47 protein-coding genes and 1 riboswitch are annotated in these 51,763 nt (G+C 71.2%); of the genes, 20 read left to right on the forward strand and 27 right to left on the reverse strand.

Annotation, left to right across the window (positions count from 1 at the left end; all coding sequences use genetic code 11):
* Positions 1-296: 296 nt before the first annotated feature.
* The gene (locus ACIP6U_RS12190; protein ID WP_401715436.1) at positions 297-1,769 is read left to right on the forward strand and encodes an APC family permease; all 1,473 of its coding nucleotides are present in this window, start codon (positions 297-299) and stop codon (positions 1,767-1,769) included.
* 10 nt (positions 1,770-1,779) lie between these two features.
* On the forward strand, positions 1,780-2,742 hold the full coding sequence (locus ACIP6U_RS12195) for a hypothetical protein (protein WP_401715438.1): 963 nt from the start codon (positions 1,780-1,782) through the stop codon (positions 2,740-2,742).
* Positions 2,743-2,783: 41 nt separating this feature from the next.
* Here the strand turns inward: ACIP6U_RS12195 and ACIP6U_RS12200 are convergent, their stop codons facing one another.
* From ACIP6U_RS12200 to ACIP6U_RS12245, 10 genes are all read right to left on the reverse strand, one after another.
* Positions 2,784-3,944, reverse strand: coding sequence for a HoxN/HupN/NixA family nickel/cobalt transporter (locus ACIP6U_RS12200; protein WP_401715439.1), 1,161 nt, complete (start codon positions 3,942-3,944; stop codon positions 2,784-2,786).
* A 140-nt stretch (positions 3,945-4,084) separates the two neighbouring features.
* A complete protein-coding gene (gene prcB, locus ACIP6U_RS12205; protein ID WP_401715441.1) occupies positions 4,085-4,939 on the reverse strand; it encodes a proteasome subunit beta in 855 nt (284 codons plus the stop codon).
* A 79-nt stretch (positions 4,940-5,018) separates the two neighbouring features.
* Positions 5,019-5,969 (reverse strand): lysylphosphatidylglycerol synthase domain-containing protein, encoded by a 951-nt coding sequence (locus ACIP6U_RS12210; RefSeq protein WP_401715442.1) that lies wholly within the window; start codon positions 5,967-5,969, stop codon positions 5,019-5,021.
* Between the two features lie 92 nt (positions 5,970-6,061).
* Complete coding sequence (locus ACIP6U_RS12215) at positions 6,062-6,457, reverse strand: YybH family protein (RefSeq protein ID WP_401715444.1); 396 nt, start codon at positions 6,455-6,457, stop codon at positions 6,062-6,064.
* A gap of 237 nt (positions 6,458-6,694) precedes the next feature.
* Entirely contained in the window at positions 6,695-8,524 is a 1,830-nt protein-coding gene (locus tag ACIP6U_RS12220) for a hypothetical protein (RefSeq protein WP_401715446.1), read from the reverse strand.
* A 51-nt stretch (positions 8,525-8,575) separates the two neighbouring features.
* Positions 8,576-10,294 (reverse strand): hypothetical protein, encoded by a 1,719-nt coding sequence (locus tag ACIP6U_RS12225; RefSeq protein WP_401715447.1) that lies wholly within the window; start codon positions 10,292-10,294, stop codon positions 8,576-8,578.
* Between the two features lie 2 nt (positions 10,295-10,296).
* Positions 10,297-11,199 carry a carbohydrate ABC transporter permease gene (locus ACIP6U_RS12230; RefSeq protein WP_401715449.1) on the reverse strand — a complete coding sequence of 301 codons (903 nt, stop codon included), beginning with the start codon at positions 11,197-11,199 and terminating at the stop codon, positions 10,297-10,299.
* A complete protein-coding gene (locus ACIP6U_RS12235; protein WP_401715450.1) occupies positions 11,196-12,107 on the reverse strand; it encodes a carbohydrate ABC transporter permease in 912 nt (303 codons plus the stop codon). The genes ACIP6U_RS12230 and ACIP6U_RS12235 overlap by 4 nt, the downstream gene beginning before the upstream one ends.
* Positions 12,108-12,228: 121 nt before the next feature.
* On the reverse strand, positions 12,229-13,551 hold the full coding sequence (locus tag ACIP6U_RS12240) for an extracellular solute-binding protein (protein WP_401715451.1): 1,323 nt from the start codon (positions 13,549-13,551) through the stop codon (positions 12,229-12,231).
* Between the two features lie 277 nt (positions 13,552-13,828).
* The gene (locus ACIP6U_RS12245) at positions 13,829-14,962 is read right to left on the reverse strand and encodes an ROK family transcriptional regulator (protein WP_401715453.1); all 1,134 of its coding nucleotides are present in this window, start codon (positions 14,960-14,962) and stop codon (positions 13,829-13,831) included.
* Between the two features lie 295 nt (positions 14,963-15,257).
* On the opposite strand from ACIP6U_RS12245, the gene ACIP6U_RS12250 reads away from it, so the two are divergent.
* The 5 genes from ACIP6U_RS12250 to ACIP6U_RS12270 all read left to right on the forward strand — a co-directional run bounded on the left by ACIP6U_RS12250 (position 15,258) and on the right by ACIP6U_RS12270 (position 21,981).
* The gene (locus ACIP6U_RS12250; RefSeq protein ID WP_401715455.1) at positions 15,258-16,181 is read left to right on the forward strand and encodes an N-acetylglucosamine kinase; all 924 of its coding nucleotides are present in this window, start codon (positions 15,258-15,260) and stop codon (positions 16,179-16,181) included.
* 200 nt (positions 16,182-16,381) lie between these two features.
* Complete coding sequence (locus ACIP6U_RS12255) at positions 16,382-18,319, forward strand: phosphatase PAP2 family protein (RefSeq protein WP_401715457.1); 1,938 nt, start codon at positions 16,382-16,384, stop codon at positions 18,317-18,319.
* 94 nt (positions 18,320-18,413) lie between these two features.
* The gene (locus ACIP6U_RS12260) at positions 18,414-20,105 is read left to right on the forward strand and encodes an ArnT family glycosyltransferase (protein WP_401715458.1); all 1,692 of its coding nucleotides are present in this window, start codon (positions 18,414-18,416) and stop codon (positions 20,103-20,105) included.
* Positions 20,106-20,229: 124 nt separating this feature from the next.
* Positions 20,230-21,153 (forward strand): MurR/RpiR family transcriptional regulator, encoded by a 924-nt coding sequence (locus ACIP6U_RS12265; protein WP_185145949.1) that lies wholly within the window; start codon positions 20,230-20,232, stop codon positions 21,151-21,153.
* Between the two features lie 453 nt (positions 21,154-21,606).
* Entirely contained in the window at positions 21,607-21,981 is a 375-nt protein-coding gene (locus ACIP6U_RS12270; RefSeq protein ID WP_185145950.1) for a hypothetical protein, read from the forward strand.
* Positions 21,982-22,281: 300 nt separating this feature from the next.
* On the opposite strand, the gene ACIP6U_RS12275 is transcribed toward ACIP6U_RS12270, so the two are convergent.
* Positions 22,282-23,022: a peptidoglycan-binding protein gene (locus ACIP6U_RS12275; protein ID WP_401715461.1), complete on the reverse strand. Its 741-nt coding sequence runs from the start codon at positions 23,020-23,022 to the stop codon at positions 22,282-22,284.
* Positions 23,023-23,097: 75 nt separating this feature from the next.
* Positions 23,098-23,925 (reverse strand): hypothetical protein, encoded by an 828-nt coding sequence (locus tag ACIP6U_RS12280; protein ID WP_401715462.1) that lies wholly within the window; start codon positions 23,923-23,925, stop codon positions 23,098-23,100.
* A gap of 115 nt (positions 23,926-24,040) precedes the next feature.
* Here ACIP6U_RS12280 and ACIP6U_RS12285 point away from each other — a divergent pair, with 115 nt between their 5' ends.
* The 3 genes from ACIP6U_RS12285 to ACIP6U_RS12295 all read left to right on the forward strand — a co-directional run bounded on the left by ACIP6U_RS12285 (position 24,041) and on the right by ACIP6U_RS12295 (position 28,274).
* Positions 24,041-24,793, forward strand: coding sequence for a TetR family transcriptional regulator (locus tag ACIP6U_RS12285; RefSeq protein ID WP_401715464.1), 753 nt, complete (start codon positions 24,041-24,043; stop codon positions 24,791-24,793).
* Positions 24,794-24,933: 140 nt separating this feature from the next.
* Positions 24,934-25,350, forward strand: a complete 417-nt coding sequence (locus ACIP6U_RS12290) for a Zn-ribbon domain-containing OB-fold protein (RefSeq protein ID WP_401715568.1) — start codon at positions 24,934-24,936, stop codon at positions 25,348-25,350.
* Between the two features lie 146 nt (positions 25,351-25,496).
* The gene (locus tag ACIP6U_RS12295; RefSeq protein WP_401715465.1) at positions 25,497-28,274 is read left to right on the forward strand and encodes a hypothetical protein; all 2,778 of its coding nucleotides are present in this window, start codon (positions 25,497-25,499) and stop codon (positions 28,272-28,274) included.
* A gap of 72 nt (positions 28,275-28,346) precedes the next feature.
* On the opposite strand, the gene ACIP6U_RS12300 is transcribed toward ACIP6U_RS12295, so the two are convergent.
* From ACIP6U_RS12300 to ACIP6U_RS12310, 3 genes are read right to left on the reverse strand one after another with little or no spacing between them, the layout of a single operon-like run.
* Positions 28,347-28,757, reverse strand: coding sequence for a PPOX class F420-dependent oxidoreductase (locus ACIP6U_RS12300; protein ID WP_401715467.1), 411 nt, complete (start codon positions 28,755-28,757; stop codon positions 28,347-28,349).
* 10 nt (positions 28,758-28,767) lie between these two features.
* Entirely contained in the window at positions 28,768-29,526 is a 759-nt protein-coding gene (locus tag ACIP6U_RS12305; RefSeq protein WP_401715469.1) for a type 1 glutamine amidotransferase domain-containing protein, read from the reverse strand.
* 51 nt (positions 29,527-29,577) lie between these two features.
* The gene (locus tag ACIP6U_RS12310; RefSeq protein WP_401715471.1) at positions 29,578-30,756 is read right to left on the reverse strand and encodes a MalY/PatB family protein; all 1,179 of its coding nucleotides are present in this window, start codon (positions 30,754-30,756) and stop codon (positions 29,578-29,580) included.
* A gap of 24 nt (positions 30,757-30,780) precedes the next feature.
* On the opposite strand from ACIP6U_RS12310, the gene ACIP6U_RS12315 reads away from it, so the two are divergent.
* The 3 genes from ACIP6U_RS12315 (at position 30,781) to ACIP6U_RS12325 (ending at position 34,267) form a co-directional block, all read left to right on the forward strand.
* Positions 30,781-31,842: a DUF3800 domain-containing protein gene (locus ACIP6U_RS12315; protein ID WP_401715473.1), complete on the forward strand. Its 1,062-nt coding sequence runs from the start codon at positions 30,781-30,783 to the stop codon at positions 31,840-31,842.
* Between the two features lie 53 nt (positions 31,843-31,895).
* Positions 31,896-32,726 carry an SAM-dependent methyltransferase gene (locus tag ACIP6U_RS12320; protein WP_401715474.1) on the forward strand — a complete coding sequence of 277 codons (831 nt, stop codon included), beginning with the start codon at positions 31,896-31,898 and terminating at the stop codon, positions 32,724-32,726.
* Between the two features lie 164 nt (positions 32,727-32,890).
* The gene (locus ACIP6U_RS12325; protein ID WP_401715475.1) at positions 32,891-34,267 is read left to right on the forward strand and encodes a S1 family peptidase; all 1,377 of its coding nucleotides are present in this window, start codon (positions 32,891-32,893) and stop codon (positions 34,265-34,267) included.
* Positions 34,268-34,390: 123 nt separating this feature from the next.
* On the opposite strand, the gene ACIP6U_RS12330 is transcribed toward ACIP6U_RS12325, so the two are convergent.
* Positions 34,391-34,576 (reverse strand): hypothetical protein, encoded by a 186-nt coding sequence (locus ACIP6U_RS12330; RefSeq protein ID WP_401715477.1) that lies wholly within the window; start codon positions 34,574-34,576, stop codon positions 34,391-34,393.
* A 99-nt stretch (positions 34,577-34,675) separates the two neighbouring features.
* Positions 34,676-35,857, reverse strand: coding sequence for an ROK family protein (locus ACIP6U_RS12335; protein ID WP_401715479.1), 1,182 nt, complete (start codon positions 35,855-35,857; stop codon positions 34,676-34,678).
* A 175-nt stretch (positions 35,858-36,032) separates the two neighbouring features.
* Between ACIP6U_RS12335 and ACIP6U_RS12340 the strand changes: the two genes are divergently transcribed.
* A complete protein-coding gene (locus ACIP6U_RS12340; RefSeq protein ID WP_401715480.1) occupies positions 36,033-37,235 on the forward strand; it encodes a Gfo/Idh/MocA family protein in 1,203 nt (400 codons plus the stop codon).
* A 31-nt stretch (positions 37,236-37,266) separates the two neighbouring features.
* Here the strand turns inward: ACIP6U_RS12340 and ACIP6U_RS12345 are convergent, their stop codons facing one another.
* Positions 37,267-37,965, reverse strand: a complete 699-nt coding sequence (locus ACIP6U_RS12345) for a L,D-transpeptidase family protein (RefSeq protein WP_401715482.1) — start codon at positions 37,963-37,965, stop codon at positions 37,267-37,269.
* Positions 37,966-38,126: 161 nt separating this feature from the next.
* Complete coding sequence (locus tag ACIP6U_RS12350; RefSeq protein WP_401715484.1) at positions 38,127-38,918, reverse strand: SDR family NAD(P)-dependent oxidoreductase; 792 nt, start codon at positions 38,916-38,918, stop codon at positions 38,127-38,129.
* Positions 38,919-38,967: 49 nt separating this feature from the next.
* Between ACIP6U_RS12350 and ACIP6U_RS12355 the strand changes: the two genes are divergently transcribed.
* Positions 38,968-39,504 carry a hypothetical protein gene (locus tag ACIP6U_RS12355; RefSeq protein WP_401715486.1) on the forward strand — a complete coding sequence of 179 codons (537 nt, stop codon included), beginning with the start codon at positions 38,968-38,970 and terminating at the stop codon, positions 39,502-39,504.
* 2 nt (positions 39,505-39,506) lie between these two features.
* On the opposite strand, the gene ACIP6U_RS12360 is transcribed toward ACIP6U_RS12355, so the two are convergent.
* The 4 genes from ACIP6U_RS12360 to ACIP6U_RS12375 all read right to left on the reverse strand — a co-directional run bounded on the left by ACIP6U_RS12360 (position 39,507) and on the right by ACIP6U_RS12375 (position 42,663).
* The gene (locus ACIP6U_RS12360; protein WP_401715487.1) at positions 39,507-40,457 is read right to left on the reverse strand and encodes an SDR family oxidoreductase; all 951 of its coding nucleotides are present in this window, start codon (positions 40,455-40,457) and stop codon (positions 39,507-39,509) included.
* An 89-nt stretch (positions 40,458-40,546) separates the two neighbouring features.
* Positions 40,547-40,921, reverse strand: a complete 375-nt coding sequence (locus ACIP6U_RS12365) for a DUF4180 domain-containing protein (protein WP_401715488.1) — start codon at positions 40,919-40,921, stop codon at positions 40,547-40,549.
* Positions 40,922-40,948: 27 nt separating this feature from the next.
* Positions 40,949-41,578, reverse strand: coding sequence for an MBL fold metallo-hydrolase (locus tag ACIP6U_RS12370; protein WP_401715490.1), 630 nt, complete (start codon positions 41,576-41,578; stop codon positions 40,949-40,951).
* Positions 41,578-42,663 (reverse strand): S-(hydroxymethyl)mycothiol dehydrogenase, encoded by a 1,086-nt coding sequence (locus tag ACIP6U_RS12375; RefSeq protein ID WP_123996174.1) that lies wholly within the window; start codon positions 42,661-42,663, stop codon positions 41,578-41,580. The genes ACIP6U_RS12370 and ACIP6U_RS12375 overlap by 1 nt, the downstream gene beginning before the upstream one ends.
* A gap of 226 nt (positions 42,664-42,889) precedes the next feature.
* On the opposite strand from ACIP6U_RS12375, the gene ACIP6U_RS12380 reads away from it, so the two are divergent.
* Together ACIP6U_RS12380 and ACIP6U_RS12385 are read left to right on the forward strand one after the other, a co-directional pair.
* The gene (locus tag ACIP6U_RS12380) at positions 42,890-44,236 is read left to right on the forward strand and encodes an FAD-binding protein (protein WP_401715492.1); all 1,347 of its coding nucleotides are present in this window, start codon (positions 42,890-42,892) and stop codon (positions 44,234-44,236) included.
* A 52-nt stretch (positions 44,237-44,288) separates the two neighbouring features.
* Positions 44,289-46,070 carry an ABC transporter ATP-binding protein gene (locus ACIP6U_RS12385; protein ID WP_401715493.1) on the forward strand — a complete coding sequence of 594 codons (1,782 nt, stop codon included), beginning with the start codon at positions 44,289-44,291 and terminating at the stop codon, positions 46,068-46,070.
* A gap of 17 nt (positions 46,071-46,087) precedes the next feature.
* Here the strand turns inward: ACIP6U_RS12385 and ACIP6U_RS12390 are convergent, their stop codons facing one another.
* The gene (locus ACIP6U_RS12390) at positions 46,088-47,548 is read right to left on the reverse strand and encodes an aldehyde dehydrogenase family protein (protein WP_401715494.1); all 1,461 of its coding nucleotides are present in this window, start codon (positions 47,546-47,548) and stop codon (positions 46,088-46,090) included.
* Positions 47,549-47,683: 135 nt separating this feature from the next.
* Positions 47,684-47,977, reverse strand: a complete 294-nt coding sequence (locus ACIP6U_RS12395; RefSeq protein ID WP_123996178.1) for a hypothetical protein — start codon at positions 47,975-47,977, stop codon at positions 47,684-47,686.
* 172 nt (positions 47,978-48,149) lie between these two features.
* On the opposite strand from ACIP6U_RS12395, the gene ACIP6U_RS12400 reads away from it, so the two are divergent.
* Positions 48,150-48,515 (forward strand): nuclear transport factor 2 family protein, encoded by a 366-nt coding sequence (locus tag ACIP6U_RS12400; RefSeq protein WP_401715496.1) that lies wholly within the window; start codon positions 48,150-48,152, stop codon positions 48,513-48,515.
* A 204-nt stretch (positions 48,516-48,719) separates the two neighbouring features.
* Positions 48,720-48,803, forward strand: a riboswitch (ZMP/ZTP riboswitch).
* 22 nt (positions 48,804-48,825) lie between these two features.
* The gene (locus ACIP6U_RS12405; protein ID WP_401715497.1) at positions 48,826-49,674 is read left to right on the forward strand and encodes a bifunctional 5,10-methylenetetrahydrofolate dehydrogenase/5,10-methenyltetrahydrofolate cyclohydrolase; all 849 of its coding nucleotides are present in this window, start codon (positions 48,826-48,828) and stop codon (positions 49,672-49,674) included.
* On the opposite strand, the gene ACIP6U_RS12410 is transcribed toward ACIP6U_RS12405, so the two are convergent.
* Together ACIP6U_RS12410 and ACIP6U_RS12415 are read right to left on the reverse strand one after the other, a co-directional pair.
* Positions 49,675-50,652, reverse strand: coding sequence for a CU044_5270 family protein (locus ACIP6U_RS12410; RefSeq protein ID WP_401715499.1), 978 nt, complete (start codon positions 50,650-50,652; stop codon positions 49,675-49,677). It abuts the gene before it with no gap.
* Positions 50,645-51,196 carry an RNA polymerase sigma factor gene (locus ACIP6U_RS12415; RefSeq protein ID WP_401715501.1) on the reverse strand — a complete coding sequence of 184 codons (552 nt, stop codon included), beginning with the start codon at positions 51,194-51,196 and terminating at the stop codon, positions 50,645-50,647. The genes ACIP6U_RS12410 and ACIP6U_RS12415 overlap by 8 nt, the downstream gene beginning before the upstream one ends.
* 106 nt (positions 51,197-51,302) lie before the next feature.
* Between ACIP6U_RS12415 and ACIP6U_RS12420 the strand changes: the two genes are divergently transcribed.
* Positions 51,303-51,763, forward strand: a 461-nt coding sequence (locus ACIP6U_RS12420; RefSeq protein ID WP_401715502.1) for a cbb3-type cytochrome c oxidase subunit I, incomplete at its 3' end; no start/stop codon positions are given.

Below are 51,763 nucleotides of genomic sequence, written 5' to 3' on the forward strand. Positions count from 1 at the left end.
CCGCCCTTCGGCCCGCCCCGCGCCAACTTCCCCCGCATCTACCCGCGTTGCGTTTCCGTGCTGCTGTCTGTTACCGCTCGGTCGATCCTGAACGCCCGACGCGTGGGGCTATCATCGCTCGCACACACGGTGTGACCCCCCTGCGACGCAACCGCCGAGCGGTACCCGCCACCCCACTTCACCGCCCCTGCCCCGAGGCCAACCCTCGCGGGTCCGGGGCGGTTTCACCCCCCACCTCCGCTACGCCGTCGGGGCCGGTCGACCTCGCGTCGTGCAAGACGGAAAGCAGCGCAACGATGAACAACAACAGGGGCAGAGGGCTTCAGCCCAATGCCCTCGGTACGTTCGACACCGTGGTGATGGCCATCGCGGGCAGCGCTCCGGCCTACTCGGTCGCCGCGAGCACCGCGGTCCTCGTCGGCGCCGTCGGTCTGGCCAGTCCGGCCGCGCTGCTGTACTGCGCCTTACCGATGATGGGCATCGCCCTGGCGTTCAGCTATCTCGGCCGTATCGACGTGAACGCGGGCGCCAGTTACTCCTGGGTGGGGCGCACCCTGCACCCTTTTCTCGGCTTCATCAGCGGCTGGGCGCTGGTCGTCTCGGCGACCATCTTCATGGTGGCCGGTTCGCTGCCCGCCGGTTCGATGACGCTCGCCCTGTTCGACGAGGGTCTCGCCGACGACACCGCGCTGGCCACGGTGGTCGGGGCCGTCTGGTTCGTCGCCATGCTGCTGGTGGTCCTCGGCGGTGCCCGGCTCACCGTCCGCGCGCAGTTGGCCATGTCCGGTGCCGAACTCGCCGTCCTGGCACTGTTCGCCGTGCTCGCCCTCTTCCACACGGGCCACGCCCACCCCTTCGACTGGTCATGGTTCGGCTTCGGCCACTTCGACGGAATGGCCGGCTTCGCCTCGGGCGCGCTGGTCGCCGCCTTCTACTACTGGGGCTGGGACGTCACCAGCAACCTCAGTGAGGAGACCCGCAACAGCCGTCGTACGACGGGACTCGCGGGCCTGATCGGCCTGGGCGTCGTCTTTCTGCTGTTCGAGGTGTTCACCATCGCGGTGAACGTCATCCTGTCCTCGAAGCAGATCGCAGACAACGAGGCGAACGTGCTGGGCGTGCTCGGCCAGGAGGTCTGGCCCGGCATCGGCGGCAAGCTGCTCGTCGTGGCCGTCATGCTGTCCACCATCGCCACGCTGGAGACGACGCTCATCCAGGTCACGCGCTCCCTGTTCGCGATGGGCCGCGACCGTACGATGCCGGCCGCCCTGGGCCGGGTGCACCCCCGCTGGAACACCCCGTGGGTGGCCATCACCGTGGTCGGCGGGGTGGCGCTCGCGATGTTCATCGCGGCCAACTCCCTCGGCTCGATGGGCGACATCCTCTCCGACGCGATCTCGGCGATCGGTCTACAGATCGCCGTGTACTACGGTCTCGCCGGACTCGCCGCGGTCGTCGCCTACCGCAAGACGCTGCTGCGGTCGGCGGGCGACTTCGTGCTCGGCGGGGTGTGGCCGCTGTTCGGCGCCCTGTTCATGTTCTGGATCTTCTTCGAGTCGCTGGGCGAGCTGGACACCGCGGCGATCGCGATCGGCATCGGCGGACTCGCCGTCGGCCTGGTCCCGATGCTCTGGTACTGGAGACGGGGCAGCGACTACTACCGGCCCGCCCGGCTCGACGCCACCCGCGCCATCGAGGCCGAGTACGTGCCCATCGGCTCCGCCCCGTTGGGCACCCGTGTCCACGAGGGTCTCTCCACGGACTTCTGAGGAGAACCCGATGGCACGCAACCGATTCGCCCCCGACTTCGATCCCGACTGCGGGGACACCGCCCTCAGTTCCGCCCGCCACGACATCGTCATCGGCCGCTGGCAGGGAGTGCGGGACCTGCTGCGTGCCACCGGCCCGGACTGGCTCGCCCGCGGCCACCGGGTGCGGACGCTCGCGCAGGCCTGCACCGGCAGTTCGACGGCGGAGTCCTGGCTGGCCGCCGAACCCTACAGCGCCGACGCCCTGTTGCTGCGGGCCGCGACGGAGACCGCGCGGGCGTTCAACCTGGCCATCACCGCCGGACGGGGCGTGCCGATCGACCACGAACGCGTCGACGCGGCGGTGACGGCGTGCCTTCAGGCGGCCGAGGCGTACCTGGACGATCCGACGCCGTGGATCTCCCTCATCTCCGTGTCCCGGCTCTACTCGGCCGGGGTCCGTCGGCAGGAACTGGCGCGCTGGTGGGACGAGTTGCACCAGCGCGACCCGTACAACGTGGAGGGCCACCTGCAGATACTCCACTACTACTCGGCCCGCTGGCACGGTACGCACGGCCTCATGTACGACTTCGCCCGCGACGCGGCCGGCGTGGCACCGCCGGGCTGCGGGCTGCCGGTGCTGGTGCAGTACGCGCGCGTGGAGGAGTACCGCTACGCCCTCGACACCGCCCAGGGCAACCGGGCCTCGGTGAGCCTCGGGCAGCACTGGGACAACGACGGGGCGGTGAACGACATACGCCGCACCTGGCAGCGCTGGATCATGGGCCGCCCGACGGGCGAGGACATCGAGCCCGGCGAGCTGCGCGACCTCAACTACCTGGCGCACGGCGCCTGCAACGCGGGCATCGAGGACATCGCTGTCGCGCTGCTGCGCATGGTGGGGCCGCGGGCGACCCGAACTCCCTGGTCGTACACGGGAGATCCGGAGCACCAGCTCGTCAAGTGGCGCAAGGACCTGCGGCTGCGCTCGTGAGACGTGGTCGCCGGGGTGTCGCTCCTCGACCCGCGATCGCCCTAGTCGGCGGACTGTTCCGCGGGCCGGGCCAGGCCCGCGGACCACTTCTCCTCGATGCGGCCGAACTTCCACACCAGCAGGGCGAGCACCCAGGTGGCGAAGAACAGGCCGACGATCACGAAGCCGATGATGTTCAGGTCGAGGCCGGCCACCCAGTCCCAGAAGAAGCCGTGCAGGTCGAGCTTCTCGGCGAGCAGGCCGAGGAGTTCGACGGTCCCGATGACGAGGGCGACGGCGACCGAGAGGCCGGTGATGGTGAGGTTGTAGTAGACCTTGCGGACCGGCTTGGAGAAGGCCCAGTCGTAGGCGAAGTTCATGAACGAGCCGTCGATGGTGTCGAGCAGCGACATGCCGGCCGCGAACAGCACCGGCAGACACAGGATCGCGTACCAGGGCAGTCCGGAGGCGGCGCCCGAGCCGGCCAGCACGAGCAGGGAGATCTCGGTGGCGGTGTCGAAGCCGAGGCCGAACAGCAGGCCCAGCGGGTACATCTGCCACGGCTTGGTGATCGACTTCATGACGCGGCCGAGCAGACGGTTCATGAACCCGCGGTTGTTCAGCTGCTCTTCGAGGGCGGCCTCGTCGAAGTGGCCCGAGCGCATCCGGCGGAAGACCTTCCAGATGCCCGCCAGGATCACGAGGTTGATGATCGCGATGACGTAGAGGAAGACGCCGGAGACGGTCGTGCCGATCAGGCCGGTGACGTCGTGGAGTTGCGAGTCGTCGTCGCGGACCGGGCCGGCCACGGCCTTCACGCCCAGGGAGAGCAGGAAGGCCAGGGCGAAGACGACGCTGGAGTGGCCGAGCGAGAACCAGAAGCCGACCGAAAGCGGCCGCTGTCCCTCGCCCATCAGCTTGCGGGTGGTGTTGTCGATCGCGGCGATGTGGTCCGCGTCGAAGGCGTGCCGCATGCCGAGCGTGTAGGCGGTCACGCCGATGCCGATGCCGAACGACTTGGTGCCGATGCTGTAGTGCTCGGGGGCGACGATCGCGATCAGCGTGAACCAGCCGATGATGTGCAGCGCCAGCACGAAGGCGGCCATCCCGCCGACCCTGATCCACTCCTGCCGCGTCATGGAGCCACGGACGCGGTGCCAGGCCGAGCGCTTGGCCTCGGCCGGGGCGGGGAGGGGCGGAGCGGAACCAGGGGCGGCCGTCATCGGGAGGGTCTTTCCGTCGGTGGAACGCGAATGGCCGCACAAGGCAGCCTTGTGCCATGCTCCCGTACTTGCAACTCATGTGCAGTAAAGGCCGAGGCAGGCCTTTCCCATGCGCGGGGAAAATGCGAGGCAGCCGCTGGTCAGGCCGTCGCGTTCGGTCCGTCCGGTCGGTCGCTCCGCTGGTCGACCATCTCGCGGCTGAGCTCCTCCGTCTCCGTCTCGGGCAGCCGCTCGAAGCCCTCCTCGGTGATCACCGACACCAGCGGGAAGATCCGGCGGTTGACGTCGGGCCCGCCGGTCGCCGAGTCGTCGTCCGCGGCGTCGTACAGCGCCTGAAGAGCGGCGAGGGCCGCCTCGCGTCGGGACATGCGCGGGTGGAAGAGCTTCTTCAGCGCACCCCTGGCGTACGGCGAGCCGGACCCCTCGGCGTGGAAGTCGGACTTCTCGTAGGGACCGCCGGTGACGTCGAAGCTGAAGATGCGGCCCCGTCCGCCGGCGGGGGCCGAGGGGTCGTAGCCGACCAGGAGCGGTACGACGGCGAGGCCCTGCATGGCCTGGCCGAGGTTCTGCCGGATCATGGCGGCGAGCCGGGTCGCCTTCGCGTTGAGGGTCATCGGGATGCCCTCGATCTTCTCGAAGTGCGTGAGCTCGACCTGGTAGAGCTTGATCATGTCGAGGGCGAGTCCGACGGTGCCGGCGAAGGCGACGGCCGTGTGGTCGTCGGCCGGGTGCACCTTCTCCAGGTCGCGCTGCGCGATGAGGTTGCCCATCGTGGCCCTGCGGTCGCCGGCGATCATCACGCCGTCGTGGTAGGCGAGGGCCAACACCGTGGTGCCGTGCGGGAACCGGCCGGGCGCGGCCCGCACGCCGGGCGGCAACTGCGGGCTCATGGGCAGCAGTCGGGGCCGGTGCGCGGCCAGGAACTCGGCGAACGACGAGCTCCCGGGGACGAAGAACTCCTCCCCTAAACGGCCTTCGGACTCACTGCCTGTCATCCAACTCCCCCTCCGCGCAGGGTCACCGGTCAATAACGGAGTCCTACCTGAAGCGGGCGTGCGCAAAACGCGGGGCCGCTCACAGCGCCTTGCGGCGGACGAGTACCCCGAGCACCACCAGTCCCGGCAGCAGCGGCAGCCACACGGTCAGCAGTCGGTAGCCGAGTACGACGGAGGCGGCAGCGGCGACCGGCGCCCCGGTGGCCGTGAGCGCGAAGGCCAGCGCCGCGTCGAGGGAGCCGAGCCCGCCCGGGGTGGGCAGCAGCGCCGCCGCACTGCTGGCGGCGAGGTAGAGCAGGGCCACGCGCGCCGGGGCCAGCGGCAGACCCACGGCCCGGGTGACGGCGATCAGGACGACGGAGTGCAGCGCGGCGAACGCCAGCGAACCACCCCACAGGGCGGCGGCCCGGTGCGGTCGCGCGTGTACGGCCCGGATGTCGGCGGCCACCGCCGCGAGGGCCCTGCGGCAACGCGGCCACAGCGGGCAGCCGACCAGGACGACCACCGCCGCGGCCAGGGCGGGTACGAGGGCCACGAGCCAGCCGGGGACGGGCGGCAGCCGCAGGACTCCGGGACAGGCCAGGGCGAGTGCGGCGATCAGGGCGCAGCGGACGGCGCCGGCCGCGGTCGTCTTGACGGCGAGGGCGGTGGCGGAGCGCCCGGCGGGCAGGCCGCAGCGCATGAGGAAGCGCAGGTTCACCGCGCCGGCGCCGAGTCCGGCGGGCAGCAGGTGGTTGGCGGCGGTGGCGGCGAACTGCGCGGCCACCAGCCGGCCACCGGGCAGCCGCTCCCGCACCGCGCCCTGCTGCGCCAGCGCCGCGCACGCCCAGGTGGCCGCGGCGGCACCGGCCCCGACCAGCAGCCAGCCCTCGTCGGCGACGGCCAGTCGGCCGGCTCCGGTGACGACCGCGGGCCAGTGCGGCAGGGCCGCGCAGGCGGCGCAGACCAGCAGGACGAGAGCGAGAACCGACTGCCAGTACACGCGTCGGCGGGCGGGTGCGACGAGGGCGGCGTGCGTGCTGTCGGCCATGCGCCCCTCCCTCCCCGCCTCAACAAGACACGGACAAATTAACCCGTATCCGGCATGGAGGCTTCATGGGGTACCGCCGGGCGGATGACCGGTCAGTCGTGCGGAAACGAGTGGTGCTCGTGGGCGACCACCCAGCGGCCGTCGTCCTTGCGCAGGCCCAGGGTGAGCCGCAGCCGCATGGTGGGGTGGTGCGCAAGTTCGTCGGGGGTGCCGCAGCGCAGCAGGGCATGGGCGTAGGCGACGTCGGTGTCCGCCGTGACGTCGAGGGTGTCGATCTCGAAGCAGGCACCCTGCGCCTGCCAGTCGAAGAACGGCGGCCAGGCCGCGCTGTAGGCGGCGAGCCCGTGCACCCCCTCGTACGGCGGTGGCACGTCGTACATGACGAGGTCCTCCGCGTGATCGGCGAGTACGCCGGCCAGGTCGCCGCGGTGGACCGCTTCGGCCCACCGGATGATCAGGGCACGGATCCGCGCCTCGTCGTCGGGCATGGCGGGCGCTCCTTTCCTCTACGAGGGGCGACTCCCCTCGCAGAGGCTCGCCACTCCCCGATGTGTTCGAGCAGTTCGATCTCTTCGAGTGTCACACCCGGCGCTGTGCCGCTGCCTTTCGACGATCTCCTCGTCCACGCCCGCGCCCTGCTCCCGGAGGACCGGCCCGGTCGTGCCGGACAGCGCGCTGCCCGCGCCGGAGATCAACTCGCGGCGCGGGCAGGCGGTCGAGGGGGCTCAGGCGCGCAGGCTCAGCTCCGGCTCGGCGTCGGCGTCGCCCGCCGGGTCGCCGATCACCGCGGTGAAGGCCTCGGCGCGGACGGTCAGGCCGTTGTCGCCGACCTCGAACGCGGGCGCGAACGGTCCTTCGCCGCCGTAGCGCACCGCGAACACATGCAGGTCCTCCGATGCTCCGGGGGCCGGTTCCGCCTCCAGGGCCGTGGAGGACACGAGGTGCCGCCAGCCCTCGTCCGGGTTCCCGTAGCCGCGCGGATCGGCGGCCAGCGCGAAGGCCGCCAGCTCCTGGGTCAGTTCCGCACGGGCGTCGAAGTGGTCGACGCCCTCCGACTCCGGGTGGGTCAGGCGCAGTTCACCGGCCGACGTCACCTTCGCCTCCGCAGTCCTGCGCACCCGGTCGCCGTCGTCCGCGGCGTAGGGCAGCCCTGCCAGCAGGTACGGGGTGCCGGGCAGGCGTTCCACGGCGACCACCGTCCACAGGGCCGTGCCGTCGGTGACGTACAGGGAGCGGACGTGCCGCAGGACGTGGTCGCGGCCGACGACGGGCTTGGTGACCAGCTTGGCCGTGAGCCCGTCGGCGCTCCGGTCCCGGACCCGTACCTCGCCCATCGGGCGGCAGAACAGGAAGCCGTCGAGGACCGGCCCGAAGCCGTGCTGCCGGTTGACGGCGGCGGGCAGGTAGTACGTGCCGTCGGCCTCGACCACCGAGGGCGTCATCTTGCTGTCGAAGGCCACCGACACGGTGCCGGCGCGGAGTTGATGGCGGACCGGCTTCGTCGACGGGGTGCGGTGCCAGCGTGTGGTGTCCTGGATCTGCCAGACCAGCATCCACGCGAAGTGGCCGTCCACTCCCCCGTCCGGCTTGACCGCGTGCCGGGCCCAGCGGCTGTCGCCCCGGTAACGGCCGATGTCCGCGCCGATGCGGCTGCCGAAGTAGCGCAGGCCGAGGACCGACTCGAAGGCGGAGTGCTGCTCGCTGTAGCGCGGACCGCCGTTGTCGAAGCCGCCGTTGGTGAGGCGTGCGTCGATGTAGCGGGCCAGGGCTTCGCCGTCCTCCGCGAAGACGTCCTGGCCGCTGACGATGTGGGCCTGGGCGAGGAAGGAGAGGGAGATCGGGCCGTAGTTGTTGTCGTAGGCGCCGCCGTGCTCGGGCGGGAGCAGGGCGCCGCGGTCGCTGACGCGGCGGGCGCGAATCTCGTCCGCGTACACGGCGAGCGCGCGTTCGCGCACCAACTTTCCCTTCTCAGAAGGGAGATGGCGGGCCAGCATCAGGCCGCCGACCACACAGCCGATGGCCTGGTTACCGGCCTCCTGCGGGTTGAAGACGGTCGCCTCGGTCAGCCAGCGCCAGTAGCCGTGCGCCAACTCGACCAGTGCGGTGCGTTGTTCGTCGTCGACGAGTCCGTCCGTCGCGTCCAGGATGTTGACCGCCTGGAGCAGCGCCCATGCCGTGCTCGGCCAGTCGCCGATGGGGTGGGCGCCCGTCTCCAGTACGTAACGGGCGTACGGCAGGCCGGAGTTGCGGACCCTCAGGTTCGGGTAGCCGGGGTTGTCCTCGGTGTAGACGCGCTCCTGGAGGTGGAAGGCGAGGCTGCGCCGTACCGCCTCCGGCAGTCGCGGGTCCTTGCCGCGCTGCCAGGCGAAGGCCAGCAGCGACGTGATCCCGAGCGAGGTGTCCCCGATGTCGTCGAGCGCGTCGGGGTGTTCGAGGTTGCCGTCCGGCGTGATGCGTCGCAGGGCCTGCTCGACGACGTCGGCGAGGACGGCGTCGTAGGCCTCCGGGGTGTCGGGGAGGTCGTGCAGCGGACCGCGCTGGTGGAGGAGGTGCACGGGTGGGTCAGCCCTTCATGCCTGAGGTGGCCATGGCGTGGGTCGTCGGGGTCAGGAGGCGGGTGCGGGGCGGCGGGCGCGCAGTGCGAGGGTCAGTGTCTGCGGGCCGTTTCCACCGATGTAGACGCGGTTCCCGGTCGTCGCGTCGGTGCCGCCCACCACCGTGTAGTCCTGGCCCGGGTCGTACCGTAGTACGTCGCCGCGGTCCGGCCCGGCGAGGGACTCGCCCGCCTCGACGTCGACCTCGACGCGGATCTCGTCGTCTCCGGCCCGGTAGGCCATCGGCCCGGTCGTCAGGCACCAGCGTCCGTCGTCGATCGGTACGGCGCCCTCCACAACTCCCCCTGGCCGGAAGGTCAGTTCGAGGGCCCAGGGCACCCGTGGTCCGCTGATGTCGATCCGCAGGTCTGCGCCGTCCTCCCGCAGATCCACCTCGATGCGGGTCGTCTGGGAGACCTCGTCCCGAGGCCGGTCCGCGAAGGCCATCGCGGCCGAGAAGCGTCCCTCGTCCGCCAGGCGGTAGGCGCCGTCGTCGCATCGCCAGTCCGGCGGGAGCGGTTGGTAGTAGGCGGCCGAGAGGGTCTCGGTGAGCCGGTACCGGTTGTCGGCCAGTTGGTGCATGCGGGCGGCACGGAACGGGCCGAGGTCGAAGAAGCCCCGGGAGAGGCGGACCGCGTCGAGAACGGCGTCGCCGGCGAACAGGCGCAGGAAGGTGGGGTTGCAGGCGAGGCCCGAGCGGATGCGCCGGTGTTCGGGCACGTCCGAGCCGCCGTACAGGACGCTGTGCGCGGTGGTGGAGACGCGTGAGGCGAGGCGGGCCGTGGTGAAGTACCGGTCGCGGGGCAGGGGTTCGGGCTCCGGTGTCGGCAGCGGGCGGCTCAGGTCGGGGGTGAGGAGGGTCTCGGCGAGCAGGTTGGGGTCGTCGATGCCGTCGGCCGCCGCCCACCGCGCCGCTCGGGCGAGGTCGCCCCGGCCGGTGCGGATCGCGAGCAGTCGGTAGTGCGCCAGGTAGGCCGCCAGCGGGTACGGATGCCTCTGGTCCTGCCGCCGCGAGTGGACGGTCTCCACCGTGCCGTCCGGCCTGATGAGGTCCAGGGTCGCGGTGAGGTTGCGTTCGACGGCGTCCCGCAGGTCGGCGCGGTCGAGGACGTCGGCCAGGAGCAGCAGCGACGGGTTGGACACGTGGGAGGCGTAGACGGCGCTCCGCTCCGAGTACAGGCCCTCCGCGTCGATGTCGACGCCCTCGGCGAGCCACTGTTCGACGCGGTCGAGGAGTCGGTCGTCCGGGAAGGACCGGTGCAGCCGGGCCAGCGCCGCGCTCAGTTCCCATCGGTGGTTCGGCGTGTGCACCCCGCCCGCCAAGAGGCTTTCGGCCGCCGCGCCGGCGATGTCCGCGAGGGCGGCGGCGGCCTTGCGCAGCTCCGGACCCGCGCCCTCGGCGAGGACGTGCGCGTCGCACACGTCGTTGACCGTGAACGCGGAGTCCGGGGGCGACTGCACGTTGTCGCCGCCGGCGAAGAGACCGGTGGCGGTCTGCGCGGCCCGGAGGGCGCCGAGGTGGGCCATCGTCGCAGCCACGGCCCGCCCGCTGCCGTGCAGGGCCGAGTCCGGGGAACGGTACGCCGCGATCAGGGTCTTCACCCGGCGCGCCAGAGCGCGATGGGTGACACCGGCGGGTTCCTCGTCGGGGCCGGCCGCCAGCGGGGCGGCCGACCGGTCTGCGGCGCCGGCCGCCGCGCGGACGAACTCGTGGTCGAACGGGGTGGGCACGGTCAGTCCTTCAGTCCGGCGTTGATGTCAGCGCTCATGACGTAACGCTGGAACACCAGGAAGACGAGGATCAGCGGGATCATGGAGATGACCGAACCGCCGAGCAGCACCGACCAGTTGATGTTCTGCGCCCCGACGAGGCTCTGGATGCCGATCTGCACGGTGAACTTGTTGGGGTCGTTCAGCATCAGCAGCGGCCAGATGTAGTCGTTCCAGCGCCACTGGAAGGACAGGATGGCGAGGGTCAGCATGATCGGCCGGGAGATCGGCACCATGATCCGCAGGAAGATCGACAGTTCGCGTGCGCCGTCGATGCGGGCGGCCTCGACGAGTTCGTCGGGGACCGTCAGGAAGAACTGGCGGAACATGAAGCAGCCGGTCGCGGTGAGCACGGCCGGGAGGATGATGCCGGCGAACGAGTTGTAGAGGCCGAGGTCGCGGACGACCAGGAACTCCGGGGCGAGCATGACCTCGGACGGCAGCATCGTGGTGGCCAGGATGCAGATGAAGAAGAACTTCAGCCACTTGTTGTTGTACTTGGCCAGCGCGTACCCGGTGCAGCAGCTGACTCCCACGGTGAGGATTGTCGTGATCACGCACACAAGGGCCGTGTTGATGAAGTACTGGGAGAAGTTGGCGCTGTCCCAGGCCGCCTTGTAGCCCGACAGGGTGGGGTTGTGCGGAAGCACGGTCAGCGGAAGGGAGAACAGGTCGCCGGCCGGCTTGAAGGAGCTGAGGACGAACCACAGCACCGGCAGTCCGTAGAGGGCCGCCAGGATCCACAGCAGTGTCGTCGCGGGCACCGCCTGACGGAGGCCACCACTGCGCGCACCGCGGGACCGCTTCTTGGCGGCGGTCCGCCTGGGACCGGCGTCGACCGGACGCGGCGTGTCTGTGGTTGTCATCGGTTCTCCATCCGCCGGTTGGCGATCAGCTGGATGATCGCGACGGCCATCAGGATGAGCATGAGCACGAAGGACGCAGCGCTCGCGTAGCCGATCTGGCCCCGGTTGAATCCGGTCTGATAGATGTACTGGACCAGCAGGTTGTTCGACGTGCCGGGTCCGCCGTTGTTGAGGGAGACGAACAGCGGGTATTCCTTCATCGCGTTGATCGTGTTGAGCAGGATCACGATGAACGAGGTGGGCGCGATGCTCGGCAGCGTGATGCTGATGAACTGGCGCCAGGGACCGGCGCCGTCGAGCGAGGCCGCCTCGTAGTACGAGGTGGGCACGTTCTTGATCGCCGCGATGAACAGCAGCATCGAGAAGGCCGTTCCCCACCAGGCGCCGGCCATCACGACCACGCCCAGCGACAGGTCCGCGTTCGACTGCCACGCGATCGCGTTCCCGCCGAACTTCTCGATGACGTAGTTGATCAGTCCGAAGTTCTCACCGAACAGCCACCGCCACAGGACACCCACGACGATCGGCGAGATGAGCCACGGGATGAAGAAGAGGACACGGGCGACCGACGCGCCCTTGGCCTGCTTGCTCACCACCAGGTTGGCGATGAGGAGCGAGAGCACGAAGTTCAGCGGGACGACGAGCACGGTGTACAGGAGCGTCCGGAACAGCGCGTCGTAGAAGGTGGAGTCCCCGAACAGGTTCTGGTAGTTGTCCAGTCCGATGAACTGGAACGCCCCCACGCCTGTGTAGTTGGTGAAGGAGTAGACGAGCCCGATCACCGCCGGCCACACGAAGAACAGTGCGAAGAGCACGACGTTGGCCGCGATGAGGACGAGCGGCGCGACGGTGTAGGTGCTGCGTCGCCTGGGCGGGCTCCCGGACACGTCCGAGGCGCGTTTTGTCATCTTCCTGACTCCGTGCTGGTGGATTGGATTGCTGTGGGCTCACGCCGTGAGCCCGGCATCGTGCGGTCGCCCGGGGCCGGGCGGCGGTCTCTGGATCCCGCCGCCCGGCGCCGGCCCACGATCAGCCGCCGACCGCCGTGTTGTAGCCGTCCACGATGTTCTGAAGGGCCTTGTCGGCCGACTGCTGGCCGTTGATCGCCTTGCCGAGTTCCGTCTTGGTCGGGTCCTCGGTGAGGCTCTTGCCCTTCAGCACCCAGTTCGTCTGCGCGCTGTTGAAGTAGCCCGAGATCGGGGCGTAGAGCGGGATCTCCTCGTTGTAGAGCTTGAACGCCGCCTGTGCCGCGTCGGAGGTGAAGGGGTACTTCGGGTTCAGTCCGCTCTCGACCGGGAGGAACCCGGAGGCCTGGACCAGCTCGGTGTAGTTCTTCGGCTCGTACACCCAGGACATGAACTTCTCGGCGGCGGTGGCCGCGGCCCCGTTGTTGTTGAAGCCCACCATCAGGCCGCCGCTGTTGACGTCACTGGCCTGCACCGGCTGGGCCGGGGTCGGGACGCTCGCCCAGTCGAACTTCTTGATGCTCTCGGCGAAGGCGGCCACCTGCCACACGCCGGACCAGTAGGCGACCACGTCACCGCTCTGGAACATGGCCGACGGGTCGGCGCCGCTGGTCCACACCGACTTCGGCATGACCTTGTCGTCGTTCCAGCCGACGAAGGTGTTCACGGCCTTCTTGGTGGCGGCGTCCACCGAGAACTTGCCGGAGGAGTCCGCGTGGACGTACTTCCCGCCCATCTCGTAGACCATGGCGCGCAGCCGGGACGGCGACTGGTCGAACGTCAGGGAGTACTTGGCGCCGGTCTTCTCGCGGACCTTGTTGGCGGCCGCGATGAACTCGGTCCAGGTCCAGGTCTTCTCGGGCGAGGCCGGGACGGAGACGCCGGCCTTCTCGAACAGCGACTTGTTGATGAACAGCCCGGACGCGGTGATGTCCGAGGGAATGGCCAGCACCTTCCCGGACGAGTCCTTGGCGATGAAGTTCTGGTTGATCTTGTTGGTCTTGTTGTCGGAGATGGACTTGAGGTCGATCAGCTTGCTCGACCAGATCGGGTCCAGCGCCGGCACGGCCGCCACGTCCGGCAGGGAGTTGGCCTGCGCGGCGTTGTGCAGCTTCGTGGTGTAGCCGTCGTAGGGGACGTTCACGAGCTTGACGCTGACGCCCTGCTCCTTCTTGTACTGCGCCACCAGCTTCTTCCAGCCCGCGTCCTGCCCCGGAACCGTGGAGATCCAGAACGTCAGCGACTTGGAGGTCCCGCCCGAGCCGGACCCTCCGCCGCAGGCGGAGAGCAGCAGGGCTCCTGCCGCGGTGGCGGCAGCGAGAGGAACCAGGCGGCGCATGCCGCCGCGGCCGAGTCGGCGAGAGCGCCGCACACCCACAGTGGTCATCTTCGATCCCATTTCGTCGTTGGGGACGGAGCACGGCGCCGACAGAGACGGCACAGGTGCATTTTGGAGGAAAAGTCGCATTCCGGGGGCGCGGCCTCGCCCGGCCGCATCATCCACGCGGGGTTGAGATCCCCGGCCGTCCTGGCCGTCACCGCACGGGCACGCCCTCGTGCGGTTGCCGTACGTCGTGTACGGGCTGGGAGGCTCACCCCAAGTCGGCGTCCCGACCGACTTAGAAAGCGCTTGTCCGGACATTGGCAGACCGAGTCCGAGGCCGTCAATCCTTCACCCACGCGGCTTCGGTCACGGTTTGGACTCCTCTGGCCACCGCGAGCCGGGCCGCGCCGACCACCGTGCCGCGGTCCCCGACCGTGCTGCTGACCACCTCGGTGGGCCAGCTCAGCCGGGCCAGCTCGGCCCGCACACCGGGCAGGAGCTGCGGATACGCGCCGGTGCTGCCGCCCAGCACGATCAGTCCCGGGTCCAGTACGGCGGCCACGGCGGCGGCGAGCCGGCCCACGTCGGCGGCGTGCCGGTCGACGAGGACACGGGCCGTCTCCCGGCCCGCGGAGGCGAGGGCGAAGAGCCGGTCGGCGCTGTCCGGGACCGGGCCCTCGGCGTCCCGCCAGGCGGCCGCGGCCCGTCTCAGCAGGGAGTGCGCCCCGACGTACTCCTCCAGGGCCTCCTGACGCGGCTCACGGTCGTCGTCCCACGGGTAGGGCAGCCGCGCGAGCTCACCGGCCGCGCCGTTCGCCCCGCGCAGCACCTGGCCGCCGATGACGATGCCGAGGCCGATACCCACGCCGATCCGCAGATAGCCGAAGGTGCGCCGGCCCAGGGCGGCGCCCTCGTGCAGCTCGGCAAGGGCGGCGCAGTTGACGTTGTTCTCCAGGTGGACCGGCACTCCGGCCGGCAGCGCGACCGACACCGCGTCGAAGACGGGACCGGCCTTGGCGGTCGCGGGCCGCATCCGGCCGCCGGCGCCGTCCGGCGCGGTGACATCACCGACCGCGACCACGATGGTGCGCAGCGGGGCGCCGGCGGGCAGCGCGGCCAGCGCCTCGCGTACGGCGTCGACCGCGTTCTCCCGGGTGGCGGTCGCCTCGGCGAGCAGGGTGCCGTCCAGGGCGCAGCCGCGCACCAGGGTCCGGGCGGGGCCGAGATCGACGGCGAGCACGGCACCGGAGGCGGGCCCCAGACCGTATACGGCGGCGGAGCGACCCGTGCCGCCGGAGGCGGTGCCGGAGTGGGTGGCGAGCCGGGCGGCCTCCAGTTCGGCGACGGCGGAGGACACCGTCGGCTTGGACAGCCCCGCCAGGCTTGCCAGCTGGGGCCGGGTCGCGCTGCCGGCCTGCGCCAGCACCGCGAAGACCGCGCTCGCGCTCTCGGTCAGGCGGGGGGTCTCCGCCACGACGTGTTCCACAGTTCCCCCATGGGTCAGGGGCCGCGCTCCCCGGGTGTCGCGGGACGCGGCGTTCAGACGACCTTGCGTCACGCGTCCCCGCCACGCAGCGGCCCGGAGGGTCGTTCCAGTGATCGAGTTCGCGATGACTCTTGACGCACTGTACTTCGTTAGTTAACTTCCTAACGAAGTACACGGTACTCGCCTGCCGTGATCCGCACGAGGCCCGTCCCGGGGCTTCCCTACTTCTCAATTCCTCTTCGGCCAGGCACGGTTCGTCCACCGTCCACGGGCCGGCGGAACGATGAAAGAGGAGTCCGTGCAGGACGCACCCCCCTCGAACCGTCTTGTGGTCGGTATCGACGTGGGCGGCACCAAGACGCACCTCCGCGCCTTCGCGGGGGGCGCCGAGGTCGCCGATCACGTCCGGACGAGCAGTGGCTGGCGGCCGCACGATCCGGTCGCCGCCGCCGCGTGGCTCGCCGCCCTGGTCGCGGACGCCCTGCCCACCGGCGCGCGTCCGTCCGCCCTGGCTCTGGGCGGACACGCCTGCGAGACCCCGCGCCAGTGCGCGCAGATCCGTACCGCCCTGCAACTCCACTTCGACGCGCCCGCGCTGGTCGTGGGCGACGCCGAACTGCTCGTACCCGCCGCGGGCTTGGACAAGGGCGTCGGCCTGGTGGCCGGCACCGGATCCGTGGCCGTGGGCCGGCTGCCCGACGGCAGCTCCGTTCAGGTCGGCGGCTGGGGCGCGGTGCTCGGTGACGAGGGCGGCGCCGCCGGTCTCGTCCGGGAGGCCGCGCGCGCCGTGTGGGCGGCCCACGACCGGGGCGAGGCACCCGACGCGCTCGCCCTCGGCCTGGTCGAGGCGTTCGGCGTCGCCGAAGTCCCGGCGCTGGGCGACGCGTTGGAGAGCGCTTCCGACGTCTCCGCCGAGTGGGGCCGGCGCGCACCCTTCGTGTTCGCCGCCGCCGACGCGGGCTCCGCACTCGCCCGAACCGTGATCGCCGAGGCCGGCCGCTCGCTGGCCGCGCTCGTCGCTCGCCTCGCCGCGCGCGGGGTCCCGGTGGACGACGTGGTGGTCGCGGGCAGCACCGTCCTCGCCCAGCCCTCGCTGTACGGGGCGTTCACCGCCGCGCTCGCGGAGTCCGTGCCCGGAGCACGCCCGCAGCCGTTGCGGGTGTCCCCGGTCGAGGGCGCCGTGCGGCTGGCGCGCTCGATCCTGTGAACCGGTCGGTCCGGGTTCACGCAGCCGCCATGCCGCGGTCGCCGGGCCACCCCTGACGGGACAGGGCCCGGCCGTAGATCTTCGCTCAGGCACCAACGGGACGCCCCGGAACCGCAGTTCCCACGCGTCCCGCGCACCACGTCTCCGTGCACGATCTCCCTCCCGGCCGCAGGGCCGAAGAACTCAAGAGAGGCACACGCATGCCGTCACCAGTCGGGCACCGCTCCCCCGCCATCGGTCAACTCGCCGTCGACCGGCGGGGGTTCCTCAAGAGCTCGCTGGGCGTCTCGGCCGGAGTGCTGGCCGCGCCGACCCTCGTCACCTGGCTGGCCGCCGCGGACGCCAAGGCCGCGACCGCGCCCCTCCCGTTCGTCGACGACTACAAGACGAACGTCGTCACGAACCTGACGCCCGAGACCAACGCGGTCGTGCGGATCCTCGGCGGCTTCGCGAAGGTGTGGAAGACCGGCGGAGCCTGGAACACCGGCACCCCTCTCCGGCCCGAGGTGCTGCGCGCCAACATGCGCTACTGCGCGAAGATCACCCGTGCGCGCACGGACGCCCAGGCGAAGGAAGCCTTCGTCTACGACCGCCAGCACCAGAGTTACGCGATGATCGCGGCCCTGGGTCCGCTGGCCGACCTCTACAAGTCCGGTGCTCTGGCGGTCACTTCGATCACCGGCGCCCCCGACGGCACACCGGCGACCACGATCAGCGACGCGGTGCCCGCCGGCGCCCCCGCGGGTTCCGCGCTCGGCGCCGGTTCGCACGACTCTGCGCTCGGCAAGGTCGCCGAACTGGTCGACACAGTGCGCGGCCCGTACGCGTCCGGCAACCCGGGCAAGTACGCCTACCAGTACCCGCGTCCGTGGCGCATGAACGAGGACAGCGAGGTCGTCGACACGGGCACGACGGACGCGCTCGGCTTCCCGGTGTACGACTCCGAGGTGGTCGTCGCCCCGCAGCTGCTGCGCCAGCGCAGTACCTCCCCGACGGACGACGGCGGCTTCCCCAGCGGCCACACCAACGCCTTCCACCTGGCGGGACTGGCCTACGCGTACGCCGTGCCCGAGCGCTTCCAGGAGCTGGTGACCCGCACCTTCGAGCTGAGCCACACCCGGATCGTGGCCGGCATGCACAACACGGTCGACGTCATCGGCGGCCGCGTCATGGCCACCGCGCTCGCCGCCGCGACCCTCGCCGACCCGGCGAACGCCGCGCTCAAGGCCGCGGCCCGCGCCCAGGCCCTCGCCTACTTCGAGGCGAAGACCGGCACCACCGCCGACACGCTCTACGCCTACGCCCACTCCGCCGGCCCCGACACCGACACCGACAAGTACGCGGACCGCGAGGCCAACGCCCGTGTCGTGGAGCCCAAGTTGACGTACGTGCTGACCCGCAAGGGCCGCAGCACGCCCCTGACCGTGCCGAAGGGCGCGGAGGTGCTGCTTGAGACGCGGCTGCCGTACCTGGACGCGGCCCAGCGGCGCGAGGTGCTGCGCACGACGGCGCTGCCCTCGGGCTATGTGCTGCTGGACGGCTTCGAGCAGTGGGGGCGGCTCAACCTGTTCGCCGCGGCGGACGGGTACGGCGCCTTCGACTGCGACGTCACCGTCACGCTGGACGCGGCGGCCGGGGGCTTCGGCGCGGCCGACAGCTGGCGCAACGACATCGACGGCGACGGCGGCCTGACCAAGCGCGGCACCGGGTCGCTGACGCTGGCGGGCCACAACACGTACACGGGCGGCACCGCGGTGACCGCCGGCGTCCTGGCGACCGCCTCCTCCCACGCCCTGGGCCACGGCGACGTACGCGTGACGGGCGGCACCCTGCGCCTGGGCGAGCCGGTCCAGGTGCACGGCCTGTACACGCAGGAGTCGGCCACGCTCGACCTGGAGCTGCGCTCGGGCCACTCGCCCGTCCTGGAGGTCACCCGGCGCGCGGTCCTCGGCCGGGGCAGCGTGCTGTCCCTGCGGCTCGACGCGCACCGGCCGCCGAGCGCGGGCAGCACGGTCCGCGTCCTGTCCGCGCCGGCCCTGCGCGGACAATTCGACCGCGTCGAGCTGAACTCCGACCGGCTGCGGGCCGTACCCGTCTACACGACGGACGGTCTGTCGGTACGACTCCTGAAGCGGTAACGCCCTCGGTGGCGGGAGCTGATGCGAAGGTAGGGCCCATGAGAAGGGTCCGGATCACTCCCGCCGCCTCGCGGTCGGTGTCACCGCGGGGCGGATGATGGCGCAGGAACAGCACTCGGTGCTCGAACCCGGGACTCTCGACGACGCGGACACCCCGCCGGAACCGAAGGCCGCGACGCCCGCACGGCGCCCGGCCAGGCGATGGGTGGTGCCGCTGCTCGTGCTCCTGCTGCTGGGGCAACTGGCCGCCGCGATGGCGACCACCGCGGTCCAGCAGACGCCGACCATCGACGAGCCGGTGTACGTCGGCACGGCCGCCGACTACCTCCACGAACACCGCATCCGCTTCAACCCCGAACACCCGCCGCTCGGCAAGCTGGTGATCGCGCTCGGGGTCGCGGTCGCCGACCCGCACGTCGACACCAACTACAAGGGCGACCAAGGGGAGTTCGGGCGGCACCTGCTGTACGAGTCGGGCAACGACCCCTGGCAGCTGATGTTCTGGGCGCGGCTGCCGGTGATGGTGCTGACCCTGCTCTTCGGGCTCGTCGTGTTCGCCTTCGCCCGTGAACTGGCGGGCGCCGTCGCGGGGTTGGCCGCCCTCGCCCTGTACGCCTTCTCCCCCGACATCGTCGCCCACGGCTCGCTGGCCACGCTCGACGTGCCGGCCGCCGGGTTCGTGCTGACGTCGGCGTGGCTGCTGTGGCGCGCACGCCAACGCCCGCGTCTGTACGTGCCGTTGGCCGGAATCGCGCTCGGCGCGGGCCTGGCCACCAAGATGAGCGTGCTGCCGGTCGTGCCGGTGCTGTTGGCACTGGCCGCGTGGTCGGTGTGGCACGGCGCTCCGGCGGACCGGCGCAGGGCGGTGCTACGGGCGCTCGCGGGCGCGGCCGTGGTGGCGGGGGCCGCCGTGGCCGTCGTATGGGCGTCGTATCTGGTGGTGGACCCACGGCTGCGCGCGTCGTCCATGGACCCGGTGCCGGCCGTGCACGGGCTGAAGGGGCTGGTGGTGGATCTGCTGCCGCTGCCCGGGTCGTACAAGGACGGGATGCGCCTCCAGTTCGGCATGGAGGCCTACCCGTGGCAGGGGTTCCTGTTCGGGCACGTGTACACGGGCTCGCTCTGGTACTACCTGCCGGTCGCGCTGCTGGTGAAGACACCGCTCGGCATGCTCGCGCTCTGGGCCGCCGGGGCGGTCGTGCTGGTCGCGGTGCCGCGGCTGCGGGCCTCGGCGCCGTACGTGCTCGTGCCCGCCGCGGTGCTGCTGGCCGCGGCCATGACGGGGTCGCGGGACTTCGGGACGCGGTACGCCGTGTTCGTGCCGATGTTCCTGGCCGTGGCGGCCGGGTGCGTGCTCGCCGTGCGGTGGCGGTGGGCGCCGCTGGTGACGGGGGTGCTGGTGGCGTTCGTCGCGGTCAGTTCGGTGCGGACGTGCCCCTACTATCTGCCGTACTCCAACGAGGCGTTCGGCGGGCCGGCGAAGACGCATCTGCGGCTGCACGACTCCAACGTGGACTGGGGCCAGGACCTGGGGCGGCTCGCCGACCGGCTGCGCGAGCGGTACGCGGGCGAACGGGTGTGGCTTGTCTACAAGGGCAGCGGGGTGCCGTCCTACTACGGGATCGACGCGGCCGACCCGCGTGAAGTACCGGAATCCGAGGTGCACGGGCTACTGGTGGTGTCGGACTCGTCGGTGGCCAAGGCGCGCGGGCGGCTGGCCGAACTGATCGACGGCAGCCGCGCGGTCGACGAGGTCGGTCATTCGATCACGATCTACCGACGGTGACACGCCGTCCGGCGGCGCGACCCGAGCCTCCTTACGCAGTGCGGCATACGCCTTCCCACAAGCCCTGGTGATGACAGCGTGTGAGCTATGTTGAGGCACTGTGGGAGACAAAGGAGGCGCACCGGTGCCATCGCCGCAGCAGGCACGCGCACAGGCATCCGCCATCACCTCGGGCAAGACCGCACCGGAGGTCGAGGCCGCCCCGGCCTCCCAGCTCAGGACCCTCTTCGACCGGCCCCGGCTCTCCCCGGGCCAGCGCCGCATCGCCCAGTACCTCATCGAGCACATCACCGAGGCCGCGTTCCTCTCCATCACCGATCTCGCCGAACGTGTCGGGGTGAGCCAGCCCTCCGTGACGCGGTTCGCCGCGGCCGTGGGCTTCAGCGGCTACCCGGCGCTGCGCGAGAAGCTCCAGTCGATCGCACTGGGCACCCTGGCCGGCGGGCCCGCGGCGACCGAGGAGAACGGCAGCAACGAACTGCAGTCGGCGGTCGACGCCGAGATCGAGAACCTGGAGAACCTGCGCCGCGACTTCGCCGACCCCGACCAGCTCATCGAGATGGGCCGCAAGCTGTCGGAGTCGACCCCGCTGACCATCCTCGGGCTGCGCATTTCCGCCTCGCTCGCCGAGTACTTCGCCTACGCCGCGCGCCGTATCCACCCGGACGTGCGGCTGGTGACGCGGGGCGGCAGCGTCGCGTACGACGCGCTGCTTCAGTCGCGCGAGGCGGGCGGCACCTGGGTACTGGCGTTCTCGATGCCCCGGCACGCCCACGAGACCCTCACGGCGGTCCGGGTCGCGCGCAGCGCCGGGCTGCTGGTCGCCCTCGTCACGGACCTGGCGCTCGGTCCGGTCGCCGACGAGGCCGACGTCACCTTCGCCACCGCGACCGGCTCCCGCCTGGTCTTCGACTCCTACGCCGCGCCCGGCGTGATGGCCGCCGCGCTGCTCCAGGCCATGACCGACGCCGACCCCGAGCGCACCCAGGCGCGCCTGGAGGAGTACGAGCAGATCTCCGACCAGCACCAGTTCTTCCTCAGGGACTGACCGCCGGGGTCCCGTGACCGTCCGGAGTGCGCTCCGGGACCGTGTCGGTCACTTCACTCATTTCGCAGCACAGACGGATCATCCGCCATATATCACGCATGAATGTTTTCATGCGCCTTGCAAAGCGGACGGCATATATAAATACTGCTCACGGATCGCGCTCCGGCTCACTCCGGAACACGTCCGCGCCCCCGTCCCCGCCGCCCCATCCGCCCGCAGAAAGCCGACGGTCCGCCCCATGCGCACGCCGCTCCTCTCGTCGCGCCGGCACCGCCTGCCCTCGCGGGCTCCTGTACGAGCACCCGGGGCCGCCGTCTCCTACCCGCGTCGGCGCCCAGGGTGTTCGGTAGGGCCTCGCCCGTGCGAGGACCCGTGGCGGCCCCGGTCATCCCCTAGACCGGGGCCGCCCGTCACCGTCGGACCACCCTCCACGACGCCGCACATCCTGGAGCGATGACCATGCAGATGACGACCACCCGTGTCAGCCCGGACTGGCCGTGCCAGGTCAAGTCGCCCGGCAGCTACGACTGGGAGCGCTCGGCGACCAAGTGGCTGCGCGAGCTGGTGCCGGCGCGGTACGCGAGCTATCCGGCGCTGATCCGCCATCCCGTCCTGCTCGCCCGGCACGCGCAGATCCAGGTCCAGCACGAGATCCGGGTCGCGCGCACCGCCCTTCAGACCGCCCGCGCCGACCTGCCCGCCCTGGGCCTGCCCGAGTCGGTCATCGAGCACACGATCAAGCTGTACGCGGCGGAGGTGCTGCAACTCCAGCACATCGCGCGCAGCGTGCGGACGGTCACTCAGGCGCTGGTGGAATCGGCGCGCTGACGTCGGTTGCGTCGGCCCGCGGGGCACCAACCTCCGCAGCACGGCCCGTCGTTCACTCGTCACCCCGGTGCCGCCAGTACCAGAACAGGCCCACGACGAGGGCCAGCAGGAAGACCGCGGGCAGGATCAGGCCCGGGATGCGCGTGCCGTTCATGGGTGGTGCCTTCGGCTCGGAACGGGCCGGGCGTCTCGCACGCCGGCCCCGATCCCATGGTGCCGGGCACGCGGTACCCGTCCACCTGCACTTTCCCCACCCGTTGCCCGGCGTTCGAGACCGTGCGGGACAACACCCCGGCCGGGTCAGCCGGTTCCGGGCGCCGTGCGCGATTCGAGGGCCTGGCGGGTGTCGTTCCCGTAGACGCCGGTCTCGTCGCCCCGGATGCCGTACCAGAGCTGGAAGCGGGCCACCGCCTCGGTGAGGGTGGTGTCGTAACTGCCGCTGGTGGAGCCGTCCTCGTAGACGTCGGGGATGTGCAGCAGGCGCTCTTGGAGGTCGGTCACCGCGGGGCCGCTGTCACCTTCGCGGAGGGTGCCCGCGCCGTCTGGATCGCCCGTGCCCGGGTCCGAGGCGGCCGGGGTCGGGGCGGCTGACGCGGTCGCCGGTGGTGACGCCGTCGCGGCGTCGGTGCGGCCGGGGAGCAGGAGGGCGCAGCCGAAGCCGACGACGGCCGCCGCGCCGACCCCGATCACCACGGCGGCACGACGGTGTCCCGGGCCGAAGCCGAGGCGACCGACGGCACGCGGCGGGCGTGGGGGCACGGCGGCCGGACCGGCGGCGGATCGTGCGGCCGGCCCGGCAGCTGGTCTCGCGGCTGTTCCGGTCGTGAACTCGTCGGCGACAGGCGGGAGTTCCTCGGTCTCCTCGTCGGTCCACGCGTACGGGTCCCGTACGGCCACGGCCTCACGGTCGCGGTAGTCCTTGTCCTGGCGTATGTCCTTGAGCAACTGCGCCAGCGCGTCGGTGCGGCGCGGGCGCAGTACGCGAACCGGTTCCAGCGGTGGGCGGTCGTCCGGTGACCCGGATCCGGGCGGTGTCGGCACAGCGCACTCCTTCCGTCCCTGACAGGGACCTCCGCCGTCCCTCGGGGAGTGATACGCACCGCCCGCCCCGGGAGTTCAGCGACCGAGGAACCCGCGCAGGGACTCCTTGAAGGCCGCCACGAAGCCGTCCCGGCGTGCCTCGTCGAGGACGTCCAGGGACAGATAGGGATTGAGGTCCTCCAACTCGACCAGCAGCAGCTCGCCGCCCGGGGCACGGCAGGCGTCGACCCGCTGGATGCCGTGCTCGACGGTGTTCCAGTCGATGAAGCCGCGGGCGAACTCCAGGTCCTCGTCGGTGGGTTCGTAGGGTTCCAGGTCCCAGCGCCGGTCGGTGTGCGGGGCGTGGAGGGCGTACCGGAAGTCGTGGTCGACGAAGTAGAAGGAGACCTCGTAGGCGAAGTCGACGCGCGGCTGGACCAGGACGCTGCCGTCCACCAGGGCGGGCAGGCGGTCGGCGGGCACGATGGACAGGCCGACCGAGTCGGCGCCGATCTTGGGCTTGACCACGTACTCGGCCGTCTCGGGCAGCCGGTGCAGGTCCGCCATGCGGTCGACGGTGGGGATGACCGGGTGGCCGGCGGCGCTCAGGTCGAGCAGGTACTGCTTGCCCGCCATGTCGGCGCGGCCCGTGAGCTGGTTGTAGACCCGCGTCCCGCTCGCGGTCGCCTTCGCGCGGAAGGCGTCGTACTCCGCCTGGTAGCCGAGGACCGGACCGCTGTTGCGGACGACGACGACGTCGAAGGCGTCCATCAGCGCGGCGGCGTCCCGCGGGTGGCACAGCGCGACGTCGAAGTCCTCGCGCAGGCGCGAGGTCAGGAATATGTCCTCGTCGCAGTAGCGGCGCCCGCGCGCCGGGTACGCCAGGTCGCTGACGTACAGGAGGCGGGATCTGTGGGAAGGCATGCAAGGAGGCTAAGCCAGGGGTGCGCGGCTGCTCGGGTGCGGGTCGAAGCACTCAGTTCCCCGAAAGGGGCGCACTGAGTGCCATGCGTGCCGCCCGGGTGTTACGTTCCCGTCCATGAGCTCCAGTGGTGCGGCGACGGGTCGCGGTGACAAGGCGCGGCCGGGTGCACGACCGCCCATGCGGGACGCCCTGGTCGCGGCGGCCTTCCAACTGTTCCTGGAGCGTGGGTACGAGCAGACGACCGTCGACGACATCGTGGCGCTCGCGGGCGTCGGACGGCGCTCGTTCTTCCGGTACTTCCCCTCCAAGGAGGACGTGGTCTTCCCCGACCACGAGCGGTGTCTGGCGGACATGACGACGTATCTCGCCGACAGCGCGGACGACGACGAGCCGGTGCGGCGGGTGTGCGACGCGGCCCGGCTGGTGCTGAAGATGTACGCCGAGAACCCGACCTTCTCCGTGCAGCGCTACCGCCTCACCAAGAAGGTGCCAGGGCTGCGGGCCTACGAGCTGTCCGTGGTGTGGCGCTACGAGCGGGCCCTCGCCGAGTACCTGCGCGAGCGTTTCGCCGGCCGACCCGACGGGACGTTGCAGGCCGACGTGATCGCGGCCGCCGTGGTGGCGGCGCACAACAACGCCCTGCGTTCCTGGCTGCGTTCGGACGGACAGGGGGACGCGAGTGCCACGGTGGACCACGCGCTGGGGTACGTCCAGTCCGCGTTCGGCGTCGGCGTTCCGCCCGTCCGGCCCGTCGGGGAGCAGCCGGAGGACGTGGTGGTCGTCGTCTCCCGGCGCGGGGCTCCGATGTGGCGGGTCGTGCGCGAGATCGAGACGGCGCTCGACCGGGACCGACCGGCTCCCGCCTGAGTTCATCAGGGAAACCCGAATTTATTGAGGGAACCGAGTGCCTTTACCGCTGGCACTCAGTGCCATACGCTGAATCCGTGCACGGTCGCACCGCGAACCGCGCACGTCGCATTCCGGCCGAGCGCAGGGGGTTGACCAGCGTGTACCACCACTCAGCGAGCGTCGTTCGTCAGGCAGCCGGCTCCTCGGCGGGCGTACTCGATCCCACCGCGGCACCGGCCTCCGACGCCGTTCTCTTCCAGCGCTGCACCTGGTGCGCGACCGCCATGTACCACCGGCTGTTGTGCCCGGTCTGCCAGGGCAGCGACCTCAGGACGGAACGCAGCGAAGGCACCGGCACGGTCCGCCACTCCACGATCGTGCACCGCAACACCCCGGCCGCGCGCAATGTGTCGCTCGTCGAGATGGCCGAGGGGTTCGTCGTCCGCGGCCGGGTCATGGGCCCGCCGATCGGCATCCACAGCGGCGACCGGGTACGGCTGTCCACGGCGAAGGACCCGGTGCGCGGCGAGCCGGTCTTCCAGCTCGTCGACGAGCCCTACCGCGCCTGGACCTGATCCTCCCGTTTGCCGGGCGCACCCATGCCCGTCGGCCAATTCCTCGATCACAGGCAACCCACAGACGCCCCCGCCCGTCCTCCGGTACGCGAGAGGCCTCCGCTGACCAACGGGGTGCCTGAGCTGAGAACTTGAGGAGGGCAACCTTGATCCGTGCCCGGCGAATATGGGTGACCGCCGCGACGGTGCTCGCGGTGGCGGGGGGATCGCCAGGCTTGGCGCAGGCGGCTCAGCCGTCCGACGCCAGACCGATCACGACGACGGCCGACAGTGACGGCGGACTGCCGCCGGGCTGGCGGATCGCCGGCGGGGGCGGCGACCGGCAACTGGTGTGGCGTTCCACCAAGCCGGTACCGATGGGGGACGCACGCGTCGACTTCTACGCAGGGGACCGACTGCTCGGTCATCCCGCACCCGGCAAGGACGGGCGCACGTTCCGTCTGGATCTCCAACAGGCCGATCCGAAAGCTGATTTGACGGACCTTCAGGTGAGGTCCGGCGGCCGGGAGTTGAACGCGGCGGGACGCGTCGACACCTCGAACGGCAAGCGGTCCGCGGCGGCCACGCCGCCCGCACGGCTCCCGGCGAACTCCGTCGACCCGGGCAAGCCGGGCTCCTACCGCACGAGCACCGGCGAGTACGACCTCGACCCGGTCACGCTCCCCGGCTTCCCCGAACCGGTCGAGATGAAGGCTGTGGTGGTCGCGCCGAAGGGCGCCACCGGCAAGCGGCCACTCGCTCTGTTCCTGCACGGCCGCCACCCCACCTGCTACGCCGGTGACGACATCGAGGGCGACTGGCCCTGCCCGCAGGGCACCAAGCCGATCCCGAGCTACCGGGGTTACCTGGCCGACCAGCAACTCCTCGCCTCCCAGGGCTATGTGACGGTGTCGATCTCCGCGAACGGCATCAACGGCCAGGACTGGGCAGCCGAGGACGGCGGCGCCCAGGCCCGCTCCTCACTGGTGCGCCAGCACCTGGCCCGCTGGGCCGACTGGGCCGCCAACCCGGCCTCGGCACCCGCGGTCGTACGCAATGGCCCCAAGGCCGACCTCTCGCGCGTGCTGCTCGTGGGCCACTCGCGTGGCGGCGAGGGCGTCAACCGCGCGGCGATGGACAGCCTCTACCCGCCGCCGGCCGCGCAGGACGGCTACCACGGCCCGGTGCGCTGGCACATCCGCGGCACCGTCCTCATCGGACCCACGATCTTCGGCCAGAACCCGGTCGCGGACGTGCCCTCGGCGACCATTCTGCCGGGCTGCGACGGTGACGTCTCCGACCTCCAGGGCGAGGTCTACGTCGACGGCACCCGCGGAGTCAGCCGCGGCGCCGCCCTGCACAGCGCGGTGTACGTGGTCGGCGCCGACCACAACTTCTTCAACTCCGAGTGGACGCCGGGGCAGGCGGAGGCGCCCGCCTGGGACGACTTCTTCGAGGACCCGGACCAGCGGGACGCGGTGTGCTCGCCGGGCACCGCGACCCGGCTGACCGCCGACCAGCAGCACAAGGCGGGCAGCACCTACATCGCGGCGGCGGCGCGGCTGTTCGTCGCCGGTGACGACCGGGTACGGCCGCTGCTCGACGGCTCGGGCAAGCGGGCCCCGTCGGCCGACCCCGCGCGGGTGCTCACGCACGCGGTCGGCGCCAAGCGGGCCGGCGGTTTCCTGCCGGACGGCAAGATGTCGGTGACCGGCGGCAAGCTGTGCGCGGTCGTGGACCCGTCTCCCGCCAAGGCCTGCCTGGGCGCGGACACCAACGGCAGTTCACCGCACTTCGCCCAGTGGGACACGACGCATGAGGTCGGCCGCCGCGCGGTCGCGCTGAAGTGGTCCGCGGCCGGCTCGGCCGTGAAGGTGCGCCCCGGCGCGCCGGTCTCGCTCGGCGGCGCCAAGGACCTGTCGCTGCGCGTCATCGTGCCGCCCAACTCGACCGGCACCCGTCTCGGCGTCTCCCTCACCGACACCCACGGCAAGCGCGCCACCCTCGGTGACGTCAAGGTCGACGGGCTGCCGGGCACCGAACGGACCAGCTCCTACTGGGCCCGCGAGGTACGCGTCCCACTGGCCGCCGCCACCCGTGCCGGTCTCGACCTCAAGCACATCAAGTCCCTTGACCTGACACCGCGTTCACGCTCGGGGCAGGCCTGGCTGATGGACGCCTGGGGCTGGCGCTCCGGCACTCCCGCGGTCACGGCGCCCGCGCTGCCGCGTGTCGACCTCGGCCGTCTGACCGTCAAGGAGGGCGACTCGGGCGTGCGGACCTACAAGGTGCCGGTGCAGGTGTCCGGGCGCGGCTCGGGCCAGGTGCGTCTCTACGTCCTCGACCCGGTCACCGGCGGGGAGAAGGAGCAGCTGGTGACGGTGCACCCCGGCGGCAACGACATCAACGTGTCGGTGAAGGTGGCGGGCAACACGCGCTTCTCCTACGGCACTCAGGACGACGTGGTCGTGAAGGCCGTACGGGGTGCGGTCATCGGCGCCCACCGGGGCGGCGTCCTGGTCGAGGACGACGATCCCATGCCGTCGGTCACCGTGACGCCGGTGACGGACCGGGTGACCGAGGGGCAGCCGTTGCGCTGGAAGATGACGCTGTCCGAGCCGGCGGACGTGGACCTCGGGGTGTCGTTCGGCATCCTGCCGGTCACCGACGGCCCGGAGCTGTCGACGAAGGACGTGGACCCGCAGTGGCTCGCCGAGAACACGGGCGAGGAGCCCGATCCGGAGCGTCCCCTGTCCTCGCTTCAGTACCTCTCCCTGTTCGGCTACGTGCCCACGGGTGAGCTGAACGCGGAGGTGACCCTGCCCACGATCACCGACCACGTGACGGAGCCGACCGAGTCCGTCCGGTTCCAGCAGCTGAACGACAACGGGGAACCGCAGGAGGGCGGCGCGATCCTGAACGGCACGGTGCTCGACGCGTCGTAGCCGATCTCCCGCCGATACACGAGCCGCGCGGCACTCCCCCGGAAGCCGGGAACCGGAGTGCCGCGCGGTTCGTCATTCGGCGGCGGCGCCGGGCTCCGGTCCGACCAGACGCACGCGGATGCCGACGGTCCCGTCCAGGCCACGCCGCAGCCTGCTGCCGAGGAGTGTGAACCGGCCCATCAGGCCGTACTTGCGGGTGATGAGAGTGCGGTAGTGGGCGACGGTCGCCGCGTCGGTGATCTCGGCGGTGGCCGGCACGGAGTCGCCGGTCGGATTGCCGCGTACGTCGCAGGGGCCGACGAGGATGTCGCCCCGGGCCCGGATCCGCTTGACCTTCCAGGAGTCGGCCACCGTCCACACGCCGAGGGTGTCCCCGTCGCGCACCACCCACACCGGGGTGGCGACCGTGGTGCCGTTCTTTCGGTAGGTGGTGACCAGCAGGTACTTGCCCGAGGCGAGCCGGTCCAGCGTGGAGTCGTCCATGGCGCGCAGTCTATGCACCGGCGGTGGAACGCAGCAGTGCGAGGTAGCGGCGGGAGAAGAGGTAGGCGTCGCCGGGCCAGCGCGCCGACAGATAGGTGCCGTCCTCGACGACGAAGGCGTGCGTGTCGTCGCTCGCCGTGCCGCGCCGCGTCAGCTCCCGGGGACCGCGTTCGAACTGCGCGCCCGGGTCACCGAGCGCGCCCCGCACCTCGTCCTCGACGTACGCCGGGTAGGTGCGGTAGTAGCGGCCCAGCCGCCAGGCGGTGCTCAAGTAGGCGCCGCGTTCCATGTACTTGGGCAGACAGGTCGTCCGACGGTCCGTCAGGACGCTGCGTCCCGTGGCCGGGTCCTCGGTGCGGGCCAGCACCAGGACGCCGTGGCAGATCGCGCCGACGGGCCGGCCCAGCGCCCAGAACCGCGCGACCTGGCGCCGCAGTTCGGCCGAGCCGAGGTACTGCCGCATGCCGGGCGCGTGCCCGCCGGGCAGCAACAGCCCGTCGTACGCCGTCACATCCTCGTCGGCCCAGGCCACGGTGGCGCTGAACTCCGGTGCCCGGGTGAGCTGTTCGTAGAACCGCGTGGGTTCCTCCGCCGCACCGAGCTGTCCGAAGATCACGCCGGTCAGCAGGCGCGGGTCGGCGGCGGGCCGGGTCCCGGCGCGTTCGGTGGCGAAGACGACCTCGTGCCCCGCGTCGGTGAGCACCCGCCAGGGCACGGCGACCTCGGTGACGTCGAAGTCGTGGTCGGGAAGCGGCATCAGCACACGCATGGGCTCATCATGGCAGCCGTCGTCACGTGGGCATGACACCCCCGGCAGCGCTCAGCCAAGGGCCGCCGCCATGCGCCGTACGCCCTCCTCGATCACCTCCGGCGAGGTCGCCAGATTCAGGCGTACGTGTCCCGCCCCGCCGGTGCCGAAGCGGGTCCCGGGGCTCAGTGCCACCCGCCCCCGCTCCAGGAAGACGTCGGCCGGGTCGGCGCCGAGGCCGAGTGCGCGGCAGTCGAGCCAGGCGAGGTAAGTGGCCTCGCCGGGACGGCAGTCGACGGACGGGAGGTGTGCGGCGAGGAGGTCGGTCAGCAGCCGTCGGTTCTCGTCGAGCCCGGCGAGCAGCGCGTCGAGCCACGCGGTGCCGTCCCGCAGGGCCGCGGTGTGGGCGATGGCGCCGAGGTGGCTGGGCCCGTGGCTGACCTCTTCGGGCAGCCGGGCGAGGTCGGCCGCGGCCGCCGGACCGGCCACGGCGAGCGCGGCCTTCAGTCCTGCCAGGTTCCAGCCCTTGGAGGCGGACAGGAGCGCCAGGCCGCGCTCGGCGCCGGGCACGCTCAGGTACGGCACGAAGTCCACGCCCGAGGCGGTCAGCGGGGCGTGGATCTCGTCGACGACCACGCGCACCCCGTACCGCTCGGCGAGGGCGGCGACCGCGGCCAGTTCGTCGGCGGTGTGTACCGTGCCGGTCGGGTTCTGCGGGCTGCACAGCAGGTAGGCGGCCCGCCCGCCGCCCGCGACCGCCCGCTGGAAGGCCTCCTCCAGCACGTCGAGGTCGATGCGCAGGTCGGAGCCGAGCGGCGCCTCGACCACGCGTCGGTCCATGTGTTCGATGAACTGGAAGAACGGCGGATACACGGGCGGATTGACCACCACCGGGTCCCCGTTCCCGGTGACCAGACGCAGCATCTCGACGATGCCCATCATCACGTCGGGCACGATCGCGGTGCGCTCCACCGCGCACCCGTCCCATCCCCACCGCTTCTCGGCGAACTCGGCCAGCGCCTCGGCGTAGGCGGTGCCGGCCGGGTATCCGGTGTCGCCGAGCACGAGCGCGTCGGTCACCGCGCGCACCACGGGTGCGGCGAGCGGCACGTCCATCTCGGCCACCCACAGGGGCAGGACGTCCGGCGGGTAGGTGCGCCACTTCATGCTCGTACGACATCGAAGGCGGTCGAGGGTGAGGGCGCACAAAGGGTTTGCCTCACCTGTGGTGTCGTGCGCGATCCTGGTCATGCGCTCAAGATAGGGGGCCCTGGTGTGACCTGGAACGACGCGTACGAGCCGCGGGTGGTGGAGATCGCCTGCGACGAGTCGGGGTCGGACGGCGAGAATCTCACCGGCGGGAACACGGACGTGTTCGCGCACGCCGGTGTGCGCTTGCCGATGGATTCCGCCGCCGCGTACGTGCAGGAGATCCGGGACCGCATCCGCTCGCCCGCCGAGGAGTACAAGGCCAACCACCTGCTGCGGGAGAAGCACCGGGCGGTGCTGGAGTGGCTGCTCGCACCGGCGGGGCCGATCCACGGGGACGCGAAGGTACATCTCACCGAGAAGACCTTCTTCGTCGTGGACCGGGTCGCCGACCTGCTGCTCGGCGGCGGTTCCGAGGGGCTCGCCCTGTTCCGCGAAGGCCCGCGGGTGCTCGGCGAGGAGCGGTGGCGGGATTTCCTCCAGGCGGCCAACCGACTGCTGCGGATCAGGAACGACGGGGAACCGGGCGAACCCGTCGACGGCTTCTTCCGGACGGTGGAGGCGCTGCGGCGCGCGCATCCCGGTACGGACCTCGCGGGGATCCTGGAGCGGCTCGCGGCGGCCCGCCCGCGCGCGGACGCCTATCGGGCCCGGGTCCTGTCCGGGCCGGTTCTGGTTCCCGTCCTCAATCCCCTCCTACCGGCGATCGTGGGAACGGCCGCGTACTGGAGCGCGGGCGGTCGCACGGTGCAGCTGACGCACGACAGGCAGAACATGCTGACGCCGGAACGGATCGCCTGGATCCAGGAGACGGCGCGGCGGTCCGGAGTCGGGCTCGGCGAGGTGCACCTGGTGCACTCGCGCCTGGACGCGCGCGTGCAGGTCGCCGACTACCTCGCCGGGATCGCCCGCAAGATCGCCTCGGACGTGCTGAACCGACGGGCGGACCCGGAGTTGACAGCTCTGCTGCGGCCGTACGTCGACCCGGCGTCGGCGTGGGGGGACGAGCGCAGTTGGGCGCTGCTGGCGGGTGACGGCCCGGGGAACACCGCGGGCGGGACCGCGCCGGAAGTTGCCGGGAAAACAACCCATGCGGTTCCCTCGGCAGACATCAACTCGGCAGTCTAGATTGCCACTTGACATATCCGCTCCCCCCACCAGGCCCTCCAGGAGCTGACCCCGTGACGGAGCACATCCCAGCCACGGACGACCCCGCCGCGACGCTGCGCGGACGCATCGACACCCTGCGCCCGCACGCGGCCCGGATCTGGAACTACTGGCTCGGTGGCGGCGACTACTACGAGGTCGACCGAGTGGCCGGCGACCGCATCCGTGAACTGCATCCGGCCATCCACGACTACGCCCGCGCCGACCGGCAGTTCCTGGGACGCGCCGTCAGTCACCTCGTCACCGAGGCGGGCATCCGCCAGTTCCTCGACATAGGCACCGGGCTGCCCACAGCCGACAACACCCACGAGATCGCCCAACGGCACGCCCCGGACAGCAGGATCGTCTACGTCGACAACGACCCGCTCGTCATGGCCCACGCCCGCGCCCTGCTCACGAGTTCACCCGAGGGCCGCACGGACCACCTCGACGCGGACCTGCGTGACGTCGACACGGTCCTGGAACGGGCCGCCAGGACACTGGACTTCAGCCGGCCGGTGGCTCTCATGCTGCTGGGGGTGGTCATCTTCCTGCCCGACGAGGAGGATCCGTACGCCGTCGTCCGCCGCTACCTGGACGCTCTTCCGGCCGGCAGCCACCTCGTCCTGTCGCACACGATCAGCAGCCCGGCGATCCCGGACATGGACGAGGCGGTCAGGTTCTGGAACGAACGCGGCATCCCGTCCCTCACCCAGCGCAGCCCGCAGGACGTGGCCCGCTTCTTCGACGGCCTCGATCTGCTGGAGCCCGGGGTGGTGTCGTGCTCGCGCTGGCGCCCGGAGGGGCCGCCGGAGGCCGTGCCGCGGGAGGTGGCGATGTACGGCGGGGTGGGCCGCAAGCCGTGAGCCGGGGCGGGCGCGTGCCATGCGCGGGCGGCCCGTGGGACGGGCGAGAAGATCATGCGCGCTCTGAACGCCTCCGCCTCCGCACCCGTTAAGGAGAGAGGGCACTCAACGACCGGAGCGCCCCGCGGTGTTGAGGCCGCGCGTTCGGGGTTCGGGAGCCATTGATGAGGCACGCACGACGACGGATCGTCCGGCGGGTTACACGGCTGGCGGCAGTCGGCGGACTCCTCCTGGGAGGAGCGATGGTGACGCAGGCCGCCATGGCGAGTGAACCCTCCGGCACGTCCGCCGTCCCGTTCAGTTCCAAGGACACCGCCACGAACGAGGGTGCGCGACTCGCCGCCCGGCTCGGTGCCTCGCGTACGGCGGGCAACTGGATCGGCGCCGACGGGAAACCGGTCGTCGCGGTGACCGACGAGAAGACGGCCGCCGAGGTGGAGCGGGCCGGGGTCGTGGCGAAGGTCGTCAGCCACAGCATGAACGAGCTCAAGTCGGCCGCCTCGACGCTGCGTTCGGCGCCCCGGGTGCCCGGCACGGCCTGGGTGATGGACTACCGCAACAACCAGGTGGTGGTGCAGGGCGACAGCACCGTGTCCTCCTCCGACTGGTCCAGGATGACCCAGGTCGCGGGAAACATCGGCGCCTTCGTGAAGACGGAGCGCACGCAGGGCACGTTCACCACCCGGCTCAACGGCGCGCAGCCGATCCTGTCGACCGGCGGTCGCTGCTCGGCGGGCTTCAACGTGACGAACGGGCAGAGCGACTTCATTCTCACCGCCGGGCACTGCGGACCGACCGGTTCGCTCTGGTTCGCGGACGACCAGGGCACCCAGCAGGTGGGCAAGACGGTCCAGCAGAACTTCCCCGGCAGTGACTTCTCGCTGGTCCAGTACGCGAGCGGCACGGCGGGCGCGGGGGCCGACGTCGTCTCCATCGGCAACGGCAACGGCGTGCGGATCACCGGCGTGGGCGATCCGTCGGTCGGCGAGCGGGTGTTCCGCAGCGGCAGCACCAGCGGTCTGCGCGACGGGCAGGTGACGGGGCTGAACGCGACGGTGAACTACCCCGAGGGCACGGTGACCGGTCTGATCGAGACCAATGTGTGCGCCGAGCCCGGGGACAGCGGCGGCCCGATGTTCTCCGAGGGCATCGCGCTGGGCATCACCTCGGGCGGCAGCGGCGACTGCACCTCGGGCGGTACGACGTTCTTCCAGCCGGTGACCAAGGCGATGACCGCGCTCAACGTCCAGATGATCGTGTCGAAGCAGGCGGCCGGGCAGAACGGCTCGCAGGCACCGACACCGGCGGCCTCGGCGACGCACAGCGCGATCGCCCCCGGTTCGACCTCTCCGGGTTCCTCGGCTCCCTCGTCGGGCCTCACCGGCGAGACGTTCGTGTCCCAGCTCACGGACCCGAAGAACGTCGGTCCCGGCCTGCTGGTGATCGCGGGCAGCCTGGTCGCGCTGGTGGCCACCCGCTTCATCCGCGCCGAGCAGGACCGCAAGGCGTATCAGCGCCAGTACCGGGCGATGTGGGGGTGACGCAAGGGAAAGGGCACCCGTCCGGTCGGATCGGGTGCCCGCGTAGGTCCTGGTCTTGGCAAGGTCGTCGAGGTCGAGGCTCGAGGTCGGTCGAGGCTCGGGGGGCTCCGGTCGGCGTGCGGGTCAGGCCGCGTGCGCCGGCTGCGGGGCCGCGGCGGCCCACTCCAGCACGAGCCGCTGGTACTCCTTGCGCTGCTCGCCACTCAGTGTCCCGCCCGACCGGTGCCACAGGGCCCGGATCTCCTCGTTGACCTCGTCTGCCGAGCGATCGGAGGCGGGTTCAACAGTGGTGGACATGGTGTGAAGCATACGGCCCGACGGGTGAAGGCGTTGTGAGTAACCGGCAGATAAACCGGCAATTCGGACCGTGTTACTGATCACGTGTATCAGCCACCGTCCGTCCGGAATTCACGTCTGCGCAGGTCCCAGCACCAGGACCTGGATGGCCAGCACGGCGGCGCCGCGGGCCCAGTCGTGGAAGTCGGACACCTTCGTCTCGAGGGCGACCCGAGGAGCCAGCGGGTGCCGGTGGGTGCGGACGGTCTCCTCGACCGTGTCCCCGGCCACATCCATGAGGCCGACGCCCTCGCCGGCCAGCAGGATCTTCTGCGGCATCGCGAAGTTGGCGATGTGGGCGACCAGGATGCCCAGGGCGCGGGCCGCCTCGCCGATCACGCGGGCCGGCCCGGGGGTGCCGGCGGCGGCCAGCGCGAGGATCTCCTCGTAGCTGTGGTCACGGCCGGTGGCCGCGTTGATCTGGTAGCGGATGTTGCCGATGGTCAGCAGGGACACGGCGCTGCCGCGCTCCCCGTCGGGGGTGAGCGGTCCGTCGGGGGCGAGGATCCAGTGGCGGCCGAAGCCGCGGTCCTCCTCGGCGTTGGGCACCCGTCTGCCGCCCTGGACCAGCCCGTAGCCGATCCCCGCGCCGATGGTCAGGACGACGAAGCGGTCCAGGCCGCGGCCGGCGCCGAACCAGGTCTCGGCCTCGACCAGTGCGGCGACGTCGTTCTCGACGACCACGGGCAACCCGGTGCGTTCCCGGACCAGTTCGGCCAGCGGGACGTCCCGCCACAGCAGGAACGGCGACTCGCGCACCACCGTACGGTTCTCCACCAGGCCGCCGACCCCGATCCCGATGCCGGCGAGGCCCTGGTGTGCGTGGGTGAGTTCCTTGGTCATCTCCGCGAGCAGATCGGCGACCCGGTCCGGTTCGCGGGACTCCAGCGGGCGGTCGTGGCGGGCGACGATGTCGCTCCTGAGGGTGGTGACGACGCCGTAGACCATGTCAGCGGTGATCTTGAAGCCGACGAAGGAGCGGGACTCGGCGACCACGTCCAGCGGCTGCGAGGGGCGGCCCTGGCGCACCTCCGCGGAACCGGAACCGGAGCCGAGGCCCGCGCCGGCCTCGGCGACCTCGATCAGCAGGCCCGACTCGATCAGCGGCTTGGTCAGCCGGGTGAGGCTGCCCGCGGAGAGGCAGAGCCTGCGGGCGAGTTCGGTGCGCGACAGCGGCCCGTGGACGAGCACCTCGATCGCCACCGAACGCTCACCCGTGCTCAGCGGGAGCCAGCTGGCGGCATGCGTGGTCATGGACGTCGTTCTCCCCATGATTAGTTTCACCGTAGAAGCAACAGGCACACCCTAGGGCCGCGGGATACGCAAGCAAAGATGTCAGCCCATTCCCGCAGACATCTTGACGAGATGATTCTTTCGCAACAAAAGTAAGTGGCGCGAGGATTCTCGACCAGCGAAGGACACGCCTCACATGACGTTCTCGATCGGCATCGTCGGCGCCGGGCAGTTCTCCGGCCAGTTCGCCACCCTGTTCCATGCCCATCCCGGCGTCAGCGACGTCTACGTCACCGACCTGCTGCCCGAGCGCGCCCAGCAGCTCGTCGACGCCCAGCAGCTGGCCGGCACCTTCCCGTCGTACGAGGCAATGCTGGAGTCGGAGGCCGTGGACGCGGTCGCGATCTTCACGCAGCGCTGGACGCACGGCCCGCTGGTGCTGCAGGGCCTGAACGCCGGCAAGCACGTGTACTCCGCGGTCCCCATGGCGATCACCACCGACGAGATCGCCGCGATCATCGACACGGTCCGCACCACCGGACTGACGTACATGATGGGCGAGACCAGCCAGTACAACCCGGCGACCGTGCACGCGCGCAACCAGATCGCCGAGGGTGCCTTCGGGCGGATCTTCTACGCCGAGGGCGACTACGTCCACGACATGGACCTGGGGTTCTACGAGGCGTACCAGTACAGCGGCGGCGAGAACTGGAAGGCGACCGCCAGCTATCCCCCGCTGCTGTACCCGACGCACTCGGTCGGCGGGGTGCTCGGCGCCTGGCAGACGCACGCGGTGAGCGTGTCGGCGATCGGGGTGGTCGACGAGCGCGGGGACGGGGTGTTCGACAAGGAGGTCAGCCAGTTCGGCAACGACTTCTCCAACGCCACCGCGCTGTTCGAGGTGGCCGGCGGCGGGTCGTTCCGCACGAACGAGTTCCGGCGGGTGGGCTATCCCTCGCAGATCAGGGAGTCGCGTTTCCGGTTCTTCGGGACCGACGCGAGCATGGAGCAGCTCGCGACGGTGGCCTTCTGGCAGGACAAGAAGGGGGTGCAGGACATCAGCGAACTGCTGGAGCCCAAGCCCACCATGTCTCCTGACGACCCGTCACTCCAGCACATCGCGCCGGATCTTCGGGCCGCCTTCACCTCAGGGTCGGCGCCGGTGCACGACCGGGCGCGGCTGCCGCGGGAGTTCGACCACCTGCACAACGGCCACGAGGGCAGCCACCACTTCCTGGCGGACGACTTCGTGACCGCGGTCAACACCGGCACCCTGCCCTCGGTGAACGCGTGGGTCGCCGCCCGCTACACCCTGCCGGGCATCATCGCGCACGACTCGGCGCGGCAGGGCGGGGCCAGGCTGGACATCCCGGACTTCGGAGACGCGCCCGAGGCGTGACGAACTCCCGTGAGCCGGGCGCCCGTTCCGATCAGGTGCCCGGCTTGCGGCCGTAGACGAAGACGTCGTCGCCCTTCTTCAGCAGCGACCAGTACTTCTTGGCGGTGGCCTTGGTCATGTTGACGCAGCCGTGCGAGCCCGGCGGGTTCCACATGCTGAGGTTGACCGAGTGGAAGGCCTGGCCGCCGTCGAAGAACTGGCTGTAGGGCATGGGCACGTCGTAGATGTTCGAGACGTGGTCGATGTCGCGCCAGTAGATCTTGTTCAGACCGGTGCGGGTCTCGTAGCCGTTGCGTCCGGTGCGGACCGGGACCGGGCCGTAGACGAGCCTGCTGCCGTCCTGGATCCAGCTGAGCTGGAGGGTGAGGTTGACGCAGGCGATCCGGCCCTTGTTGGTGGGGCACTTGCCGTCCCGGTTCGGGTTGTTCCCGACCGCCTTCTGCTTGTTCATCAGGTTCATCACGCCCCAGGTGACGGAGCCCGCGTAACCGATGTTCGGCGTGATGCCGTGCTTGGTCTGGAAGGCCTTGATCGCCTTGCAGTCGGCGGTGGACTGCTTGCCGTCGACCGGCCGGCCGAGGAACTTCTCCACCTTCTTCTGATAGGGCCCGGCCTGCGTGGTGCAGTTCGTGGCCGCCTGCGCGGGCGCGGTGCCGAGCGCGAGTCCGAGCGGTACGACGAGTCCGGTGATCCCCAGTGCGACGGCGCCCCGTCTGCGTATGTCCCCCATGGTGGGCCCATTCCCCTTCTTGCGGTCCTGCGACCACTTCTCACGGTCCTGCGACCGAGTACGGTCCTGCGATCTCATCCACCTAGACCGGTGCCCCGTCCGGTTCGTTGTACGGCTGGGCGCGCTGCGACGAAACGGTGACAATCGTCCATCGCCCGATGTCACGGACGGGGTCGGAGCCTCTCCGTGAAACCAGGGCTCACCGCTGTGATGCCGCCGTCGACCACGAGCGAGGTGCCGGTGATCCAGGACGCGTCCCGGGAGGCCAGGAAGGCGACGGCGGAGGCGATGTCGTCGGGCTCGCCGATCCGGCCCAGCGGGTAGAGGGGGCGGATCTCCGCCAGCTCGTCCTCCCGTCCCTCCCAGGCCGAGGTACGGATCGTCCCCGGCACCACGAGGTTGACGCGCACCCCTCGCGGAGCCGCGTGCCCGGCGAGGGTGCGGGTCAGGGAGGCCAGGCCCGCCTTGCCCGCGCTGTAGCCCTGGTTGCCGAAGTCCACCATGCCGTTCACCGAGCCGATGGAGACGATGGCGCCGCGCCCGGAGGCGGCCAGGTGCGGGAGAGCGGCGCGGCAGCAGCGGTAGGTGCCGGTCAGGGTGATGTCGATGTCACTGGCCCACGCCTCGTCCGTGCCGTCCTCCAGGAGCGGCGGGTCGGGCGTGCAGTGGGCCGCGCAGTTGACCAGGACGTCCAGCGAGCCGAAGGCCTCGACGGCGTGCGCGACGGCCGCCTCCACGGACGCGCGGTCGGCCACGTCGCACTCCAACGCCTCGACCGTGAGCCCCTGTTCGCGCAGCACGTCCGCGGTCTTCTCCGCCTCGGGCCCGTCGACGTCGGTCATCAGGACCCGCGCACCCTCCCCCGCGAGCCGCCGGGAGATGGCGGCGCCGATGCCTCGGGCCGCGCCGGTCACCAGGACTCCGTACCCCTCGAAGCGCTTCGTGTCAGCCATGGGCCGAACCTACTCCCGAAACGATCAACTGGGCAGATACCGTGCGCCCATGTCAGCGTTCATGCAGCAACTGCCCGCGCTCATAGGTGTGGTGATCGGCGCGCTCGGTTCGTATCTGGCCGTCGTCCGGGGCGATCAGGCGCGGTACCGCCGGGAGCGGGAAGCCCGTTGGGAGGAGCGGCGGCTGGCCGTGTACAGCGACTACGCGCGCGTGCTGAAGAAGACGGTCACGCTCACCTACCGGGTGGCCTCGCACCTGGGCAACGACCCGCATCCGCATCCCCTGTCGCCCGAGGAGGCGGCACCGCTGATCGCCGAGGCCGGGCTCGCCCGGGACCCGGCCGGGGAGACGCTGCTCCTGCTGGGCAGCCCGGACGTGGTGGAGAAGGCCCGGGCGTGGGTCGCCACGGTGCTGGCCATGGAGCGGTTCCTGCGCGAGGGCACCCGGGATGCCGACGCGTGGCAGGCGCTGCTGGAGCGGCAGCGGGCCGGACGTCAGGGCTACTACGCGGCCGTGCGCGAGGAGTTGGACCTGGGGCCGGGTCACTCCGCGCGCTGGCCGCTGCCGCAGCTCCCGGCCCCCTGAGGTCAGCGGTAGCCGGTCACATCGGCCGGTTTGCCCGCGTCCTGCACCTCGACGAGGTAGCGCCAGGCGTCCGGGCGGCTGCCGTCCAGGTCGGTGAAGCCGTACTCCTGGGCGAGTCCGCCACTGGAGAAGGACTGGCCGTTGCGGCGGGCCACCTCGGGGTCGGTGGCCAGGGCGGTGACGGCGCGGCCGACGTAACGCGGGGTCTCGGAGATCGCGAAGTGCGGGGTTGTTTTGAGTGCTTCACGCCAATTGTCCTCCCCGACGCCGTAGTGGCCGAGCATGATCTCCGAGCGCAGCCAGCCCGGCGTGAGGGCGACCGCGGTGGCGCCGCGCGGGCCGAGTTCGTGGCCGAGGACGAAGGCCATGCGCAGCACGGACGTCTTGGCGAGGTCGTAGAAGAAGGAGACGCGGTAGGTGTCGCGGTTGTACTCCGCGGTGCCGTCGGTGACCTCGACGACGAGTCCGCCGGGGTTGCGCAGGAGGAGGGGCAGGGCGTGGTGGCTGGTGATCGCGTGCGTCTCGACCGCGAGCCGGAGCAGCCTGAGGCCCTTGTCGAGGTCGTGCTCCCAGACGGGGGCGTCCCATGCGAAGAGGTTCTCGGCGCCCCAGATGTCGTTGACCAGGACGTCGAGCCGGCCCTGCTCGTCCGCGATGCGGTCCACGAGGGTGCGGACCTGGGCCGGGTCGAGATGGTCGGTGGGTACGGCGATGCCGTGGCCGCCGGCTTCGGTGACGAGGTCGGCGGTGTCCTCGATGGTCTCGGGGCGGTCGTACTCGGAGCGACGCTCGCGGGTGCTGCGGCCGGTGACGTAGACCGTGGCACCGGCCGCGCCGAGTTCCACGGCGATTCCGCGTCCCGCTCCTCGCGTCGCCCCGGCGACCAGCGCGATCCTGCCCTTCAGCGGCGCCCTGTCCGTCAGCGGTGCCTTGTCCTTCTGCGGCGCGGACATGTCCGACCTCCCGTTTCCCGTCGTGTGTGTGCTTCCACGTCGAGGATCTCGGGAAAACCGGACATCTTCTGTCGCCTATTGGCCGGTCTTCACCCGGCCGGACGCAACCTCGCGTCGAGCGCGTCCTCGTCCGCCAGGAACCACACCTGGCCGCCCTGGTTGGTCTCGTGCACGAAGTCGCGCAGGGCGGTGCTCTCGGAGACGTGCCGGGACACGTCTCCGACGATCACCAGGCGCTGGCGGTAGTTCACGAACTTCTGCATGACCGCGCCCGCCACCCCGGACCGCAGCCGGAAGAACTCGTCCGCGACCCGCTCGACGGGCACCGCCACGAGTTCGGCTTCCTGCCCCATCGCGTCGCCGATCAGGTCGAGCGCGGCCTGTTCACCGTCGAGCGGCGGGCCTTCGGCTGCGATGCGCAGGACGCGCACTCCGTGCAGGGTGACGAGCGTGTTGGTGGTCATGTCAGGTGATCGTAATGGCCCACCGGTTCAGTGCCCGCGCGCGATCCACTCCTCCAGGTGCGAGGCCTCGGCGCCGATGGTGGTGCCGTCGCCGTGGCCGGTGAGGACCTTGGTGTCGGGCGGCAGGGTGAGCAGACGGTCACGGATGGAGTCGATGATCGTCGGGAAGTGGGAGTAGGAGCGGCCGGTCGCGCCGGGGCCGCCCTGGAAGAGGGTGTCGCCGGTGAAGACGGTCGCGAGAGCGGGGTCGTAGAGGCAGACCGCGCCCGGTGCGTGCCCGGGGGTGTGGAGCACCCTCAGGTCGGCGCCGGCGGCCTCGATGACCTGGCCGTCGGCGAGGTGTGCGTCGGGGTCCCGGTCGGGGTGGGTCTGCTTCCACAGCGGCAGGTCGTCGGGGTGCAGCCAGATGGGGGCACCGGTGCGGTCGGCCAGGGCGGGCGCGGCGTCGATGTGGTCGTTGTGGGCGTGCGTGCACACGATGGCCACGAGCCGCCGGTCACCGACGGCTTCGAGGATGGCGTCGGCGTCGTGCGCGGCGTCGATGACGATCGCCTCGTGGTCGTCGCCGACGATCCACACGTTGTTGTCGACGTCCCAGGTGCCGCCGTCGAGCGTGAACTGCCCTGAGGTGACGAGGTGTTCGATGCGCGCGGCCATCACAGCACCACCACCGAACGCAGCACGTCGCCTTGGTGCATCCGCTCGAAGGCCTTCTCCACGTCGGTCAGTTCGATCGTCTCGGTCACGAACGCGCCCAGATCCAGGCGGCCTTGGAGATGGAGATCGATGAGCAGCGGGAAGTCGCGGGAGGGCAGACAGTCCCCGTACCAGGAGGACTTCAGCGCGCCGCCGCGACCGAAGACGTCCAGCAGCGGCAGTTCGAGCTTCATCTCCGGCGTGGGTACGCCGACCAGCACCACGGTCCCGGCGAGGTCGCGGGCGTAGAACGCCTGCTTGTACGTCTCCGGGCGGCCGACCGCCTCGATGACGACGTCGGCGCCGAAGCCGCCGGTCAGCTCGCGGATCGCCTCGATCGGGTCCGTCTCCTTGGAGTTGACCGTGTGGGTGGCGCCCATGGTCCGGGCGGTCTCCAGTTTGCGGTCGTCGATGTCCACGGCGATGATCCGCGCGGCCCCGGCCAGGTTCGACCCGGCGATCGCCGCGTCGCCCACGCCGCCGCAGCCGATGACGGCGACCGTGTCGCCCCGGCCGACGTTCCCCGTGTTGATCGCGGCGCCGATGCCGGCCATCACACCGCAGCCGAGCAGTCCGGCCACCTGCGGGGCGACGGAAGGGTCGACCTTGGTGCACTGGCCCGCCGCGACGAGCGTCTTGTCGGCGAAGGCGCCGATGCCCAGGGCCGGGGAGAGCTCGGTGCCGTCGGTGAGGGTCATCTTCTGCTTCGCGTTGTGCGTGTTGAAGCAGTACCAGGGGCGGCCGCGCAGACAGGCCCGGCAGTTCCCGCACACCGCACGCCAGTTGAGGATCACGAAGTCGCCGGGCGCGACGTCGGTGACGCCTTCGCCGACGGACTCCACGATGCCGGAGGCCTCGTGGCCGAGCAGGAACGGGAAGTCGTCGTTGATCCCGCCCTGCTTGTAGTGCAGGTCGGTGTGACAGACCCCGCAGGCCTGGATCTGTACGACCGCTTCACCCGGGCCGGGATCGGGCACGACGATCGTCTCCAGCCGTACCGGTTCGTCCTTGCCCGGTGCGATCACACCACGTACTTCCTGCGCCATGGTGGGGACCCCTTTCGTCGACCGACATCCGTCCTTTCGACCCTACGTGCAACTGATCAGGAGCGGCACGGTAAGGAACGGCCTCGTTGGGCCGGCTTTTCATGACCCCGGCAAGAATTCGCTATGAATCGTCCCTGCTCGCACCGGGTCTGCGTAGGTTGGCGAGCGGAATTCCAGCACGGCTCTCCCCTCGGGAGCCGAACAGCCACTCCCGCAGGAGCGCGGCATGAACAGCACGCCCGGAATCATTCCCGCGACGCCCGCCGAGGACGAGGACCTGCTCCGCGTATCCGCCGACTTCGGCCACATCGTGGGCTCCCGTCCCCGCGGTGTCCTCGCGGCCCGGTCCGCCGGCGCCGTCCGCGAGCTCGTCGCGTTCGCCGGACCGCGGGGCCTCGCGGTGTCCGCGCGCGGCGGCGGCCAGGCCCTGTACGGCGAGAGCCAGGCGGACGACGGTTACGTGGTCGACATGGCGGCGCTCGACGCGGTGCGCTGCGTGCCCGGCGAGCGGACACTGGTCGCCGGCGCGGGCGTCCTGTGGCGGGATGTCGTACGGGCCGCGCTCGCCGAGGGTCTCGCGCCGCCGGTGCTGCCGGACCACCTGGGCAGCAGCGTCGGCGGGGTGCTGAGCACCGGCGGCTTCGGCGGCTCCAGCCACCGCTTCGGTCTGGTCGCCGACTGGGTGCGGGAGTTGGAGGTCGTCACCGGCACCGGCGAGTGCGTGGTGTGCTCGCCCGAGGTCGAACCGGAGCTGTTCCACGCCGTCCTGGCCGGGCTCGGCCAGTGCGCGCTGATCGTCCGGGCCACGCTGCGGCTGGTGCCCGCGCCGACTGTGGTGCGCCGCTACCGTCTCCCCCACCCCGCCCCCGGCACGTTCTTCGCCGACCAGCGGCGGCTGGCCCGGGACGCCCGCTTCAGCCATGTCGTGGGCGAGGCCCGGCCCGCGCTCGACGGCGGCTGGAGGTACGTGATCGAGGCGGTGGCCCCGCACGTCGACGAACTCCCCTTCGACGACGGCCTGTTCGTCGGCGACTTGGACCACGAGCGGGACACGGCGGAGATCGAGGACCTCTCCTACGCGGAGTACCTGTACCGCCTCGACCGCGACGAACGCCTGCTGCGCGCCACCGGCGAATGGCAACGCCCGCACCCGTGGCTGACGTTGCTGCTCCCCGAGGAGGCCGCCGTCTCCTTCGTACCGTCGGTACTCGCGGCCACCGCGCAGGAGGGGTTGCAGGACGGCGGAGCCGTCCAGCTGCGCCCCCTCACGGGCAGCGCCCTGCACGCCCCGCTGTTGCGCCGCCCACCCGGCGAACTCCTCTGCCTGCTCTCCCTGATGCGCACGGCACCGCCGGAACGCCCGGACGTGGTCGGCGAGTTGATCACCGCGAACCGCACCCTCTACGACCGGGCGAGGACCGTCGGCGGAGTCCTGTACCCGGTCAGCGCACTGCCGATGACCCCAGAGGACTGGCGGGCCCACTACGGCCCGGCCTGGGAGGACCTGGTCCGCGCCAAGGCCCTGCACGACACGAACCGCGTCCTGACCAGGGGGTACGGCATGTGGCCGTGACCGCTTACCACCGGACGGGGCGACAGCCGAGGTGTCCGCCGACGTAGCCTGAATGCTCACCGCCCGTCGAAGGAGCGCAGTGAGCATCGTAGAGACCCGGCCCGACCCGCCCGCCTGGCGGCTGCTCCTCGCCTATGTCCGGCCGCACCGGTGGACGCTGCTCGCGGGCGCCCTGCTCTCGCTGCTCACCGGAGCCACCGGGCTGCTTCTGCCGCTGGTGGCCAAGGGGTTGATCGACGACCTCTCGCACGACCGCACCATCACCGGTGCCCTGCTGGCGATGTCCGCGCTCGTGGTGGCCAACGCGGCGCTGGGCGCGCTGGGTTCGTACGTGCTGCGGCGCACCGCCGAGTCGGTCGTGCTCGGCGCGCGGCGCGCTCTGTCGTCGTATCTGCTGCGGTTGCGGATCGCGGCCGTCGACCGGAGCGAGCCGGGCGACCTGATGGCCCGGATCACCTCCGACACCACCCTGTTGCGCGAGGTCACCACCGACTCGCTGGTGGGGCTGGGCACGGGCGGGCTGACGCTGGTGGCGACCATCGTGATGATGGGCCTGGTCGATCCGGTGCTGCTCGGGGTCACCCTGGCCGTGGTCGTCTGCGCGGGGACGGTCCTTGGTGTGATCGTCCCGCGCATCAACCGGGCCAGCCGCCAGGCGCAGGACGCGGTCGGCGTGATGGGTGCCTCGCTGGAGCGGATCCTGGGCGCGCTGCGCACGATCAAGGCGTCCGGCGCCGAGGACCGCGAGGAGCGCACCCTGCACGAGGCGGCCGAGGAGTCGTGGCGGCAGAGCGTGCGGGCCGCCAAGTGGACGGCGGCGGCGGGCAACACGGCGGGCCTGGCGATGCAGATCGCCTTCATCACGGTGCTCGCGGTGGGCGGGGCACGGGTCGCGACGGGGGCCATCGACGTCGGCACGCTGGTCGCGTTCCTGCTGTACGTCTTCTATCTGATGCAGCCGATCCAGCAGGTGGTCGGCGCGATCACCCAGTACCAGACGGGTGCCGCGGCCCTCGCCCGCATCCAGGAGGCGCTGAGCCTGCCCGCCGAACCGGCGGCCGAGCCCGCCGCGTTGCCGACCGGCGACGCCGAACCGGCCGCGCTCGCCTTCACGGACGTCCGCTTCCGGTACGCCGACGACCTGCCCTACGTCCACCACGGCGTGACGTTCGCCGTACCGGCCCAGGGCATGACCGCGTTCGTCGGCCCGTCCGGCGCGGGCAAGACGACGGTGTTCTCCCTCATCGAGCGGTTCTACGACCCCGAGTCGGGCACGATCACCCTCGACGGACTCCCCCTGGACGACTGGGAGTTGCCGAGGCTGCGGTCCGCGATCGGGTACGTCGAGCAGGACGCGCCGGTGCTGTCGGGCTCGCTGCGGGACAACCTGCTGCTGGGTAACCCGGAGGCGGACGGCGACGCGCTCACCAAGGTCCTCAAGACGACCCGCCTGGACGGTCTGATCGCCAAACTCCCCAAGGGAGTTGACACCCTGGTCGGCCACCGGGGCACCAAGCTCTCGGGCGGCGAACGGCAGCGCGTGGCCATCGCCCGTGCCCTGCTGCGCCGCCCTCGCCTTCTGCTGCTCGACGAGGCCACCTCGCAGCTGGACGCGGTGAACGAGGCCGCGCTGCGCGACACGGTCGCCGATGTCGCCCGTACGACCACGGTGTTGGTCGTCGCGCACCGGCTGTCGACGGTGACGACGGCCGACCGGATCGTGGTGATGGACGCGGGCCGGGTACGGGCCGTGGGCACCCACCGCGAACTGGTGGCCGCCGATCCGCTGTACGCGGAGCTGGCGGCCACACAGTTCCTGGCGACGGCGGGCTGATTCCTGGGCGTCGATCCCTAGAAGGGGTAGTGCGCCTGCTGGGTGGCGATGGTCACCCAGCGGGTGTTGGAGAACGCCTCGATGCCCCAGCGCCCGCCGAACCGCCCGTACCCGGAGGCCTTCGCCCCGCCGAAGGGGGCCTGCGGTTCGTCGGCCACCGACTGGTCGTTGATGTGCACGATGCCGGTGCGGATCCGGCGCGCGACGGCCAGCCCGTGGGTGGCGTTCTCGGTGATGATGCCGCAGGTCAGTCCGTTGTCGGTGTCGTTGGCGGCGGCCACCGCGGTGGCGTCGTCGGTGAAGGTGTCGAGCACGCAGACCGGCCCGAAGGCCTCCGCGTAGTACAGCTCGGCGTCCTTGGGCACCTCGCTCAGCACGGTCGCCGGGTGCACGGCCTCCGCGGGCTCGCCCCCTCCGACGACGACCTTCGCGCCCTTGGCCACGGCGTCCCCGACCAGCCCGGCCACCCGCCGCGCCGCCGACGTGCTCACCAACGGGCCCACCACGGTGTGCGGGTCCGACGGGTCACCGGCCTGCAGCGAGGCCACCTTCGCGGCGAACCTGGCGGTGAACTCCTCGGCCAGCGACTCGTGCACGAGGATCCGGTCGCCGGACATGCAGATCTGGCCCGCGTTCATGAACACGCTGAAGGTGACGGCGTCGACCGCGTAGTCCACGTCGGCGTCGGCGAGGACGAGCACGGCGTTCTTGCCGCCCAACTCCAGGACGGCGGGCTTGAGATGACGGGCCGCGTGCTCGCCGATGATGCGGCCGACGTTGGTGGAGCCGGTGAAGTTGACCGCGCGGACCCGCTCGTCGGCGATGAGCGCCTCGGCGATCTCGGCCGCGTCCTCGGGGGCGTTGGTGACCACGTTGAGCACGCCGTCGGGCAGCCCGGCCTCGCGCAGCACGTCGGCGACGAGGAATCCGCAGGCGAGCGGAGCGTCCTCGCTGGGCTTGACTACGACCGTGTTGCCGGCCGCCAGGGGTGCCGCGACGGCCCGTACGCCGAGGATCACCGGTGCGTTCCACGGCGCGAACGCGGCCACCACGCCGAGCGGTTCCCGCACGGCGAGGCCCAGCGCGCCCTGCTCCTGGGCGCTGAGCACCTCGCCGCGCGGTGCGGTGATCGCGGCGGCGGCCTCGCGCAGGATGTTCGCGGCCAGGGCCACGTTGAAGTACGCCCAGGGCCGGGTGCCGCCCGCCTCGTGGGCCATCAGCTCGGCGACCTGCTCGCCACGGGCGTCCAGCAGGTCGGCCGCCTTGAGGAAGATCGCCCGCCGCGCGAAGGGCGCCAGCGCCGCCCACTCCTCGAAGGCGGCGTCGGCGGCGTCCACGGCGCGCCGTACGTCCTCCGGGCCGGCGGCGGCCACGGTCGCGTACACCTCGCCGGTGTACGGATTCACGTCCTCGGCGGTCCGGCCGGAGGCGGCGGGCACGTCCTTGCCGCCGATGAACAGGTCACGGGTGATGGGCATCGTACGCACCTTTGCGTTCGCCAGGTGAAACTGTATTCACATTCCTGACGAAAGACTGCGATTCGACTGGGGCAATGTCAAGGGCCGCCCGGTGGTCCGGGCGGCCCTTGACTGGGACGTGCGACGTTCGGCCGACTACTCCATGCCCTCGAGCAGCCCGGTCACGGGGGCGGCGAGGTCGGTGACCTGGTGCAGCTGGTTGAGGTCGTTGAGCTTGTTCAGCTGCTGCAGCTGGCCGGACGGCCGCGGGATCGCCGACTTGTGCTGCTCCGGGATGTCGCTCACGGTGAGCGAGTCGAGCGTGGCGATGGGGTTGATTTTCCCGGCGTCCGGAGCGGCCGCCTCGGCCGCGCCCGCCATCGGCGCGGCGAGACCGGTGATACCGGCGGCGAGACCAACGGCGGCGACGATACGTCGTGTTGAGATCATGATTTCAGCAACGCCGCTCGGCGCCCGACGGTCACGGCCCGTGGGCGCTCCTCACCCGTCAGGCCCAGCGCGCGGTTGCGCTTGCCGAGCGTGCCGGGGCGGAGGAGGCTCGGAGGTGAGGTCCTCCGCGGCCCGTTTCCCTGTCGGGCCGCGGCCCTTCAGGGAGGTCACCATGGGCACGGCGGCACGCCCGGCGTTCGACAGCGACACACTGCGCCGGGGCATCGAAGGACACACACCGGAGACGCTTCTGTCTCTCTACGCGGACGACGCGGAACTGCGCGTCGTCAACCGCAACAGTCAGCCCAGCAACCCCACGGTCCTGCACGGCCGGGAGGCCATCGGCCGGATGCTGAGCGACGTCTACAGCCGCGACATGACGCACAAGCTGGAGAGGTGCGTGGTCCAGGGCGACAGCGCGGCCTTCAGCGAGTCCTGCCGGTACCCGGACGGGATGCGGGTCCTGTCCGAGTCGATGATCACGTTGCGCGACGGCAGGATCTCCGAACAGACCATGATCGAGGCATGGGACGAGTAGGCGGGAGAACCGCGCGGGTCCAGATCAGCTCGCGGCTGACCTGGACCTTCTCCGTACGGTCCGCGCTGGGCGGGACCAGGCGGCGACGCCCGGGCTCCGCGGCGGGCCGGCACGTGTCCGCCGTCGTTCTCCGGTCGGCCCTGAGGGCTGCCCGGCCCCGCCCGCTCCCTCCCGCACGGCGTGCCACCCGCAGACGTTAGGCTCGTACCGGGCCGTGACTGGCGCTGAGGTGGAGTACCACCGGGGAGCGGCCTCGCAGAGCAACTGCCGTGCGCCTGGGCGATCCCGTCATCCAGCCCAGGAGTGGATCATGTCTCAGGCCCGGCTCATGGAGGGCACCTCCCTCGCCCGGCGCATCGTCGAGGACGCCGCCAAGAAGGCCGCCGACCTCACCGACCGCACGGGCGCCGCACCGTGTCTCGCGACCGTCCTGGTCGGCGAGGACCCCGCCTCCGTCACCTACGTCCGCATGAAGCAGAACCGCTGCCGCAAGGCCGGCATCGAGTCCCGCCACGTGGCCCTGCCCGCGACCACGACCACCGAGGAACTGATCACCACGCTGCGCGGCCTGTCGGACGACCCCGGTGTGCACGGCATCCTGTTGCAGCACCCGATGGGCGAACACATCGACGAGCGGGCCGCGTTCGAGGCGATCGCGCCCGAGAAGGACGTCGACGGCGTCACCTTCGCCTCCTTCGCGACGATGAGCTTCGGCCTGCCGGGATTCGTGTCCTGCACACCCGGCGGCATTGTGCGGCTGCTCGACGAGTACGAGGTCGACCCGTCCGGCAGGCGTGCCGTGGTCGTCGGCCGCAGCGCGATCCTCGGCAAGCCGGTGGGCATGCTGCTGCTCGCCCGGGACGCGACGGTGACGTACTGCCACTCCCGGACGAAGGACCTGTCGGACGTGGTCCGGGAGGCGGACATCGTGGTCGCGGCCGTGGGCCGGCCCCGGCTGATCCGCGGGGCGGACATCAAGCCCGGCGCCGTCGTGATCGACGCCGGGTACAACCCGGGCAACGTCGGTGACGTCGACTTCGACTCGGTCGCGGAGCGCGCGGGCCTCATCACTCCGGTGCCGGGCGGCGTCGGTCCGATGACGATCGCGACGCTCCTCGAACAGACCGTGGACGCGGCCGCCCGGCAGCTCGGGGTGTGATCAGCGCATCCACGCGCTGTAGTCCGCGACCGCGCCCGCCTTCACCCCGTACTCGGGCACGGCCTTCGTGTAGACGGCCTCCAGGCCGAGGACGGCTCCGGTGGACGGGTCCATGATCAGCATGTGGCGGTAGCCGGACCCGTCGTACACGTAGGCCTGTCCGCGGCGGCCGAGGCGGTCGGTCACCTGGCCGACAGGACGCAACCCCTCGGCGTCGGCGAGCAATTCGGCGAGCGCCGCGGACTCGGCCGCGCCGAGCGTCCAGTTGTCGAGCAACACCCCGACCGCGTCGAGGAGATGGGGGGTGGTCATGGTGCCGTGCGTATAGGTGGCCTCCGTCAGGTAGGCGCGCAGCTTCGTGGGGTCGTGCGGGGGCGGCGACTCGGGCGGGGCGTCGCTCCAACTGGGCGGGTAGGTCTGGCGGTTGATGACGTGGCCGTCCTCGACGAGGTGCGGTTCGCCGTTCGCGTCGCTGAGGACCGGGCGGCCGGGGTGGCGCGGGTCGGTGGCGACCACGAGTTCCGTGTGGCTGCCGTCCGCCTTCCAGCGCACGACGCGCTCCTGCGGGAGGGTGATCGGGGACTTGTCGTCGCTCATGCCCAGGCTCCAGGACTGGGCATGCGTGCCCTTGCGCAGCCGCGGCGAGGCGTCGGTCGCGATCGCCTCGGCCAGCTCGGCCAGTTGACGCAGAGATACGGGAGTGGAGTCGGCCTGGACGACCAGCGGGCGCGGGGCGGCGACCGCGGGAGCGGTGCTCGGGCCGCTGAGCAGCAGGGTCAGCGCGGTCGTGGCGACGACGGCGGCGGCCGCGAGGCTCCACAGGAGTCGGGTGCGGCGACGCGCCAGGGGGCGTTCGTGCAGCAGCCGGTCGAGGCGGCGTTCGGCGTGGTGGTCGAGGGGGCCGTCGCCGTAGTGGGGGCCGTCGACCGGCATGGGGTTGGCGCGGCGCAGAAGGTCGAGGTCGAGGTCGTCAGCCATGGCCGTGTTCCTTGGTCAGGGTGGCGTCGGTACGGGTGGCGTCGGGGCAGACGCGGTCGATCTCGGCTCTGAGCCGGCGCCGGGCCCGGTGCAGCCGCATCGCGGCGGCTCGACGGCCGCAGCCGAGAACGACGGCGACCTCGTCGATGGCCAGTTCCTCCCACGCCGTCAGGCGCAGTACCTCCTGGTCGGCCTCGGAGAGCCGGGCCAGCGCCTCGTGCACCCAGGCGCCCGGGGCGTCGGTGTCGGGTCCGGCCACGACCTGCCGGCCGTGCGCGGTCTCGTCGTTGCCCAGCCGCGCGACCAGCCGGCGCCGGCGTCCGTGGCCGCGTACCGCGTTCGCCAGGCAGTTCCGTGCCACTCCGTACAGCCAGGGCAGGGGGGATCCCGGCAGGTCGGTCCGGCGCCGCCAGGCGACCGTGAACACCTCCGCCACCACTTCCTCCACCTCGCCGGTACGCCCGTCCAGTCGCCGCGCGACATAGCGGCTGACCGCCCAGTAGTGCTCGCGATAGGCAGCGGCGAAGAACTCGTCGTTGCTCATGTCCCGTACGTGTCCGGCACTCGCCGAAACGTCACACCCCGATTCCGTGATTCACCTCGCGTTCCCCGAGTGTGACCGGTGGGGCGGCAGCGGACACAGGCGGGGCGTGAAGAACATCCATGTCAAGAGCATCAAGTGGCTGACCACCACGGACCACAAGACCATCGGAACGCTGTATCTCGTCACGTCGTTCGCGTTCTTCCTGATCGGCGGCGTGATGGCGCTGCTGATGCGCGCCGAGCTCGCCCGTCCTGGTCTGCAGATCATGTCGAACGAGCAGTTCAACCAGGCGTTCACGATGCACGGCACGATCATGCTGCTGATGTTCGCGACGCCGCTGTTCGCCGGCTTCACGAACTGGATCATGCCGCTCCAGATCGGCGCGCCCGACGTGGCCTTCCCGCGGCTGAACATGTTCGCCTACTGGCTCTACCTGTTCGGCTCCACCATCGCGGTGGGCGGTTTCCTGACCCCCTCGGGCGCGGCCGACTTCGGCTGGTTCGCCTACAGCCCGCTGTCGGACGCGGTCCGCTCGCCGGGCATCGGCGCCGACCTGTGGATCATGGG

Source organism: Streptomyces sp. NPDC088794 (assembly GCF_044750545.1).
GTDB lineage: Bacteria > Actinomycetota > Actinomycetes > Streptomycetales > Streptomycetaceae > Streptomyces.

Coding starts and splice junctions, on each gene's coding strand:
- ACIP6U_RS12190 (WP_401715436.1), top strand. CDS start 297: ATGAACAACAACAGGGGCAGAGGGCTTCAGCCCAATGCCCTCGGTACG.
- ACIP6U_RS12195 (WP_401715438.1), top strand. CDS start 1,780: ATGGCACGCAACCGATTCGCCCCCGACTTCGATCCCGACTGCGGGGAC.
- ACIP6U_RS12200 (WP_401715439.1), bottom strand. CDS start 3,944: ATGACGGCCGCCCCTGGTTCCGCTCCGCCCCTCCCCGCCCCGGCCGAG.
- prcB (WP_401715441.1), bottom strand. CDS start 4,939: ATGACAGGCAGTGAGTCCGAAGGCCGTTTAGGGGAGGAGTTCTTCGTC.
- ACIP6U_RS12210 (WP_401715442.1), bottom strand. CDS start 5,969: ATGGCCGACAGCACGCACGCCGCCCTCGTCGCACCCGCCCGCCGACGC.
- ACIP6U_RS12215 (WP_401715444.1), bottom strand. CDS start 6,457: ATGCCCGACGACGAGGCGCGGATCCGTGCCCTGATCATCCGGTGGGCC.
- ACIP6U_RS12230 (WP_401715449.1), bottom strand. CDS start 11,199: ATGACAACCACAGACACGCCGCGTCCGGTCGACGCCGGTCCCAGGCGG.
- ACIP6U_RS12235 (WP_401715450.1), bottom strand. CDS start 12,107: ATGACAAAACGCGCCTCGGACGTGTCCGGGAGCCCGCCCAGGCGACGC.
- ACIP6U_RS12240 (WP_401715451.1), bottom strand. CDS start 13,551: ATGACCACTGTGGGTGTGCGGCGCTCTCGCCGACTCGGCCGCGGCGGC.
- ACIP6U_RS12250 (WP_401715455.1), top strand. CDS start 15,258: ATGAAAGAGGAGTCCGTGCAGGACGCACCCCCCTCGAACCGTCTTGTG.
- ACIP6U_RS12255 (WP_401715457.1), top strand. CDS start 16,382: ATGCCGTCACCAGTCGGGCACCGCTCCCCCGCCATCGGTCAACTCGCC.
- ACIP6U_RS12260 (WP_401715458.1), top strand. CDS start 18,414: ATGATGGCGCAGGAACAGCACTCGGTGCTCGAACCCGGGACTCTCGAC.
- ACIP6U_RS12270 (WP_185145950.1), top strand. CDS start 21,607: ATGACCATGCAGATGACGACCACCCGTGTCAGCCCGGACTGGCCGTGC.
- ACIP6U_RS12280 (WP_401715462.1), bottom strand. CDS start 23,925: ATGCCTTCCCACAGATCCCGCCTCCTGTACGTCAGCGACCTGGCGTAC.
- ACIP6U_RS12285 (WP_401715464.1), top strand. CDS start 24,041: ATGAGCTCCAGTGGTGCGGCGACGGGTCGCGGTGACAAGGCGCGGCCG.
- ACIP6U_RS12300 (WP_401715467.1), bottom strand. CDS start 28,757: ATGGACGACTCCACGCTGGACCGGCTCGCCTCGGGCAAGTACCTGCTG.
- ACIP6U_RS12305 (WP_401715469.1), bottom strand. CDS start 29,526: ATGCGTGTGCTGATGCCGCTTCCCGACCACGACTTCGACGTCACCGAG.
- ACIP6U_RS12310 (WP_401715471.1), bottom strand. CDS start 30,756: ATGACCAGGATCGCGCACGACACCACAGGTGAGGCAAACCCTTTGTGC.
- ACIP6U_RS12325 (WP_401715475.1), top strand. CDS start 32,891: ATGAGGCACGCACGACGACGGATCGTCCGGCGGGTTACACGGCTGGCG.
- ACIP6U_RS12330 (WP_401715477.1), bottom strand. CDS start 34,576: ATGCTTCACACCATGTCCACCACTGTTGAACCCGCCTCCGATCGCTCG.
- ACIP6U_RS12335 (WP_401715479.1), bottom strand. CDS start 35,857: ATGACCACGCATGCCGCCAGCTGGCTCCCGCTGAGCACGGGTGAGCGT.
- ACIP6U_RS12340 (WP_401715480.1), top strand. CDS start 36,033: ATGACGTTCTCGATCGGCATCGTCGGCGCCGGGCAGTTCTCCGGCCAG.
- ACIP6U_RS12345 (WP_401715482.1), bottom strand. CDS start 37,965: ATGGGGGACATACGCAGACGGGGCGCCGTCGCACTGGGGATCACCGGA.
- ACIP6U_RS12350 (WP_401715484.1), bottom strand. CDS start 38,918: ATGGCTGACACGAAGCGCTTCGAGGGGTACGGAGTCCTGGTGACCGGC.
- ACIP6U_RS12355 (WP_401715486.1), top strand. CDS start 38,968: ATGTCAGCGTTCATGCAGCAACTGCCCGCGCTCATAGGTGTGGTGATC.
- ACIP6U_RS12360 (WP_401715487.1), bottom strand. CDS start 40,457: ATGTCCGCGCCGCAGAAGGACAAGGCACCGCTGACGGACAGGGCGCCG.
- ACIP6U_RS12365 (WP_401715488.1), bottom strand. CDS start 40,921: ATGACCACCAACACGCTCGTCACCCTGCACGGAGTGCGCGTCCTGCGC.
- ACIP6U_RS12370 (WP_401715490.1), bottom strand. CDS start 41,578: ATGGCCGCGCGCATCGAACACCTCGTCACCTCAGGGCAGTTCACGCTC.
- ACIP6U_RS12375 (WP_123996174.1), bottom strand. CDS start 42,663: ATGGCGCAGGAAGTACGTGGTGTGATCGCACCGGGCAAGGACGAACCG.
- ACIP6U_RS12380 (WP_401715492.1), top strand. CDS start 42,890: ATGAACAGCACGCCCGGAATCATTCCCGCGACGCCCGCCGAGGACGAG.
- ACIP6U_RS12385 (WP_401715493.1), top strand. CDS start 44,289: ATGCTCACCGCCCGTCGAAGGAGCGCAGTGAGCATCGTAGAGACCCGG.
- ACIP6U_RS12390 (WP_401715494.1), bottom strand. CDS start 47,548: ATGCCCATCACCCGTGACCTGTTCATCGGCGGCAAGGACGTGCCCGCC.
- ACIP6U_RS12395 (WP_123996178.1), bottom strand. CDS start 47,977: ATGATCTCAACACGACGTATCGTCGCCGCCGTTGGTCTCGCCGCCGGT.
- ACIP6U_RS12400 (WP_401715496.1), top strand. CDS start 48,150: ATGGGCACGGCGGCACGCCCGGCGTTCGACAGCGACACACTGCGCCGG.
- ACIP6U_RS12405 (WP_401715497.1), top strand. CDS start 48,826: ATGTCTCAGGCCCGGCTCATGGAGGGCACCTCCCTCGCCCGGCGCATC.
- ACIP6U_RS12410 (WP_401715499.1), bottom strand. CDS start 50,652: ATGGCTGACGACCTCGACCTCGACCTTCTGCGCCGCGCCAACCCCATG.
- ACIP6U_RS12415 (WP_401715501.1), bottom strand. CDS start 51,196: ATGAGCAACGACGAGTTCTTCGCCGCTGCCTATCGCGAGCACTACTGG.